At 38.0% G+C, this 47949-nt stretch carries 48 protein-coding genes and 1 pseudogene; 35 read left to right on the top strand and 14 right to left on the bottom strand.

Annotated features, from left to right (window positions below; translation table 11 throughout):
* Positions 1 to 79: 79 nt before the first annotated feature.
* The 9 genes from HX062_RS10755 (at position 80) to HX062_RS10795 (ending at position 9794) form a co-directional block, all read left to right on the top strand.
* On the top strand, positions 80 to 2461 hold the full coding sequence (locus tag HX062_RS10755) for a heavy metal translocating P-type ATPase (RefSeq protein ID WP_286467396.1): 2382 nt from the start codon (positions 80 to 82) through the stop codon (positions 2459 to 2461).
* Positions 2462 to 2546: 85 nt separating this feature from the next.
* On the top strand, positions 2547 to 2765 hold the full coding sequence (ccoS, locus tag HX062_RS10760; RefSeq protein ID WP_286467397.1) for a cbb3-type cytochrome oxidase assembly protein CcoS: 219 nt from the start codon (positions 2547 to 2549) through the stop codon (positions 2763 to 2765).
* Positions 2766 to 2771: 6 nt separating this feature from the next.
* A complete protein-coding gene (ccoN, locus tag HX062_RS10765; RefSeq protein WP_182625732.1) occupies positions 2772 to 4955 on the top strand; it encodes a cytochrome-c oxidase, cbb3-type subunit I in 2184 nt (727 codons plus the stop codon).
* A gap of 18 nt (positions 4956 to 4973) precedes the next feature.
* Positions 4974 to 5180 (top strand): cbb3-type cytochrome oxidase subunit 3, encoded by a 207-nt coding sequence (locus HX062_RS10770; protein ID WP_158961321.1) that lies wholly within the window; start codon positions 4974 to 4976, stop codon positions 5178 to 5180.
* A complete protein-coding gene (locus HX062_RS10775; protein ID WP_286467399.1) occupies positions 5177 to 6184 on the top strand; it encodes a cbb3-type cytochrome c oxidase N-terminal domain-containing protein in 1008 nt (335 codons plus the stop codon). The genes HX062_RS10770 and HX062_RS10775 overlap by 4 nt, the downstream gene beginning before the upstream one ends.
* 73 nt (positions 6185 to 6257) lie before the next feature.
* Positions 6258 to 7679: a cytochrome c oxidase accessory protein CcoG gene (ccoG, locus tag HX062_RS10780; protein ID WP_286467400.1), complete on the top strand. Its 1422-nt coding sequence runs from the start codon at positions 6258 to 6260 to the stop codon at positions 7677 to 7679.
* A gap of 19 nt (positions 7680 to 7698) precedes the next feature.
* Positions 7699 to 8148: a FixH family protein gene (locus HX062_RS10785; protein WP_182625735.1), complete on the top strand. Its 450-nt coding sequence runs from the start codon at positions 7699 to 7701 to the stop codon at positions 8146 to 8148.
* 5 nt (positions 8149 to 8153) lie between these two features.
* Positions 8154 to 8849, top strand: coding sequence for a sulfite exporter TauE/SafE family protein (locus HX062_RS10790; protein ID WP_182625736.1), 696 nt, complete (start codon positions 8154 to 8156; stop codon positions 8847 to 8849).
* 540 nt (positions 8850 to 9389) lie between these two features.
* Positions 9390 to 9794, top strand: a complete 405-nt coding sequence (locus tag HX062_RS10795) for a hypothetical protein (protein ID WP_182625737.1) — start codon at positions 9390 to 9392, stop codon at positions 9792 to 9794.
* 124 nt (positions 9795 to 9918) lie between these two features.
* Here HX062_RS10795 and HX062_RS10800 read toward each other — a convergent pair whose 3' ends face one another.
* On the bottom strand, positions 9919 to 10368 hold the full coding sequence (locus HX062_RS10800) for a hypothetical protein (RefSeq protein ID WP_286467402.1): 450 nt from the start codon (positions 10366 to 10368) through the stop codon (positions 9919 to 9921).
* 232 nt (positions 10369 to 10600) lie between these two features.
* On the opposite strand from HX062_RS10800, the gene HX062_RS10805 reads away from it, so the two are divergent.
* From HX062_RS10805 to HX062_RS10870, 14 genes are all read left to right on the top strand, one after another.
* On the top strand, positions 10601 to 11629 hold the full coding sequence (locus HX062_RS10805; protein WP_286467403.1) for a cytochrome-c peroxidase: 1029 nt from the start codon (positions 10601 to 10603) through the stop codon (positions 11627 to 11629).
* Positions 11630 to 11834: 205 nt separating this feature from the next.
* On the top strand, positions 11835 to 12608 hold the full coding sequence (locus HX062_RS10810) for a 3'-5' exonuclease (protein WP_182625740.1): 774 nt from the start codon (positions 11835 to 11837) through the stop codon (positions 12606 to 12608).
* Positions 12609 to 12620: 12 nt separating this feature from the next.
* Entirely contained in the window at positions 12621 to 13232 is a 612-nt protein-coding gene (locus tag HX062_RS10815; protein ID WP_182625741.1) for a fumarylacetoacetate hydrolase family protein, read from the top strand.
* 6 nt (positions 13233 to 13238) lie between these two features.
* Positions 13239 to 13592 carry a hypothetical protein gene (locus tag HX062_RS10820; protein ID WP_286467405.1) on the top strand — a complete coding sequence of 118 codons (354 nt, stop codon included), beginning with the start codon at positions 13239 to 13241 and terminating at the stop codon, positions 13590 to 13592.
* The gene (locus HX062_RS10825) at positions 13589 to 14833 is read left to right on the top strand and encodes a competence/damage-inducible protein A (protein WP_286467406.1); all 1245 of its coding nucleotides are present in this window, start codon (positions 13589 to 13591) and stop codon (positions 14831 to 14833) included. Before HX062_RS10820 ends, HX062_RS10825 begins: the two co-directional genes overlap by 4 nt.
* Positions 14834 to 14913: 80 nt before the next feature.
* The gene (gene rpmB / locus HX062_RS10830) at positions 14914 to 15150 is read left to right on the top strand and encodes a 50S ribosomal protein L28 (protein ID WP_002990304.1); all 237 of its coding nucleotides are present in this window, start codon (positions 14914 to 14916) and stop codon (positions 15148 to 15150) included.
* 26 nt (positions 15151 to 15176) lie between these two features.
* Positions 15177 to 15359, top strand: coding sequence for a 50S ribosomal protein L33 (rpmG, locus tag HX062_RS10835; RefSeq protein ID WP_002990305.1), 183 nt, complete (start codon positions 15177 to 15179; stop codon positions 15357 to 15359).
* 7 nt (positions 15360 to 15366) lie between these two features.
* Positions 15367 to 15519 carry a DUF4295 domain-containing protein gene (locus HX062_RS10840; RefSeq protein WP_002990306.1) on the top strand — a complete coding sequence of 51 codons (153 nt, stop codon included), beginning with the start codon at positions 15367 to 15369 and terminating at the stop codon, positions 15517 to 15519.
* 136 nt (positions 15520 to 15655) lie between these two features.
* Positions 15656 to 16609, top strand: coding sequence for a signal recognition particle-docking protein FtsY (gene ftsY, locus HX062_RS10845; protein WP_182625744.1), 954 nt, complete (start codon positions 15656 to 15658; stop codon positions 16607 to 16609).
* An 8-nt stretch (positions 16610 to 16617) separates the two neighbouring features.
* Positions 16618 to 17052, top strand: a complete 435-nt coding sequence (locus HX062_RS10850; protein WP_182625745.1) for a lipocalin family protein — start codon at positions 16618 to 16620, stop codon at positions 17050 to 17052.
* Positions 17053 to 17054: 2 nt separating this feature from the next.
* The gene (locus HX062_RS10855; protein WP_182625746.1) at positions 17055 to 17384 is read left to right on the top strand and encodes a DciA family protein; all 330 of its coding nucleotides are present in this window, start codon (positions 17055 to 17057) and stop codon (positions 17382 to 17384) included.
* Between the two features lie 411 nt (positions 17385 to 17795).
* Positions 17796 to 20042: a nitric-oxide reductase large subunit gene (locus tag HX062_RS10860; RefSeq protein ID WP_286467407.1), complete on the top strand. Its 2247-nt coding sequence runs from the start codon at positions 17796 to 17798 to the stop codon at positions 20040 to 20042.
* The gene (gene ric, locus HX062_RS10865) at positions 20032 to 20745 is read left to right on the top strand and encodes an iron-sulfur cluster repair di-iron protein (protein WP_182625749.1); all 714 of its coding nucleotides are present in this window, start codon (positions 20032 to 20034) and stop codon (positions 20743 to 20745) included. Before HX062_RS10860 ends, ric begins: the two co-directional genes overlap by 11 nt.
* 136 nt (positions 20746 to 20881) lie before the next feature.
* Positions 20882 to 21337 carry a CopD family protein gene (locus tag HX062_RS10870; RefSeq protein WP_182625750.1) on the top strand — a complete coding sequence of 152 codons (456 nt, stop codon included), beginning with the start codon at positions 20882 to 20884 and terminating at the stop codon, positions 21335 to 21337.
* A gap of 4 nt (positions 21338 to 21341) precedes the next feature.
* Here HX062_RS10870 and HX062_RS10875 read toward each other — a convergent pair whose 3' ends face one another.
* The gene (locus HX062_RS10875; RefSeq protein ID WP_286467408.1) at positions 21342 to 21713 is read right to left on the bottom strand and encodes a winged helix-turn-helix transcriptional regulator; all 372 of its coding nucleotides are present in this window, start codon (positions 21711 to 21713) and stop codon (positions 21342 to 21344) included.
* A 139-nt stretch (positions 21714 to 21852) separates the two neighbouring features.
* On the opposite strand from HX062_RS10875, the gene HX062_RS10880 reads away from it, so the two are divergent.
* Complete coding sequence (locus tag HX062_RS10880) at positions 21853 to 22995, top strand: MFS transporter (RefSeq protein WP_286467409.1); 1143 nt, start codon at positions 21853 to 21855, stop codon at positions 22993 to 22995.
* A 100-nt stretch (positions 22996 to 23095) separates the two neighbouring features.
* Here the strand turns inward: HX062_RS10880 and HX062_RS10885 are convergent, their stop codons facing one another.
* The 7 genes and pseudogenes from HX062_RS10885 to recF form a co-directional block, all read right to left on the bottom strand.
* A complete protein-coding gene (locus HX062_RS10885; RefSeq protein ID WP_182625753.1) occupies positions 23096 to 23719 on the bottom strand; it encodes an SCO family protein in 624 nt (207 codons plus the stop codon).
* A gap of 11 nt (positions 23720 to 23730) precedes the next feature.
* Positions 23731 to 24423 (bottom strand): annotated as a pseudogene (locus HX062_RS10890) (formylglycine-generating enzyme family protein).
* A gap of 88 nt (positions 24424 to 24511) precedes the next feature.
* A complete protein-coding gene (gene nirK / locus HX062_RS10895) occupies positions 24512 to 25975 on the bottom strand; it encodes a copper-containing nitrite reductase (RefSeq protein ID WP_286467411.1) in 1464 nt (487 codons plus the stop codon).
* 236 nt (positions 25976 to 26211) lie between these two features.
* Complete coding sequence (locus HX062_RS10900) at positions 26212 to 26787, bottom strand: RNA polymerase sigma factor (RefSeq protein WP_182625756.1); 576 nt, start codon at positions 26785 to 26787, stop codon at positions 26212 to 26214.
* On the bottom strand, positions 26784 to 27890 hold the full coding sequence (locus HX062_RS10905) for a glycosyltransferase (RefSeq protein WP_286467412.1): 1107 nt from the start codon (positions 27888 to 27890) through the stop codon (positions 26784 to 26786). The genes HX062_RS10900 and HX062_RS10905 overlap by 4 nt, the downstream gene beginning before the upstream one ends.
* Before the next feature lie 62 nt (positions 27891 to 27952).
* The gene (murB, locus tag HX062_RS10910; RefSeq protein ID WP_286467414.1) at positions 27953 to 28963 is read right to left on the bottom strand and encodes a UDP-N-acetylmuramate dehydrogenase; all 1011 of its coding nucleotides are present in this window, start codon (positions 28961 to 28963) and stop codon (positions 27953 to 27955) included.
* Positions 28964 to 28991: 28 nt separating this feature from the next.
* Complete coding sequence (recF, locus tag HX062_RS10915; protein WP_182625805.1) at positions 28992 to 30074, bottom strand: DNA replication/repair protein RecF; 1083 nt, start codon at positions 30072 to 30074, stop codon at positions 28992 to 28994.
* Positions 30075 to 30208: 134 nt separating this feature from the next.
* Between recF and HX062_RS10920 the strand changes: the two genes are divergently transcribed.
* From HX062_RS10920 to HX062_RS10945, 6 genes are all read left to right on the top strand, one after another.
* The gene (locus HX062_RS10920; protein WP_182625759.1) at positions 30209 to 31000 is read left to right on the top strand and encodes a tetratricopeptide repeat protein; all 792 of its coding nucleotides are present in this window, start codon (positions 30209 to 30211) and stop codon (positions 30998 to 31000) included.
* A 1-nt stretch (position 31001) separates the two neighbouring features.
* Positions 31002 to 31490, top strand: a complete 489-nt coding sequence (gene ribH, locus HX062_RS10925) for a 6,7-dimethyl-8-ribityllumazine synthase (protein ID WP_286467415.1) — start codon at positions 31002 to 31004, stop codon at positions 31488 to 31490.
* 154 nt (positions 31491 to 31644) lie between these two features.
* A complete protein-coding gene (gene mutL / locus HX062_RS10930; RefSeq protein ID WP_182625761.1) occupies positions 31645 to 33759 on the top strand; it encodes a DNA mismatch repair endonuclease MutL in 2115 nt (704 codons plus the stop codon).
* Entirely contained in the window at positions 33759 to 34508 is a 750-nt protein-coding gene (locus tag HX062_RS10935) for a rhomboid family intramembrane serine protease (protein WP_182625762.1), read from the top strand. The genes mutL and HX062_RS10935 overlap by 1 nt, the downstream gene beginning before the upstream one ends.
* 1 nt (position 34509) lies before the next feature.
* Positions 34510 to 35346, top strand: a complete 837-nt coding sequence (locus tag HX062_RS10940; protein ID WP_182625763.1) for a rhomboid family protein — start codon at positions 34510 to 34512, stop codon at positions 35344 to 35346.
* Positions 35347 to 35349: 3 nt separating this feature from the next.
* On the top strand, positions 35350 to 36387 hold the full coding sequence (locus tag HX062_RS10945) for an endonuclease/exonuclease/phosphatase family protein (protein ID WP_182625764.1): 1038 nt from the start codon (positions 35350 to 35352) through the stop codon (positions 36385 to 36387).
* On the opposite strand, the gene HX062_RS10950 is transcribed toward HX062_RS10945, so the two are convergent.
* Positions 36388 to 37524 carry a multidrug effflux MFS transporter gene (locus HX062_RS10950; RefSeq protein ID WP_182625765.1) on the bottom strand — a complete coding sequence of 379 codons (1137 nt, stop codon included), beginning with the start codon at positions 37522 to 37524 and terminating at the stop codon, positions 36388 to 36390.
* Positions 37525 to 37612: 88 nt separating this feature from the next.
* Here HX062_RS10950 and HX062_RS10955 point away from each other — a divergent pair, with 88 nt between their 5' ends.
* A complete protein-coding gene (locus tag HX062_RS10955; RefSeq protein ID WP_182625766.1) occupies positions 37613 to 38386 on the top strand; it encodes an AraC family transcriptional regulator in 774 nt (257 codons plus the stop codon).
* Positions 38387 to 38442: 56 nt separating this feature from the next.
* On the opposite strand, the gene HX062_RS10960 is transcribed toward HX062_RS10955, so the two are convergent.
* Entirely contained in the window at positions 38443 to 39615 is a 1173-nt protein-coding gene (locus tag HX062_RS10960) for an MFS transporter (protein WP_182625767.1), read from the bottom strand.
* A 92-nt stretch (positions 39616 to 39707) separates the two neighbouring features.
* Complete coding sequence (locus tag HX062_RS10965) at positions 39708 to 40193, bottom strand: GNAT family N-acetyltransferase (RefSeq protein ID WP_286467418.1); 486 nt, start codon at positions 40191 to 40193, stop codon at positions 39708 to 39710.
* A gap of 357 nt (positions 40194 to 40550) precedes the next feature.
* Here HX062_RS10965 and HX062_RS10970 point away from each other — a divergent pair, with 357 nt between their 5' ends.
* Together HX062_RS10970 and HX062_RS10975 are read left to right on the top strand one after the other, a co-directional pair.
* Positions 40551 to 41114: a DUF1572 family protein gene (locus tag HX062_RS10970; protein WP_286467419.1), complete on the top strand. Its 564-nt coding sequence runs from the start codon at positions 40551 to 40553 to the stop codon at positions 41112 to 41114.
* A gap of 97 nt (positions 41115 to 41211) precedes the next feature.
* Positions 41212 to 43245 (top strand): dipeptidyl-peptidase 3 family protein, encoded by a 2034-nt coding sequence (locus HX062_RS10975; RefSeq protein WP_286467420.1) that lies wholly within the window; start codon positions 41212 to 41214, stop codon positions 43243 to 43245.
* A 40-nt stretch (positions 43246 to 43285) separates the two neighbouring features.
* Here the strand turns inward: HX062_RS10975 and HX062_RS10980 are convergent, their stop codons facing one another.
* Entirely contained in the window at positions 43286 to 44065 is a 780-nt protein-coding gene (locus HX062_RS10980; protein ID WP_286467421.1) for an AraC family transcriptional regulator, read from the bottom strand.
* 87 nt (positions 44066 to 44152) lie between these two features.
* Here HX062_RS10980 and HX062_RS10985 point away from each other — a divergent pair, with 87 nt between their 5' ends.
* The gene (locus tag HX062_RS10985; protein WP_286467422.1) at positions 44153 to 45361 is read left to right on the top strand and encodes a CynX/NimT family MFS transporter; all 1209 of its coding nucleotides are present in this window, start codon (positions 44153 to 44155) and stop codon (positions 45359 to 45361) included.
* Positions 45362 to 45548: 187 nt separating this feature from the next.
* On the opposite strand, the gene HX062_RS10990 is transcribed toward HX062_RS10985, so the two are convergent.
* Positions 45549 to 46793 (bottom strand): T9SS type A sorting domain-containing protein, encoded by a 1245-nt coding sequence (locus HX062_RS10990; protein WP_286467423.1) that lies wholly within the window; start codon positions 46791 to 46793, stop codon positions 45549 to 45551.
* Positions 46794 to 47026: 233 nt separating this feature from the next.
* Between HX062_RS10990 and HX062_RS10995 the strand changes: the two genes are divergently transcribed.
* Positions 47027 to 47731 carry a DsbA family oxidoreductase gene (locus HX062_RS10995; RefSeq protein ID WP_286467424.1) on the top strand — a complete coding sequence of 235 codons (705 nt, stop codon included), beginning with the start codon at positions 47027 to 47029 and terminating at the stop codon, positions 47729 to 47731.
* The last annotated feature ends 218 nt before the right edge of the window (positions 47732 to 47949 follow it).

The following is a 47949-nucleotide window of genomic DNA, read 5'->3' on the forward strand; positions in this document are numbered from 1 at the left end:
TAGTGGTATTTACTGATAAATGTCATAAATTTTAGGAGAATTAACCAAGACCTTTGTACAAGGTAAATGAGCAAATTTTATGGAGAAAAAAGCGTGTTTTCATTGTGGTAACAGTGTTACTGCATTTAATCGTATAGACTACGATGAAAAAATGTTTTGTTGTAACGGTTGTAAGACTGTCTACGAAATCTTTAATGAAAACGATTTTACCTGTTATTATGACCTTGAATCAACACCTGGAGCTACTCCTGAAGATGTACAAGGGAAATACGATTTCTTAACCAATGCGGATATTGTAGAAAAGCTACTGGAATTTAACGAAGGAACAACAGCTATTGTTTCCTTGTATATTCCCCATATACACTGTAGTTCTTGTATTTGGATATTGGAAAACCTACACAAGTTGAACGCTGGAGTTTACCGCGTATTAGTCAACTTCCCTGAGAAAAAGGCAACCATTACCTATGATACCGAAAAAATTGATCTGAAGGAAGTTGTTTTGTTGCTCTGCCGAATTGGGTATGAACCTTATATCAGTTTGAAAAATTACGAGGAAAAACCCAATAGCATCGATCGCAGTTTGATCTATAAAATAGGAGTGGCTTTTTTCTGCTATGGCAATGTGATGATGTTGTCGTTTCCCGAGTATTTTAATATAGACGATGTGTGGATGGAACAATACAAGAGTTTCTTCCGTTGGTTGATTTTGTTTTTGTCTCTGCCAGTGTTTTTCTATTCTGCTTCTCCCTATCACAAAGCGGCTTGGACGGGAATAAAAACGAAGAATTACACCATTGACATACCGATGTCTTTAGGAATTATAGTGATGTTTATTCGCAGTACGGTCGATATCGTTTTCGATTTAGGACCGGGATTTTTTGACAGTATGACGATGTTGGTGTTCTTTATGCTTTTGGGAAAACTCTTTCAGCAGCGCACCTATAACTTCTTGTCCTTTGAGCGCGATTACAAATCGTATTTTCCCATTGCCATTACAAAACTAGGCAAAGACGGAGTAGAAGAACCCATTCAGGTGTATGAAGTGGAGCAAGGAGATCGCCTCTTGATTCGCAATCAAGAATTGCTGCCAGTGGATTCGATTTTGTTATCTGAACGCGCGTTTATCGACTATAGCTTTGTAACAGGAGAAGCGATACCCGTAGAAAAAAAATCGGGAGATAAGTTATTTGCTGGAGGAAAACAAATGGGAGAGGCTGTAGAGGTCGAAGCTATTAATAAAGTATCCCAAAGTTATTTGACGCAATTGTGGAGTAATGAGGTTTTCCAAAAACGCGTTGACCTAAAATACAAAACTATTACCGATACGGTGAGTCACTACTTCACGCCGGCGTTGTTAACCATATCTGTTTTAGCGTTTATTGGCTGGGCTTTTGTTGATTTAAACAGCGCTTTTAACGTAGTAACGGCCATTTTAATTGTTGCTTGTCCGTGCGCCTTAGCCTTAACTGCGCCTTTTACCTTGGGAAATGCCATCCGCATATTAGGACGCAAGAAGTTCTTCCTTAAAAATGTAACAGTCGTGGAGCAAATGGCAAAAGTAGATACCCTTGTTTTTGACAAAACAGGAACGATTACCACAAATGCACAATCGACAATTCGATACGAAGGTTTGGAGTTGAACAAACAGCAACAAACCGATATAAAAAATTTAGTACGCGCTTCTAATCACCCGCTAAGTCGCAAACTGTACGCTTTTTTACAAGCAAAAGTCGTGAGTAAGCCAACCCAGTTTGAAGAAATTGCAGGTAAGGGGATTGTAGGAGAAATTAGCGGAAAAGAATACAAAATAGGATCTGCCACTTTAGTACAAGCTGATGTCCAAGGAAAAATAAACGAAACAGCTGTACATATTGCCATTGATGGGCAGTATTTTGGCAAGTTTATCTTTGAAAATCACTACCGCCCTGGTTTGGAAACGCTCTTTAAAAATTTGCGTAAACACCAGTATAAGTTGAGTATTCTCTCTGGAGATAACGAAGGAGAAAAGGCCTATTTACAAGCCATCCTTCCTCAAGATACCGCCTTGGCATTTAATCAAAAACCAGAGGAGAAATTAGAGTATGTCAAAGCGCTACAACAACAAGGAGGCAATGTTATGATGATTGGAGATGGGCTAAACGATGCAGGTGCCCTAGCTCAAAGTAATGTAGGAGTATCTGTGTCAGAAAATGTCAATGTATTTACTCCAGCGAGTGATGCAATTTTAGATGCAACCGTATTTGACCGTTTATTGGGTTATTTGGTTTTTTCTAAACAAGCTGTTAAAGTTATTAAGCTCAGCTATGTGCTAGCTTTAACGTATAATGTGATTGGGATTACGGTGTCGATTATGAATATGATGTCGCCTTTATTGGCTGCTATTTTGATGCCAATCAGTACGTTTACTATCATTAGCTTCGTTACTGTATTGACAAATTATTATGGAAAAAAGATAAAATAAAAAAACTAATTATTAGGTTTTTGGTGATATTTATCATATTTTTAGCTAATATATATTGTTAACTTTGTTTTAATAATAATGAGGTATGAGTGTTATTTATTTCTTAATTAGTATCAGTGTTTTCGTGGCAGGGATCTTCCTCTACATTTTTATTAAGTCTGTAAAAAGTGGTCAGTTTGACGACGCTTATACGCCTTCTGTACGCATGTTGTTCGATGATGAGTTGAAAAAAGAAGAGAAAGTGGACAAGAAAACAGGAGCAAAACAAGGTGAAGAAAATAATCAAAAAGAAAATCAAATATAAACAACTATGGAAGTGCAACAATTTTATTATGACAACAAAATTGTAAAGAAATTCCTTTACGCATCGATCTTTTTTGGTGCCGTTGGGATGCTTGTAGGATTACTATTAGCGGTACTGTTTATATTTCCTAACTTGACCGATGGTATTCCTTGGTTGAGCTATGGAAGGTTACGTCCGCTACACACGAATGCAGTTATTTTTGCCTTCGTTGGAAATGCAATCTTTGCAGGGGTTTACTATTCTTTACAGCGTTTGTGTAAGTCAAGAATGTACAGTGATGTTTTGAGTAACATTCACTTTTATGGATGGCAAACGATTATTGCAGCAGCAGCAATCACCTTGCCTCTAGGTTTTACTACTTCAAAAGAGTATGCTGAATTAGAGTGGCCAATTGACATCGCCATTGCGGTAATTTGGGTTACCTTCGGTATCAACATGATTATGACGATCATCAATCGTAGAGAGCGTCACATTTATGTTGCTATCTGGTTCTATTTAGCAACTTTTGTAACAGTAGCAGTATTACACATCTTTAACTCGTTAGAGTTACCTGTTCACGGATTGAAATCATACTCTGTGTACGCAGGAGTTCAAGATGCACTGGTGCAATGGTGGTACGGACACAATGCCGTGGCCTTCTTCTTGACCACTCCTTTCTTAGGGTTGATGTATTACTTCTTGCCAAAAGCAGCGAATAGACCAGTGTATTCTTACCGTTTATCTATCATTCACTTCTGGTCATTAATTTTCTTGTATATCTGGGCTGGACCACACCACTTATTGTATTCAGCTCTACCAGAATGGGCACAAAACTTAGGAGTAGTATTCTCTGTAATGTTGATTGCTCCATCTTGGGGAGGTATGATTAACGGTTTATTGACCTTGCGTGGAGTATGGGATAAAGTAAGAGTAGATCCTGTGTTGAAATTCTTCGTAGTAGGTATTACAGGATACGGTATGGCGACGTTTGAAGGACCTATGTTGTCGTTGAAAAACGTAAACGCTATTGCACACTATACGGATTGGATCGTAGCTCACGTACACGTGGGAGCCTTAGCATGGAATGGTTTCATGACTTTTGGTATGGTGTACTGGTTAATCCCTAGAATGACAAAAACAGAATTGTATTCTAAAGCATTAGCTAACTTCCACTTCTGGATCGGAACATTGGGTATTATCTTATACACGATACCTTTATATGTAGCAGGTTTCTCTCAACACTTAATGTGGAAAGACTTCGATCCATCAGGAACATTGAAATATGGTAACTTCCTTGAAACAGTAACTGCAATTATGCCGATGTATATCATGCGTGCGATTGGAGGAACGTTCTACCTAATCGGATTATTCGTATTGATTTACTTAGTATACAAAACAGTAAGAGTTGGTAAACCAGTAGAAGACGAATTAGCAGAAGCACCAGAATTAAAAAGAATTTCTGCTTCTCGTTTAAAAGGAGAAGCTTGGCATACTTGGTTAGAAAGAAGACCAATCCAATTTACAATCCTTACAACCGTAGCGATTTTAATTGGAGGTATTGTACAAATTGTACCGACCATTTTTGTGAAATCCAATATTCCAACGATTTCCAGTGTGAAACCTTATACGCCATTGGAGCTAGAAGGTAGAGACTTGTATATCCGTGAAGGATGTGTGGGATGTCACTCTCAAATGATTCGACCATTCCGTTCAGAAGTTGAGCGTTATGGTGAGTATTCAAAATCAGGTGAATACGTATATGACCACCCATTCTTATGGGGTTCTAAACGTACAGGACCAGACGTGATGCGCGTTGGACAGAAATATTCAGATATCTGGCATTTCAACCACATGTATAATCCACAATCAACTTCTCCAGGATCTATTATGCCAGGATATAAATGGTTGTTCGATAACAAACAAGCGGATTTCTCACGCATTGAGAAAAAAATGAGAGTGATGAGAACGCTTGGTGTTCCTTATACAGATGAAGATATTGCAAATGCAAGACAGTCAATGAAAGAACAAGGAGAGCAAATCGCCTTGAATTTCCAAACAGACCCGGATTATAAAAATTCATATTTAGCTAGTGAAAAAGCAGCTAAAGAAAGTGGACAGGAGTTCGTTCCAATGAGCGAACGTGAGATTGTTGCTATGGTTGCTTACTTACAACGTTTAGGTACAGACATCAAGAATAGAGTTGAGGAATAATAAAAAAGAGAAAGCATTATGTTGAAATTTATTAAACATACAATGGAGACAATAGGAGGGATTGAAATTTATCCGATTATATCCCTGCTTATATTCTTTACCTTTTTTGTAGGCTTGTTTGTATGGGTGTTTACCTATAAAAAAGAAACGATTGAAGAATTGAGCAATATGCCATTTCTAGATGACGAAAAGCACAATGTTGATCCTAATTCAGAAAAATTATGAAAAAGTATTTTCCAGTATATGTAAGAGTTCCATTACTATTCTTGCTATTTTATGTATTAGTAGAATGGGTAGCAGGCGGAACTGCACAAAGACCTGCTTTCATCGATCATCCTGCGGTGCTTATTTTGTTGGGATTGTTTTTATTCGCGCTCATAGCTGTAGAAATTGTAGCTTCTGCAACGAATAAAGTACTCAATCGCTTAATGACTCCAGAAGAGTTAGCTGCGAAAGAAAAACAAGACAACCTAGCTTTTGCTGATAGACCTTGGGTGAAACGATTGATGCAAAAAATGACGCGTACAACATCAGTAAGTGATGAAGGAGAGTTGTTGATGGATCATGACTACGATGGTATTAAAGAGTTAGATAACGAATTACCACCTTGGTGGGTAGGGTTATTTTACGTGACTGTCATCTTCTCAGTTGTATACTTATTGAGATTCCACGTATTTGGAGGCGACAACCAAATTGTTGAATACGAAAAGTCAGTGGCAATTGCCAAAGAACAAATTGAGGAATACAGAAAGACAGCTGCGGATTTAATCTCTGCAGATGAGGCACAATACTTAACAGATGAAAGTTCGTTAGCCGCAGGTAAAAAGATTTTCGAAACCAACTGTATGGTGTGTCACCAAGCAGACGGAGGTGGAGGAATCGGACCGAACCTAACTGATGATCATTGGATTTTAGGTGGAGGTGTTAAAAATATTTTCCACACCATTGCAAAAGGTGGACGTCCTGGTAAAGGAATGGTCGATTGGGAAAAAACACTAAAACCATCTGAGATCGAGAAAGTAACCTCTTATGTTATTTCATTAAATGGTACAACTCCTGCAAGTCCGAAAGAGGCAGAAGGAGATATCATTTGGTCAAAAGCAGAATTAGAAGGTTCAGCAGCTGCTGAAGCTGATGAGGAAGCAGCTGTACCAAGTGATGAAGCTGTAGCGACAGACGCAGCTGAAAACAAGTCAAGAGTAAATTCTGACACAAACAAAAAAAACTAATAAACACATATAAAGGAGTTGAGTGGAGTATTTATACACATACTCAACTCCTTTTATAAAAACACACAAGGCTATGGAAAATGGAAATAATGAGAGTTTTAGAGACTCTATAAGTACCATTGACAAAGATGGTAAAAGGGCATGGATTTATCCTAAAAAGCCGTCTGGGCCATATTACAACAAGCGAAAAATAGTAAGTTATTTATTGCTGGTTTTTTTACTTGTAGCACCGTTCATCAAAATTAATGGAAACCAATTGTTGCTCTTTAATGTAATTGATCGAAAGTTCAACATTTTTAGCTTCCCATTTTGGCCACAAGACTTCTATTTGGTGGTAATTTCAATGATTATTGGTGTTGTTTTTGTAACGTTATTTACGGTTTCATTTGGTCGTATTTTCTGCGGTTGGATCTGCCCGCAAACTATTTTTATGGAGATGGTTTTCAGGCGAATCGAATATTGGATTGACGGCGATAGAGGCGCGCAAATGAGGTTAGAAAAGCAACCGTGGAACTCAGAGAAAATACGCAAAAGACTCTTGAAATGGTTCATTTTCTTCGTCATTTCATTCCTTATCGCTAACGTATTCTTATCCTATATCATAGGAAGTGATGCGGTATTGCTAATGATTGAAGACGGTCCTTTTGCTCATTTGGGCAATTTTATTGGACTGATCATCTTTACTTCTGCCTTCTACTTTGTCTTTACTTGGTTTAGAGAACAAGTATGTGTAATCGCTTGTCCTTACGGACGATTACAAGGCGTGCTGTTAGATAATAAATCCATTATTGTTGCTTATGACCACGTCCGTGGAGAACGCACAAAAGGAAGAGGAAAATTTAAAAAAGGCGAAGATAGAGAAGCAGAGGGAATTGGAGACTGTATTGACTGTAAACAATGTGTGAACGTTTGCCCTACAGGAATTGATATCCGAAATGGAACCCAGCTAGAATGTGTCAACTGTACCGCTTGTATTGATGAATGTGATTTCGTGATGGAAAAAGCAGGTCTCCCAAAAGGGTTGATTCGCTATGCCTCTGAAGAGGAAATCGTAGAGAATAAACCGTATTCTTTCACGCCACGCCAAAAAGGATATACCGTTGTATTGTCTATTTTAATAGCCGTACTTATCGGACTCCTATTCTTGAGAACCGACGTAGAAGCAAGGGTATTGCGCGTTGCTGGTAAAACGTTTGAACACAAAGGAGCGAATATCTCCAATGTGTATACCTTCAAAATTATGAACAAAACCATGAAGGAGTATAACAACCTTACTTTTAAGGTGAGAAAACCAGAAACAGCAGAAGTTAAATTGGTTGGACATGACGAAATTAAAGTAGCAAAAGAAGCCTATAGTGAAGGTGTTCTATTTATCGAAATTCCACAAAAAGATTTGGATGGATATAGTACTAAAGTTACTATTGATGTATACGACGGGGATCGTTTGATTCAAACAACGAAAACAAACTTTTTAGGTCCGCGAATGTTGAATTAAAAATTAAAAATAGTTAGGTATGAAATTTAATTTTGGAACAGGAATCGTAATTGCCATCGCGCTTTTTATGATTTTCATTTTACAGTATGTCATTCGCGTTCAAGTTGATGCGAAATACGATAATCAATTGGTAACAGAAAACTATTACCAACAAGAGGTTGAGGTGGATTCACGTCGTGAGAGAGAGATGAATGCACTGAAACTCGATGAACAAATTACAATCTACAGTACTTCAAGCGGAATCAAAATCGGATTCCCTGAAAGTTTTGACTACAACAAGATACATGGAAAAATATTCCTATACAGACCGTCTAACCAGCAATTAGACTTTGATACTCTCATATCATTGTCTTCTTCCAATTTGCTCATACCTAACACAAATCTGGTAGACGGTCGTTGGGATATTGTGGTGGAATGGAACTATAACGATCAGTCGTATAGAAATGTTAAACAAATAACGATTAAGTAGAGACTTTGATTTCGGCACTTATATTTGGCTTAGTGAGCAGTCTGCACTGCATTGGAATGTGCGGACCGATTGCCTTGATGTTGCCAATTAGCCAAAACAATCAAGTAGTAAAAATTAGGCAGATGTTCACCTATCACATAGGAAGAATAGCTGCCTATTCTTTATTAGGCTTCGTCTTTGGTTTATTTGGCAAAGGGTTATTTTTAGCTGGATTTCAACAACAATTATCTATCGTTGTGGGAATTATTATGATCGTCTTAGCTCTTGTTCCCACCAATCGCATCGGAAACTTTAACCTGTTAAAACCGATGTATCGCTTTGTGAACTGGATTAAATCTTCCTTGGGAAAACAATTCAAAAAGAAATCGCCGAATGCCTTGTTTTTTATCGGTTTCTTCAATGGGTTTTTACCGTGTGGAATGGTATATGTCGCCTTGTTTGGCGCACTAGCTACCCAGGATGTTTTTCTCGGTATGGCGTATATGGCTTTTTTCGGACTGGGAACGATTCCTTTGATGAGTTTGGTCATTTATTTTAAAAACCTGTTCTCAGAACGCTTCAGACGTAACGTGATGAAATACTATCCCGTTGTAATTGTGTTGATTGGTATGCTATTTATTATCCGAGGGTTGGGGTTAAATATCCCATTTTTGTCTCCTGATACGTTGAATTTGTTCGTACGTGGAGAAGCAATGTGTTAAATAATGCTTAAAAATAGTGACTTTTGTCTGTGACAGTTGTCTTACTAATAGAACAACAGCAAGTATGCGTATTATTAGCTATGAAAAAGAGTACAAGCAGTTGTTCGATTGCTATAGAAAAAGAGAAAAAAAAAAGGAAAGACCATGTCTTTCCTTTTTTTTTGAAGCAGGTAAACTTGACTTAACCCTCATAATTCTCCCCCAATAATGCGCTACTTCTCTACGTTTAGCCTTTATATTCTATAATTTAGCCTTTGAAAAGTGAATGTTTGTTATTCAAAATTTTCTAATTATTGAGTTTAGTCTTAAAGTTTTGAATTATTTCCTGCAATTTGAGGTATTTTTCATGTTAATTTTTTGATGTTATGTGTTGTTTGTCTTTGTGTTAATATATTATCTTGTTTAATTTAATAAAATATTTTGTTTAATTTTACTATGATTGTTATAAAGTTGATGGTATTGCAAAAATAGAGTTATATTTTCTAAACATAGTAATATTTCTTAAATTCACTGTAGAAAAAAAATTAAAATTTGTTGTTTATGAAAGCAAAAGTACAGTATAATGATTTTAAAGGTACTGTAGCTGCAGACATATCAGATATGATTGCAGTTAACAAAGGTAATTACATCAGCAGTATTGGGGAGTACTTCGATGTAGATCAAGAGCGTTTTAAAGTAGTAGGGGTTTCTCTACAGGGAATTCAAGATTTTGAATTGACCATGCTTTGTATTGACAAAGAGAAAAGTACGCCATTCAAAGAGCATTTGGTAAAAATGAAATTTGATCTTGATGCAGAAGGACAAAAACAAATGTTAGGTTTGTTGTTTAAACGATTAAATGTTGTTCTTTTCGATTCAGGTGAAAATGAAAACGAGTATGCGAACGATAATTACGACGAAGTCGTTAATTATGCAGATTTTCATCAAAAAGAAGAGTTGGACTAAACCGTATTTTTTCTAACGAATAAAAAGAAAAGGTTCTCGACAAGGTTGAGAACCTTTTTTTGTTGAAAATAGCAAATAAAAAAAGGACAACGCCCGTTGTCCTTTTTTGTATTGTAGTGTTAATTTAATAATTGTCTTTTCTCCAATTGATTACGTCTGCTAATATTTTTTCTGTGTCAGGGTGTACATCTTCTAAGTAATTCTCCGTGTATAGCGTATAGGTTGCTTTATCTAAACGCAACTTCACTTGATTATTATTGATGACTTTTACTGAAATTTGCCCAGAAGAATCTACAAATAGCTGGTTTCTTTTTGAGGTTTGGTCTTCTTTTAACGTAAGGAAAATAGGCGTTTGCGAGCCTCCAGTAAGTCTGCTGTCTTGTTGATACACCAATGTTGCCTTCCCGTCTTTATAGGTAAAATAATAGTTTTTAAACATAAATGTCTTTGCTGTAAAAACTTTGGTTTTACTTTTGTCCAAGGTATAAGGTGAAGAAACTATCGTTTCAGTAGTTTGACAACTCTGTACAAGAGGTGCCAAGGCTAGTAGGGTAAGGATAAATAGCTTTTTCATAAGTAAAATTGGTGTGATTCAATAAGACCAAAATAAGATAAAAGTTTAATAAAACAAAATATTTTTTATGTAAAATTTGTTTTTGAGTGCTTTTTGGTTCGAAAGTGTTTGCTTTTGTGGTTGAAACGATGATAATTTTTCAAAATAATTTTCCTAATTGACGTGATATTTATCAGGCTTTAAGAAAAATTTTAAGCGTAATTTAATACTAGAATAAAAAGTAGTGTGAATTATGATAAAAAGACTTGTATTAATTGCCTTAGTAGCATCTTTTGTTGGATGTAAGAAGGATCAGTCTAAAGCATTCGAATATGTTCAAAAGGGGAATGCTGAGTTGCTAACAAAAGCACAAACGTTTTTTCAACCTATTTCTTCAGTTGAATTGCCAGCATTGGATTCGGCTAAGGTTGAACTAGGAAAGTATTTGTACTTTGACACGCGTTTGTCTAAAGAGGGAAATATCAGTTGTAATTCCTGTCATAATTTGAATACTTATGGGGTTGATAACCTTGCTTTTTCACCGGGAGATGACGGTTCTTTAGGAGGACGTAACTCGCCTACAGTGTTTCATGCTGCACTGCACAGCATGCAGTTTTGGGATGGACGTGCAAAAGACGTAGAGGAACAAGCTGGAGGTCCTATCTTAAATCCCGTAGAACACAACATCAAAAATGAAGAGGAATTAGAACAACGACTGCGTCAAGTAGACTTGTACAAAGAAAAATTCGCAGCTGTCTATCCTGCAGAAAAACAACCGATTACGTTTTATACGATTACCAATGCAATTGGCGCTTTTGAGCGCACATTGATGCCGGCGAGTCGGTTTGACCAATTCTTAGAGGGCGATACTGATGCGCTAACCGAACAAGAACAAAAGGGATTAGAAGCGTTTATGACAGTGGGGTGTACTACCTGTCACAGCGGTGTGGCTTTGGGAGGACAAATGTTCCAAAAATTCGGACTCTATGGCGATTATTGGAGGGAAACAAAATCTGAAAAAGTCGATAAAGGATTGGCTGATCTTAGTAAAAATGAGGCAGAAAATTATTTCTTTAAAGTGCCTGGACTGCGAAATATCGCCCATACCGCTCCGTATTTTCACGATGGTTCAGTCCAAGACTTAAAAGAAGCTGTCCGCATTATGGCTAGTCTACAAACCAATATAACCTTAACGCAAGAACAACTGGACGATATTACTGTTTTTTTAGGAAGTTTGTCTAGTGATATTCCCGCAGATGTAAAAAAATCACCCTTTGAATAAGATTTTTGCCAAGGGCGTTTGCCTGCAAAATTTCATAGGAGCTGCTCTGAAAAGAGCAGCTCTCCTAATTTATAGCTGTGTGGATTATCCCTCTCGCTGAGTCAGTTGCGCATCCTATAGGCGAATGACTGAAAAGTTAACGGGGTAAAATGTATTGGCTTAACTTATACATTTGTTATATTTGTAGATAAATAAACCAAGAATTATGGAGTTGAAATTACATAGACCTATTTGTTTTTTTGATTTAGAAACAACAGGAATAGATGTGGCAAGAGATAGAATCGTAGAAATCGCTATTCTAAAAGTATTTCCCAATGGAAATAAGGAAAGCAAAACGTGGTTAGTCAATCCTGAGCGTCCAATACCTGAGGCTTCTTCTAAGATTCACGGAATTACAGACGATAAAGTAGCGAATGAACCCACTTTTAAAGAACTGGCTCCCTTGGTTTATCAAATGATTAAAGACGCCGACTTAGCCGGATTTAATTCCGATCGCTTTGATATTCCTTTACTGGCAGAAGAATTGTTGCGCGCAGGCGTTGATTTTGATTTGGGCAACCGCGTAACAGTGGATATTCAGACGATTTTTCACAAAAAAGAAGAACGCACCTTAAGTGCTGCCTATAAGTTTTACTGCAATGAAAGCTTAGAAAACGCACATTCAGCCGCAGCAGATACGCATGCCACCTACGAAATATTGAAGGCACAGTTGGATCGCTATGACGATTTAGAAAATGATATGCGCTTTTTATCTGAATTTACAACGAGAAAGAAAAGCGTTGATTTTGCTGGTTTTATCGCTTTAAATGACGAAGGTCAAGAAGTATTTACCTTCGGAAAACACAAAGGGGTTTTGGTGGATGAAGTATTGGAAAACGAGCCCGGGTATTACGGTTGGATTCAAAATGCAGATTTCCCCTTGTATACCAAAAAAGTGCTGACAGCCCTTAAGTTGAGAAAACTCAATACTAAATTATAAAAGAGAAGTAGTATGAAAATTATCTGTGTGGGTAGAAATTATGTAGAACACATTGCGGAGCTCAATAATGAAAGGCCAGATGAACCGGTTTTATTTATCAAACCCGATACTGCTCTTTTGGGAAAAGAATTTCCCTTTGTAATTCCCGAATTTTCACAAGATATTCACTTTGAGGCGGAAGTAGTTGTGAAAATTACTAAAGTAGGGAAGTATATCAATGCGAAATTTGCTTCGAAGTACTACGAACAAGTGTCGGTGGGAATTGATTTTACCGCTCGCGATTTGCAAAGCAAATTAAAAGAAAAAGGACTGCCTTGGGAAAAGGCAAAAGCCTTTGACAATTCTGCTTTTGTAGGTGATTTTATAGCGAAAGAAACCCTGGGTTCTTTAGATCAGCTGGCTTTTTCATTGAAGCAAAATGGAACAGTGGTGCAACAAGCAACGACGGATCAAATGATCTGGAAAATTGATGAGCTAATCGCAGAAATATCGAAGTATTTCACCCTGAAAACGGGAGATTTGATCTTTACAGGTACACCTGCAGGTGTGGGACGTGTAGCTCCTGGAGATAGCTTAGAAGGCTTTTTAGGAGATGAAAAAGTATTTGATTTAATCGTAAAATAACTGGTTATGGCACTTTTTTATGATGTGAGATCGCTATACGACAAACACCACAACAAGGAAGAGCTTGTGGTGGAAGAACTGATTGACTATGTGCAACAGATGACGAAGCGATTGGATAAAATGAAAAAGCACATTGATGCAAAAAATTATGAAAAACTTCAAAAACACGTAAAAGTCCTACAACCAATGGTGGAAACTTTGGGGATGGATCAGGCATATGAAGAATTCAACACGGTGCAAGCGTGGATTGAGCAAAAAGGAAAAACCAAAGAGATTAAAGAAGTTTATAAATTGCTGCGAAAGCGCATTCGCTCTGCAGCCAAAGAAATAAAGAAAGACTATCAAATAACAGTTGAATGAAGGCGAGTATCCTGACCATTGGCGACGAAATTTTGATCGGACAGATTGTCGATACAAATTCTAATTATCTTGCGATTTATCTCGATAAGTTGGGATTTGAGATCGTGGAGATGCTATCGGTTTCAGATAGAGAACACGCGATAAAAGAAGCGATGCAACGCCAGCAAGATCGCGTGGATTTGGTGGTGATAACTGGTGGATTAGGTCCGACAAAAGACGACTTGACCAAACAAGTGTTTTGCAGCTATTTCGACGATGTATTAGTGGAGGATGCTCATGTGTTTGCCCATGTAAAGACGTTGATTGAGGGGTATTTTAAACGCCCTATCTCCGAGCTGAATCGCAAGCAAGCTCTAGTGCCGTCTAAGGCAACGGTATTGTTTAACCCATTGGGAACCGCGCCGGGTATGATGATGCAAAAAGGGAAAACACATTATGTCTCCCTACCAGGTGTTCCCTTTGAAATGAAGGGAATCGTTTCTGATGCATTGACACCTGTGTTAAAGGAAAAATTTACTTTGCGCTTTAACGTTCATAAAACGGTGGTGGTTTATGGCATAGGTGAGAGCTTGTTGGCGGAATACCTAAGCGATTGGGAAGACGGATTACCAGCTGAGGTGCAGTTGGCTTATCTGCCGAGTAGAGGCAGGGTGCGTTTGCGTCTGTCGTCTTCGGGAACGGATAAAGCAAGCATCGAAGCGAAGTTGGATCAACTTATTGCCGCCATACCTGCGACTGTCAAAGCACAGATTCGGGCCTATGACGATTTGAGTCGATCGGAAGTAGTGATTGAAAAATTAAAAACAGCAGGCAAAACAATCGCTTGTGCAGAGAGTTGTACAGGTGGGCGATTGGCCACGCTATTTAGTGAAAAAGAAGGCGCCTCTGCCTTTTTTAAAGGAGGAGTGGTGACGTATGCAACCCAATCGAAGATTGATCTTCTAGGGGTTAAAAAAGAAACTATTGAGGCTTATAGTGTCGTCAGTGAGCAAGTCGCTTGTGAGATGGCTGAACGAGCCCGTGAAAAATTTAAAGCGGATATCGCCGTGGCTACAACAGGAAATGCTGGGCCTTCTAAAGGCGATTCTCAGGTGGCAGTGGGTACTGTATATGTGGGGATTACCTCTAAACACGGCACTTTTGCAGTAAAGTATGAATTAGGTCAACCCAGAGATCAAGTAATTGAACGCGCTATTAGCCGCGCTTTGGAGTTGGTTTATAACGAAATATTAAAAAAATAGTAGAAAGATTTTGTTTAATAAAATTCTTTTTCTTTACTTTGCACCCTGATTTTGAATATTGAAATAAAAGATTAGATATAATGTCAAGAGTTTGTGAAATTACTGGAAAGAGAGCAATGGTTGGAAACAACGTCTCTCACGCGATGAATAAAACTAAAAGAAAGTTTTCTGTAAACTTAATTAAAAAACGTTTTTACATTGCTGAAGAAGACAGATGGGTAACATTAAAATTGTCTACCACTGCATTAAAAACAATTAATAAGAAAGGGATTACTGCTGTTTTGAAAGAAGCAAGAGTAAAAGGATTAGTAAAATAATTCGACCATAAAAAACAAGGAAAACGATGGCAAAGAAAGGTAATAGAATCCAAGTAATCTTAGAGTGTACTGAACATAAAGCATCTGGTTTACCAGGTACTTCAAGATACATCACAACTAAGAACAAGAAAAACACACCTGATAGATTGGAAATTAAAAAATTCAACCCTATCATGAAAAAAGTAACAATTCATAAAGAAATTAAATAATTAAGTCATGGCAAAGAAAACCGTAGCTACTTTAAGAACATCTTCTAAGAAGTTGACTAAAGCAATTAAAATGGTTAGATCTCCAAAAACAGGTGCTTACACATTTGTTGAGTCTGTTATGGCTCCTGATTTTGTAGATGAATTCTTGAGTAAAAAGTAATTTACCATTAGATATCTTGAAAAAAAGCTGCCTTATTAGGTAGCTTTTTTCATTTTTATACCTTTCAAGTTATAGCCGACTGCTATAAGATGATATACTTTTATTCTTTATATTTGTACAAACTAATAGGAACGTTATGAGTTTTTTTAAAAGAATTTTTTCTTCAGAAAAAAAGGAAACTTTAGATAAGGGATTAGAAAAATCTAAAACGTCTTTTTTCTCTAAATTAACCAAAGCAGTAGCTGGTAAATCCAAAGTTGATGACGATGTTTTAGATAACCTAGAAGAAGTGTTAGTATCCTCTGATGTAGGGGTGAATACAACGCTGAAAATTATCGAGCGCATTGAAGCAAGAGTTACTCGTGATAAATACGTTGGAACGGATGAATTAAATCAAATTTTGAGAGAAGAAATCGCCGGGTTGTTGTCTGAAACAACTTTAGGTGAATCGACCGAATTTGAAATTCCCAAAGATAAAAAGCCCTATGTAATCATGGTGGTAGGAGTAAATGGTGCTGGTAAAACAACGACTATTGGAAAATTGGCCTATCAATTTAAAAAAGCTGGATTACAGGTGGTATTAGGAGCGGCTGATACTTTTAGAGCTGCTGCTATTGACCAATTGCAAGTGTGGGCCGATCGCGTTGGTGTGCCAATTGTTCGTCAGCAAATGGGAAGCGATCCCGCTTCTGTAGCATTTGATACCTTGCAATCTGCCGTTACACAAAATGCCGATGTTGTGATTATTGATACGGCAGGTCGTTTGCACAATAAAGTGAATTTAATGAATGAGCTTTCTAAAGTGAAACGCGTGATGCAAAAAGTGATTCCTGATGCACCACACGATGTGATGTTAGTGCTCGATGGATCCACTGGTCAAAATGCATTTGAACAAGCCAGACAGTTTACCGCAGCAACAGAAGTAACTTCTTTAGCTGTGACTAAATTAGACGGAACAGCAAAAGGCGGTGTAGTTATCGGTATCTCTGACGAGTTTAAAATCCCTGTTCGCTATATTGGGGTAGGAGAAGGAATTGAAGATTTACAAGTATTCAATAAATACGAATTTGTCGATTCGTTTTTTAAATAATCTATAGGATGCGCAGTATTAAAATTATAGCAAGTCTACTCTTGGTTGTCGTGTTTCAAGCTTGTCAATCAAAAGCAGATGTGAAGTCCATCCAAGCCCATATCAACGGGTATTGGGAAATTGAAAAAGCACAACTGCCAGACGGCACTGAAAAAGATTACTCCATTAACACAACTATTGATTACTTCGAATTAAAAGAAGATCAAACAGGAGTGCGCTACAAAGTTACGCCACAATTTAATGGAGAGTTTTTGACTAATGATGTGCCTGAAACTTTTGTCGTAAAACAAAAAGATAATGGGATTTGGTTGGCGTATAAAACCGAATTTTCCACTTGGGAAGAACAAGTGTTGTCTGTCACAGAAGATAAGATGGTGATGGAAAACGAAACAAAAATTAAGTACTTTTATAAAAGAGCTAATCCGATTCAAATCAAAGAATAGAAGTGAGTAAATACAATCCTTATCAACGCAATAAAGTAACCCCTCGGGTAAGAGAAGGCAAAGGAATGGCTGATTTATTACAGCTTTTTAGAACGGAAAACAACCTAGACCATGGACTAAATGAATTTGATGTTTTCGATGCTTGGAAAGTTGTGTTAGGACCTGGTATTGCTTCTTATACCCAGGATTTGGCGTTTAAAAAGAACACGCTCTACGTCAAGCTATCTTCTTCTATTGTTCGCGATGAACTTGGGTATGGAAAGGATAAAATTATCAAAATGCTCAACGAAGAATTAAAAAGAGAATTAATTGTCTCACTTGTTTTGAGATAGCGAAGCAATCATAAATCATACGAAAGCGATAAGTAGGTCAAATACTTGTCGCTTTTTTTTTATTACTAATTAAAAGACATTTATGTCTTTTATTGTAAAAATATAATGTATATTTGTAGTAGTTAAGTTGAAGCTAGGTGTAGTAGTCCATGTCGTGGATGAAGCTTCTATCGAGCAAGGCTGTGGTTTGGACTTGGTTCACTGTGCTGAAAAACAGCTGAGTTCCATTTCTTCTATATTCAAAGCAATCAGTGTGAATGGCAACCTATAGGAGAAACAACAACCTTAAAAGAGTTCATCCAGGGAAGCAAGTTGGCATGGCTCTTTTAAAGATTTGAACGTATGACGGGAAGGAAGATTCCCTTTTTTTATAACAACATAAAAGACATTTTTGTCCTCTATTTTAAGCTAATGAATACAAGTCAAAAAAAATTGTGGATAGCCTTTACGGTAGTAATGCTATTCTCCTTTGGGGTTCTTGGATACTACGGGTTTGAACTCTATCAAGAAGCGCCTCCCATACCAGTAGAAGTTAAAACAGCAGATGGGCAAGTAGTTTTGGTTGAAAGCGATATTCGCGATGGTCAAAACGTTTGGCAGAGTATAGGAGGACAAGAAGTGGGGTCTGTTTGGGGACACGGAGCTTATGTTGCACCCGACTGGACGGCGGATTATCTGCATCGCGAAGCCCTGTTTTTGTTGGATTTCTATACGAATCAAACCTATAGTAAGCCTTATGCCTCAGCGAGTCCAGAAGAGCAAGCAGCACTACAAGTGCAATTGCAGCGCATGATTCGCAACAATACATATGATAAAACTACAGGAGTATTAACGATTACAGCAGAGCGAAATCAAGCGCGCTTGTATCTCCAAGACTATTACGGCAAGTTGTTTACTGACGATCCTGCCTTTGATCAGTTGCGCAAGGATTATGCTATCCCTAACAACGCAATTAAAGATACAACTCGATTAAAGCAAATGAGTGCGTTTTTCTTTTGGGCAACTTGGGCAACAGTTACCAACAGACCTGATCACAATATCAGCTATACACACAATTGGCCTGCGGATGAATTGGTAGGCAACAAGGCAACAACACCTTTATTAGCTTGGTCTGGCGTTAGTATTATTCTGCTCATTTTTGCAGTAGGTATGTTGGTGTATTACCACGTAGCATCTAAGAAAGAGGAAGAAGAACTAGTACCTGTTGCAGATCCTGTTTCCAATGGAACGACAACAAAGAGTATGACCCGATTGAAAAAGTATTTCTGGGTAGTGTGTTTGTTGATGTTACTCCAAGTAGGTTTGGGAATTATTACAGCACATTATGGTGTAGAAGGACAAGGACTATATGGTATTCCACTAGATCAAATGCTGCCGTATGCTGTAACGCGTACTTGGCACACCCAGTTGGCTATCTTTTGGATTGCCACAGCTTGGTTGGGGACAGGACTTTACATTGCCCCTGCCGTTGGAGGTAGGGATCCAAAATATCAAGTCTTTGGTGTTGACTTTTTGTTTTTTGCCTTGCTGATTATTGTTTTGGGATCAATGATTGGACAGTGGTTCGGTATTATGCAAAAGTTAGATTTAGTACAAAACTTCTGGTTCGGTCACCAAGGATATGAATACGTTGATTTAGGGCGTTTTTGGCAACTATTTCTCTTCGTTGGACTCTTTGTGTGGTTGGCGTTAATGATTCGTCCTTTAGTGCCTGTTTTAAAGGAAAAAGGCAGTCATCGCAACCTAATCATCCTCTTTTTAATTTCATGTGGAGCGATAGCCTTGTTCTATGGAGCAGGTTTGATGTGGGGAAGACAGACTAATTTAGCTATTGCAGAATACTGGAGATGGTGGGTGGTTCACTTATGGGTAGAAGGATTCTTTGAGGTATTTGCAACGGTGGTTTTGGCATTTTTATTTGTTCGCATGGGATTGATAAAAACCAAAACGGCAACAAATGGGGCGTTATTCTCTACCATTGTCTTTATGTCAGGCGGAATTATAGGAACCTTTCACCACTTGTACTTCTCTGGAACGCCAACTGCAGTCATGGCTCTAGGAGCGACTTTTAGCGCCTTAGAAGTTGTTCCATTAACCCTGATTGGCTATGAAGCCTACGAGAATTACAAGCTGTCGAAACAGCAAGGATGGCTGCAAGATTACAAATGGCCGATTTACTTTATGATAGCCGTGGCTTTTTGGAATTTCTTAGGTGCAGGTGTATTTGGGTTTATCATCAATCCTCCGATTGCGCTGTATTATGTTCAAGGATTAAATACAACACCACTGCACGGACATACGGCCTTATTTGGGGTATATGGGATGCTGGGAATTGGCTTGATGCTCTTTGTTTTGCGAAGCATGTACAGACAGGTACAATGGAATGAAAAATTATTAAAAATAGGCTTTTGGGGACTGAATATCGGTTTACTCCTCATGGCGTTGTTGAGTCTTTTACCAATCGGTATTTGGCAAGCCATAGCGAGTATTGAACACGGGATGTGGTATGCGCGTTCAAGTGAATTGATGCAATTACCTGCCATGAATACCCTTAAATGGTTGAGAACTATTGGCGATGTAATCTTTACCATTGGAATTTTTGCCATCGTCTTATTTGTATTCAAATTAACACTTAAAAAAAATAACCATGAAAAATAGAACAATTGGCTCATTTGTAGCAGAAGATTTTAGAACAGCAGCAGTTTTCAACAAATACGGAATTGATTTTTGCTGTAAAGGGGGGCGAACCCTGGATGAAGTATGTGAAAAGAAGACAGTAAACCCGGAGGAACTACTCAGTGAGTTAGAAGGCGTTTTGAATCAACAAACCGAAAATAATATCGACTTTAGACATTGGCCTTTGGATTTATTGGCTGACTATATCGAAAAAACGCATCACCGCTATGTGGAAGAAAAAATTCCAGTATTGCTACAGTTTTTGAATAAGCTAAGCAAAGTACACGGTGAAAGACATCCGGAGCTCTTTGAAATAAATGAACTGTTTACGGGATGTGCACAAGAACTTAGTCAACATTTGAAAAAAGAGGAGCTAGTGTTATTTCCCTTTGTGCGAAAAATGGTCACTGCAACGATTACTGGACAAGCAATTGAAGCTCCTCATTTTGGCACGGTCGAGCACCCCGTGGAGATGATGATGCACGAACACGATAACGAAGGAGAGCGATTCCGTAAAATAGCCGCCTTGTCAAATAATTACACCCCTCCTGCAGATGCGTGTAATACATATAAAGTGACATTTGCCATGCTCAAAGAATTTGAAGAAGATCTTCACAAGCATATCCACTTAGAGAACAATATCTTATTTCCAAGTGCAGTGATACTAGAACAAAAAATGAATTAATTCTTTTGACTAAAACAGGAGGGGTTGATGGAGAAAAGAGGAAAGAGAAAAGAGGAGTTGACCTCTCTTGTTTTCTGAAAAGACTAATAGGAAAAGTTGAATAGCTGTTTTATATTCGTATAGTAAAAATCAAACTATGAGTGAGTTACATCTTTTATTGATACTCCATTTGGTTGGAGCTACAATCTGGGTAGGAGGACATATTCTGCTTTGTACCGTTATTTTACCTCAAGTATGGAAGGAGAAATCGGTAGAAAAACTGTTTAACTTTGAAAGTCGGTATGAGTGGATTGGCATGCCTGCATTGCTCGTGATGTTGATTACTGGTGTGCGAATGGCGTATCTCTACAATGTGAAAATAGCGCAATGGTTTGCCTTTGAAACACCTATTGAACGCGTAATTTCACTCAAATTGAGCCTATTGTTCGCTATTGTTTTACTCGCACTTAGTGCACAATTTTATGTGCTACCTCGTTTGAAAACCAGCATAAGCAAATTGCCGTTAATGGCTTTTCACATGATTGCTGTCACACTCATTAGTTTGGCGATGTTGATTTTGGGAAGTTTCGTGCGATATGGAGGAATGGTCTAAATCCTTACTTTATTTTACTTTGATACGCTCGATGTTTCGCTCCCCATTGTTCTAATGCAGGCCATATTGGAAGCAAATCTAACGCGATAGAAGTCAAACTGTATTCTACACGCGGAGGCACTTCAGCAAATACTTGCCTGTGAATGAGCTCGTCTGCTTCTAGCTCTTTTAATTGAAGCGCTAGCATGCGATCCGTAATCCCGTGAAGCTTTTCTTTTAATTCGCTAAATCGCAATACTTTGTATTCCGCTAGATGGAATAATATCATCATTTTCCATCGACCACCTATTTTACAAATCGTATAAATGGCATCGCAATTCGCGGTTATAAAATCTCTATTGATACTATTGGTTGAATTTTCTTTTCTCTTTGCCATGACTTACAAATTTGTTAGTTACTCACAATAGAGGTTTGGTTAGTTTCCAATCCTTACTCGTTTTATTTTTGTCCACATTCAATTCAAGGCAACCAAAATATAAAATGCCTTGTCTACAAAAGTATAACGATTATTTTTTATGAAAAAATATGCTTACGCAGGAGCTCTAGGTTTATGGAGTATTATTACCACCGAATTTGGTGTTATTGGAGTATTACCACATATTGCAAGTCATTATCAAATTTCAATTGATCAAGCAAGTTGGTTATTGAGTGGTTTTGCATTGGTTATCGCCTTTTTTGGTCCTTTTATGACTATGCTTACCGCTCAAATAGATAAAAAGAAAATGATGCTAATCGCTCTTGCACTTTTCACTAGTACCAGTTTCTTATCTATATTGTTGCCTTCTTTTGGAATCCTCATGCTATTGCGATTGATCCCTGCTTTACTTCAACCCGTGTATATCGCCAATGCATTGGCCGTAGCTGTAAATACCAGCCCTAAAGAAGAGGCAAGTAATCGAATGAGTATCGTTTTTAGTGGAATTACAATTGCTTCTTTTACGACGATACCTTTAGCTACGTATTGGACCAACCTAGTGGGGTTGCAAGCAGTTTTTGTCATTCAAACGCTAATTAGTGCGCTTGCGTTTATAGTGATTTATTTTGTATTACCTCCTGTGGCAGGAAACCGTACAACACTCCCTGTCGGGATATGGGGAAGCCTGAAACAAGCCTCATTCATGCGAAGTGCACTTGTCAATTTATTTGTTATTGCGATGTGGTTTAGCGTTTATAGCTACTTTGCTGATTACCTCAATAAAGAAAAGGGAATGTCCGGTTATGAGGTAAGTAGTATGATTCTACTTTTTGGTGTAGTTGGGGTAGTAGCCATGGTTATAGGGGGTAAAATACTGAACAAAGGGGTTGTGTTTAGTAATGCCTTTTATGTTATTGGCGCAGGGTGTATAGCTATATTGCTATACGTATCTGGGAGTAACCTGTTTTTTACTAGCAGTTTAATCGTTCTTTGGAGTTTGTTCTATACTCCTGTTTTTCTTCAGGTCACTGCTTTTTTACAACGTACAACTTCAATTCCTTTTGAATTGGTAAGTAGTCTCTCAACCTCTCTTGGAAATTTAGGTATTGCATTAGGAACCTTTGTAGGTGGAAAGGTGATAGCAAACTATGGAATGCATTATTTGCCTTTAGTCATGCTTGGGTTTGCTGGAATAAGTTTTGTTTGTATTTTTTGGGTTGCAAGTAAAAATAAATCAAAATAAAAATACGGTTTACAGTTAACTGTAAACCGTAAACTATTGATTTTTATCGGTTAATATAGCTGAATAAAACAGTGTTTTTCCAAAGTAACTAGTTGCTTTTTTAGGGAATTAAGGCGAGCTGATGCTCAATTGCTTTAACAGTAGGAGCGTAGTCGATGCCTAGTCCTTCTTGTTGATATTCCAATTCGCCTTTTGTATTAAATACGCTGATGATATTGGAATGTGAAAAATCGATAGGGGAGATCTTCTTGTAATTAACGGCAAGTGTAGCGGCAAATTCTCTTGTATTTTCTTCTGTAGAGCGCAGGAAAAGCCATTGATCTCCGTCCATTTTATTTTCTTTGGCGAAGGCTTTTAATCGTTCAGGCGTATCTACTTCAGGATCAATACTCACCAAAACGTATTTTAGGCGGTTTTTGTTTGCTCCTGTAACTCTTGTTTCAATATGGCGCATATCGGCAACCAATCGCGGACAAGCTGCTTTACACGAGGTATAAATCATCACCATGACTATTACATTTCCTTGCAGATCCTTGAGTTCAATTTCACGACCCTCTTGGGTAGTCCAAGTAGACGGGAGATTGTATACCGATAAGTCAGATAGTTCTGTGGTAACTGTTGTTTGTTCATTTGATCTAGTGATTTCTTCTGCCTTTTTTACTTCTTTACAGCCGGTCAATAGTAGAACAAAAGAAGTGAGAAGTGATAGTGCTATCTTTTTCATAAACTTGTATTTTAGAGGTTTTTGGCGCAGCGAAAGCCCAAATTGACAGTGGTGAAATTGGCACGCAAGCTTGAGCGAAAACCATAACGCATAAAAGCGGCATAGTCCATTAAATCCGTAGCGTTGATCGAAGCACTGCCACAGAATAAATTCTCGTCATTACCTTTGTCTTTTCGACTTTCGCCTGACAAAAATATGGCATTGTAATCGTAGACCCATTCCCAAATTAACCCGTGCATATCATAAATTCCCCAATAGTTTTTTGGTGTGCTTTCTACTGCATTGAGGTAGGTTCTTGGGGTTTCATACCAAGCGAGAATATATTGGTTATAGGCTTCTTTTTCTCTTGCATCGAGTTGTTGTGCGTCTGCCATGGCTACGTATTCCCATTCGTCTAAAGTAGGTAGTCGCTTGCCTTGACATTCACAGTATTTTTTTGCTGCAAACCACGAGACGTTTGTCACTGGAGCGTCTGAGCGCAAATCACCATAGTTAAGGTCTCCTTTTCAGTGTGAGAGGTAACTCTTGTTGGCAAATAATGCCTTGATTTGCGAACGACGATACCCTGGGTTTTTATTCAAAAATTCCAAGTATTGCGCATTCGTAACCGCATGCGCATCCAATTGAAAAGAGGAAAGCTGTACATAGCCTTCTTCTGTACTGCCATATAGGGGTACAAACGTACCGCTGCGTATGGTTTGCATTGGGGTTGTTTGCTGTGCGATCCCCCACGAAAAGTGAAAAATGCACAGCAGAGTAACCCAATAAGTGATGCGGTTTATTCGAGACATATTATCTGTTTTTTTGAACCATTTGAGGAGATACAACGGTTTTATTATTGCCCCAACTGTTGTAGACATAGGTCAATACATCCGCAATTTCTTGATCGCTTAAGTTTTGACTCGTCATGATGGAATTGTATTTTACCTTGTTTACTGTTATTTCTCCTTCTAAACCATTAATAACTGTTTTGATCGCTCGATCTACATCTGCATTTAAATAGTCCGATTTGGCCAGCGGAGGAAAAATCCCTTCAATTCCTTGTCCTTCAGATTGATGACAGGCAAAGCAAGTACGCGTGAAGATACTTTTTCCATCAGCCATTTGTTGAGCAAGTGTTTTATTTTCGATTACCTCTTTCTTCTGACTTGCTGTTGGCATGGTTTGAATCGTTCCTCCTTCGGGAAGGTAGATTCCCTCTTTAATTTTTCCAGCAAATACTTTTTGGTTTTCCTCTCCTTCAACCTTTAGCATGCCTAAAGCCCCTTTGTTAAAGGCTCTGAAAATTGAGTGATCCACTAAAACAAAGGTACCTGGTGTATTGACTTTGAACTCGACAATTGCGGCACCACCGGCAGGAATAAGAGTGGTTTGCACGTTTTCATTGACTAAATCGCCACCTTCAACCTGTACGCGATCGAAAATTTCCCCAATTAGGTGGAAGGAACTAACGAGATTAGGACCTCCGTTTCCAACGAATAAACGCACCGTTTCCCCAACTTTAGCAGTAATAGCATTTTCGTTGACTAAACCGTTTACATGGCCATTAAATACTACGTAATCCGCTTGTTCTTTAATTGCTTTGTTCATGTCAAACGGTTGAAGTCCTTTTTCACCATAGTTGCCCTTAGTGTAAAAATCCCCTTGCATTATGTAATATTCTCTATCCACAGGGGTTAGTCCTCCTTCAGGTTCTACTAAAATAAGGCCATACATACCATTGGCAATGTGCATTCCCACTGGTGCTGTAGCGCAATGGTATACATAAAGACCTGGATGAAGGGTTTTAAATGAAAAGGTAACCTCATGTCCTGGTGCAACAAGCGATGAGGCCGCTCCACCTCCAGGACCTGTAACTGCATGCAGATCAATGTTGTGGGGAAGCTTGTTGTCCGGGTGATTTTTTAAGGTAAATTCTACTTCATCTCCTACACGTGTGCGAATGAAACTACCTGGCACTGTTCCGCCAAACGTCCAATACATATAGGTCACGCCGTCTACCATTTCACCTTCTTGTTCTACTATCTCTAAACTGACATTCAATTTTGTTGCTGCGCGTTTTCCTACTGGTTTGGGTACATATGGTGGAGCTGTTAATTCTGCCTCATTTTCACCATGAGCAACTATGCGCTCTGCCCAATCTGCATTTTTAATGACCTTCGACTCTTTTGGAGAGCAACTACCCAAAAGTAGTGAACTTAGAAGCAGTACTATAGCCCCGAGGTTCCTTTTTAAATGTTGTGATTTTCTATTCATAATCAGCACTTTTATTGTTCATTTTCATATACTAAATATAAAAGACATTTTTGTCTTGTATATTGATATTTATCAGGATTTAGTGAAAAATGAAACAATAAAATAAAGGGTAGTAGTTTGAGTGGTAGGGCAGTATAGGCGTGTGAACCTAGACCTAGTAAGTTAGGTCAAAGAAAAAATAGGAGGCAATCTTGTCTCTCTGTTACTCGAGATGTGGAAAAATCGCTTAGGGGAATTTAGATTGTGAAATTCTGATCGATTGACTTCAAAATAATTTCTGCGAGTAATTTTTTTGCTCGCATAATTTTAATTTTGACGTTGTTCAGTGGTTCGTTTAGTATTTGCGCAATTTCATTATACGACAGTTCTTGAAAGAATCTCAATTCAATAACCTCTTGATAATGGGGTTTAAGAAGGCGGATGTAATTCTTGAAAATCTCTAAATTTTGCTCTCGAATTAATTCATCTTCAATGGTGTCAGAATCGTCTATAATATTGTTGTACTGTTGATTTTCATCGCTAATGTCTACAAAATGTACATTTTTTCTTTTTCGGATTAGGTCGATATGGGTGTTTCTGGCAATGGTCAGTAACCACGTATTAAAAGCGAAGGAATCGTCATAAGATTCAATGCTACTAAAAGCCTTAGAAAAGGTTTCAATCGTGATATCTTCTGCGTCGGTTTCATTGGCAGATTGTTTTAGAATGAAATGATACACTTCAGACCAATATTGATTTAACAAGGAGGTGAATGCAGATTGATCTCCTTGTTTTGCCGCTGCTATACTTTGATGTGTTGCGCTTGTTTTCAAATTTTCTTACGAGTGATAAAGTGTTTAAACGCAAAATAATGGCCAGATAGTATGTGGATTATTTCAAAAAATGGAAATACCCAAACCAAATCTTTCTCATTGAAATTCTTCAACAATTTTGCAAAGTAGAAGGTAGTGATTAAATGTCGAATCACAAAGATACCCACTAGTATTTCCCATTGGTAGAGATGTAGTAAAAGAAAGGCTAATAAAACATAGAAAACCAAAAGGCTAAAGTGGTAAAAACGCAGTTTTAACTGATTGAAAATAGAGGTTCTCTTTAGTAGTAAATCGGATTTTTTTTGAATTTTAAAAGCATTGCGCCAAGAGCTTTTCTCTGCCAAGGTATTCATACTTTCAGGTACAATAGTAATTGCTGTATTGGATTTTGTGGCAATTTGTCTGATGAATTCTTGTTCCTCTCCTTGAGAAATTTTCATTTCTTTGATAAATCCATTTACCTTGAAAAACAAACTTTTTTTATAGGCTTGGTTATAGCTATTCCCGTACAAGGGTTTTCCTACTTCGACCCACACAAAGTTGTGGAGGGATTTTAAAAAGTACTGGAATCTCGCGTATTTATTACTCAAGCTTTTTTTCTTTTTAACAAGGGTTGTATGCGCAATCACCACTTGTTTTTTGGTGGTGAAAAGCGAAGTCATACTCGCGATCCAATGCGGTGAGTTGGGAAGAACAGTAGGTTCTGTAAAAAGTAAGTTTTCAAAGGAAGTCATTTTGATTCCCAAGGTCAATGCATATTTTTTATTCCCCCAAAAGGCTTCGTTATTCTCTACGTTGACTAACTTGGCAAAGCGATGTTGAGCGACAAATTGCTCTAAGAGTTCTAAACTCTCATCTTCGGAGGCATTGTTGACTAAGACAATTTCGAAGGTAGCATACTCCTGAGCAAGTAAACAGTCGAGAAACTGGGGTAATTCAGCCTCATTGTCCTTAATGTACACCACAACAGAAACGGGAAGGTCTTGTTGTGTAGGCCTGCTTTTTAGTGCTCCATTAAAGGCGATATTGCTGTATAGTACAACAAAATATAACGCATGGAATAAAAGAATACCTATCAGTATGTAAAATAAGATGGTTAGCATAGGAGATATACAATTTTAACGAGGAGCAAAGGTACCAATAATCGCTTTTTTGTGCAATACATCTAAAAGATATTCACTTCAGCTTCTAAATGAATATTAAAAATGTTAAATACTTCATTCTGAATGGTTTCGGCAAGTTTTTTAAGTTCAATGCCTTGGGCTTTGCCGTAGTTGACAAGTACAAGGGCTTGCTTGCTGTGTACGCCAGCATCGCCAATGCGATAACCTTTATAGCCAATTGTCTCAATTAGCCAACCTGCAGGAACCTTGGTGAAGGCTTCGTTTACCGGATAGGAAGGCATCGTAGGGTATTTGGCCTGTAAGCGTTCAAACAGCTCATTGCTAATAATAGGGTTTTTAAAGAAACTTCCACTATTTCCCAATTCAGCAGGATTCGGCAATTTACTGCTGCGAATGCCAATAACGGCATGGCTGATGTCCTGAATAGTTGGTGTTGTAACCCCCATCAGTTCTAATTCCTTTGCTATAGCCCCGTAATTGGTGCGTAGCAAATGATTCTTCTTTGTGAGTTTATAGGTTGCAGCAATGATGATGTATTGATCTTTTGCCTCTTTTTTAAAGATACTCTCTCTGTAGTCGAATTGACAAGCGGCATTAGTGAATTCTTCTATTTCTAAGGTTTTTATATTCAGTGCTTTACAGCTAACCATGTTGTCTTTGATTTCAACGCCATAAGCGCCAATATTTTGAATGGGTGTCGTCCCTACGTGTCCTGGTATGAGGGAAAGATTTTCTAATCCTCCAAAATCCCTAGCTAGGGTCCATTGTACAAAATCGTGCCAAACCTCACTTGCACATGCCTCTACTACAACAAAATCCTCCTTCTCTTCGACGATTGTAATTCCCTTGAGATTGAGTTTGATTACTAAAGCTTCGATGTCTTGGGTTAACAGCATATTGCTACCACCACTCAAAACAAAATACTCCTGATTGGGCGTCGATTGTATCAGTTGTTTGAGGGCTTCAATAGAATTGATTTGGGTAAAGCGTTTTGCCAGCACATCAATGCCAAACGTATTATAGGGTTTTAGCGAAATATTTTCTTGAATCATAGCGTATTGTAATTGTACTCCGTTTGTGTTATTCTACAGTAAAGATTTTAAAGTCTTGGTTAATTGAATTTAAAAGGGATTCCGTTCGATCCAAGTGGGTATCGGTTATAAACATTTGCCCAAAAGTATCCAGATTTACTAGTTCTAATATTTGGCGAACGCGAAGTTCATCTAATTTGTCGAAAATATCGTCAAATAACAAGATTGGCGCGATGCCGTGTTGTTTCTTTAAAAACTCAAATTGGGCTAGCTTTAAGGCGATTAAAAACGATTTTTGCTGGCCTTGTGAACCAAATTTCTTAATTGGACTATCCTTGAGTAAAAAGACAAGGTCATCTTTGTGAATGCCCACTGAGGTATATTGTAAGGCGCGATCTCTTTGAAGATTTTGATCAAATAGCTCACGCATACTGTGATGTTCCAGTTGGGATTCATACACCAGGTTTACATCGTCTTTATTGCCTGTGATCAATTGGTGATACTGGTTAAAAACAGGAATAAACGCTTGCAGAAAGTCGCGACGAATTTCGTAAATCGGTTGTGCAATCGCCTCAATTTGTTCATTGTAAATCCCAAGCGTATCGCGATCAAAGTAGTTGTTCGATACAAAACTCTTTAACAAGGCGTTGCGCTGGGTAATTAATTTTTGATGTTGGATGAGCAATTGCAAATAATTGCTGTTCATTTGGGAAATAACACTATCTAAAAACTTGCGTCTTGTTTCACTTCCTTCGATAATCAAATCGCTGTCAGATGGAGAAATAATCACCAAGGGAATAAAGCCAAAGTGATCCGAAAAGCGCTCGTAGTTTTTGTTGTTTCGCTTGAGGATTTTTTTCTGTCCTTTTTTCAAGCTACACAAAATATGCTCACTTTGTCCGTTCTTTTCAAACATCCCATCAATGACGAAGAAATCGGCGCCATGTTTGATATTTTGAACTGCAATGGGATTAAAATAACTACGCCCATAAGCAATATAGTAGATCGAATCTAAAATATTTGTCTTACCAACGCCATTTAATCCAATAAAACAGTTGATTTTAGCATTAAATTCAAAAGATTTATCTTCAATATTTTTAAAATTTAGAAGATCTATTTTTTTTAAATACACGGGAATATAGGTATTTTTAACGAGTGAGTGATAGTATTGTTTAATTTGGTTGCAAATTATCAAAAATATTAATAGTAAGCACTTTTATATTACAATAAAAATCATATTTTTGCCTTTCATTAAACTTTTTATACATGGCAACTTATAATAAAAGAGGTTATAAAGCTCCTAAACCGGAAGGCGAAACGGTAGATAACGAATTTGATCAGTATAGTTCAGTTGATACTTCTAACAGTACTACGGCAGAGGTATTTAATTCCTTAGATCAAGGAGCAAATAGAATGGAAGGTTGGGTAGCGAGAAATCAAAAAGCAATTTTTGGTATTGTTGGAGCTATTGCTTTAGTTACTATTGGTTATGTTGGATATAATAAGTTTGTGGTTGAGCCTAAAAATGACGAAGCAGCAAATGAGATGTTCCAGGCACAATCGTATTACAATGACGCATTCGCTAACGAAACAGAAAAACAAAACCTATTGAACTTAGCCTTAAACGGTGGAGAAGGGAAATTAGGATTTTTGGGAATCATAGAAAACTACAAAGGAACTGCATCAGCTAATTTAGCACACTACTATGCAGGAACAACTTACCTAAACCAAGGGGAGTTCAAAAAAGCAATTGAGCAATTAGAACAATATAAAGTGGTTAGCTCTGAGGCGATCATCGGTGCTTCTGCATTGGGTGCTATTGGAGATGCTTTCTCTGAATTAGGACAACATGCGGATGCTTTTGAGTACTACCAAAAAGCAGCAGCCCACAACAAAAACGATTTCACTACACCAAGATTTTTATACAAAGCAGGAATAGCTGCGTTAGAAGACGGTAAAAAAGCAGATGCTTTGAAATTGTTTAATGAGGTTAAGAACAACTACTCAACAGCAATGGAAGCAACGTTGGTAGAGTCTTTAATCGGTCTTGCTCAATAATATGGCAACAGCAAATAAAAATTTATCGGCATACGATAAAACTACATTACCTTCCGCATCGGATATGAAAGTCGGAATTGTGGTATCCAATTGGAATGACACGATTACTGAAGGCTTGTTTGAAGGGGCGAAAAAAACATTTTTAGATTGCGGTTTACCCCAAGACGGATTGATTCGTTGGGATGTTCCAGGAAGCTTTGAGTTGATTTTCGGCGCAAAGCGAATGATAGAGCGCTTCGAAGATTTGGATGCCGTGATTGTTATCGGCTGCGTGATTAAAGGAGAAACCATGCACTTTGAATTTGTTTGTGAAGGCGTTACACACGGAATTAAAGACTTAAATTTAATAGCAGATATTCCCGTTATTTTCTGTGTACTTACAGATAATACAATCGAACAATCTCTCGCTAGAAGTGGGGGCGATATGGGAAATAAAGGCGTAGAGGCCGCGGTCACTGCCTTGAAAATGATTGCTTTAAATCGTTTATAAAAAACAAGAATAAGCCTGTGTAAAAGCAGGCTTTTTTTTATCATACTCATTCAAAAAGTGAAAAAATAGTTAAGGAAGCAATTCCCCTATTTATTTCTTTAAATTTGTAAGAATAGAGTCAAAAGTTTTAATCAAAAAAACCTTCATTTTTTAAATGTCTAATATCATTCGATTATTACCAGATCACGTAGCCAATCAAATTGCCGCAGGAGAAGTGGTTCAACGCCCTGCTTCTGTTGTAAAAGAGCTGGTGGAAAATGCTGTGGATGCAGGGGCAACTGAGATCAAATTGGTCCTGAAAGATGCTGGAAAAACCTTGATTCAAGTAATCGATAATGGCAAAGGAATGAATGAAACAGACGCGCGAATGGCTTTTGAACGCCACGCCACGTCTAAAATATCTAAAGCAGAAGATTTATTTGCCTTACATACCAAAGGGTTTAGAGGAGAAGCTCTAGCGTCTATTGCCGCTATTGCTCATGTGGACCTGAAAACCTGTCAACACCACAGCGAATTGGGTACACACCTGATTATTGAAGGATCGAAGGTGATTTCACAAGAAGTGACTGTAACTCCTCCAGGAACGGTGTTCTCCGTAAAAAATCTCTTTTTTAATATTCCTGCGCGTCGAAATTTCTTAAAATCGGACAATGTCGAATTTAGAAATATCGTCGATGAATTTGAACGCATTACTTTAGTGCATCCCGCTATTAGTTTTACACTCATTCACAACGGCAGTGAGGTATTCAATTTACCTAATTCCAATTTGCGTCAGCGCATCGTCAATGTATTTGGGGTAAAAACCAATGAGAAATTGGTGCCTATTGAAGAAATAACAGAAATTGTTACTATTCGAGGATTTATTGGAAAACCTGAATTTGCCAAAAAGAGCAGAGGTGAACAATTCTTTTTTGTTAATGATCGCTATATCCGCAGCGGATATTTACACCATTCCGTTTTGGCGGCTTATGAGGGCCTACTTAAAGAGGGGACTCATCCAACGTATTTTATTTACCTAACCGTACCGACTAATTCCATCGATATCAACATACATCCCACCAAGACGGAGATTAAATTTGATGATGAACAAGCGTTATACAGTATTTTGCGATCGGCTATCAAACACAGTTTAGGCCAGTTTAACGTAGCGCCTGTACTCGATTTCCATCGGGATGAAGGGTTGGATGTGCCCTATGAATTTAAAGACAAAGAAGCGGAAACGCCATTGATCGAAATTGATACACATTATAATCCCTTTAGCAATGAAGGATTGAACCCAACGGAAGAAGTATATAACCCTTTTACCCAAACCCCAACTAGTTTAGGGGGAAATCAACATTCAGACTTTGTTGAGCAAGGCTTTAATCCCTTTGAAGAAAGTTCATTCTTGCGTACAGCACAACCTCAAGAGCAACCTCAAGAGGAAGACGAAGACGTTTTTGAAAGTAAGCTGACCACCACCACATCAACAATTGACTTCTCTTCATTTAAAAAAGAAGGAAGAAAAGCCGATGAAGCGGTGTTTTTTGCAAGTAAGTCCAACAAAACAGAAATCAAGAAGTCAGCGGCAACTGAAGTAGGGGCTTGGCAAGAGGTTTTCGAAGGATTAAAAGGCGAAGGAAGTGCGCTCGATATCAGTGGACTTGCCTTTGAAGAAGAAGAAGTAACAGGAAGCTTGTTTGACGAGCATACTGAGACGACTCTAGCCTCGCGTACGTTTCAGATTCAGCGAAAGTATATCGTTAGTCCAATTAAGTCAGGCATGGTAATCATTAACCAAGGAAGGGCTCATCAGCGCATCTTGTATGAAAAATTCATTGGCAATATAACTAAATCCAATGCTGTTTCTCAGCAATTGCTTTTTCCCTTAACTTTATACTATGCACCCTATGAAGTTGTTTTATTAAAAGAAATTCGAACTTCGTTAAAACAAATGGGATTTGATTTTGAAAATATGGGCGAGGATCACGTAATTTTATCTGGATTACCAGTGAATGTAGCAGAAAGCGAAGCGCAAATTGTCCTAGACGATTTAATTATGAGCTTTCAAGAAGGAATTCCCGAAACCAATTACATACAAACAGAGCGCATAGCCAAAACCTTAGCGCAAAGTTTAGCCGTAAAATCGGGCATAATACTAAACGAAACAGAACAAGAGGATATTGTAAATTCTTTATTTGGTTGTAAAGAACCCAATATCTCTCCATTTATGAAACCTACTTTTATCACGATGAAAGTAGAAGATATTGAACGAAAATTTATACTGTAATGAGACTATCAGAAGGAGTAAAACAGTTATTGATTATAAACGTCCTATTTTTTATAGGAAGCCAGTTTGTACCTGCAACCTACGACTATTTAGCGATGTACTATTTTGACAACGCAAAATTTCAAGTGTGGCAACCGCTAACCTATATGTTTATGCATGGAGGAATCATGCATATTTTCTTCAATATGTTTGCGTTGTTCTCTTTTGGAACTACCTTAGAAATGCTGTTTGGAACCAAGCGATTATACCTTTTATTCCTAATTTCAGGATTCGGAGCCGCATTGTTACATATGGGGGTGAACTATTATTCGGTTTCACACGGTGTCAGTCAATTAGTGGCGGCAGGCTATACAGAATCGGAAATTTACAATTTATTGCGCAGCGGTATGTACAACACTCAATGGGAAACTGTTTTGGGATCTACTGATTTAAGTGCCATGATTTCAGCCTTTAACGCCCCTGTAGTAGGAGCTTCTGGTGCGGTCTATGGCTTCTTGGTCGCATTTGCTTATATGTTCCCGAATGCAGAATTGATGATGATGTTTATTCCCGTACCCATCAAAGCGAAATACTTTGTTCCTGGAATTCTAGCGATTGACTTAATCGGTGGTTTAACAGGTGGTTTCAGTATTTTTGGTGGTGGAACAGGAATTGCACACTTTGCACACGTAGGAGGTGCCTTAACTGGATTCTTACTCGTGCGCTATTGGAAAAAAAATCAATTCAAACAAAACCGCTGGGATTTGTAACATGAAAATACTCGATGATTTAAAGAGAAAGCTAAACCTTAGTGATAAAATTAGCGATAGGGTACAAGTGTTGATTTTCAGTAATGTCCTTGTATTTGTTTTGCTCTTTGGACTTTCAGCTGTCTTGTCTTCGGTTTATCACAGCATCTTCCCCTATGTTGCGTTTGTCGCAGACGGGGCCGCATCCTTGACTCGCTTTTGGACGTTTATCTCCTATTCTTTCGTACATGCTAACATCTGGCATCTACTGCTGAATATGATTATGTTATTCTTTGTGAGTAATCTTTTTTTTACCTTCTTCACCTCAAGACAATTTTTGTTTGTTTATTTTCTGGGCGCTTTGGGAGGAAGTATGTTGTATTACTTGTGTTCTTTCTTTTTCTCCATGGGATATGGCTTAGTAGGAGCTTCTGCCGCTGTGATGGCGCCTCTTATCGCTTTAGCTAGTTTTGCCCCTCAAATGGAAGTACGACTTGCCTTAATCGGAAGAATAAAAATGATTTATATTGCTGCGTTTATCATTGTCATTGATTTGTTTCAACTATCTTCGACCAATGTTGGCGGGCATATTGCTCATCTAGGTGGTGCTTTGGTAGGCGTTGGCTACACGGTCTTATTGAAAAATGGGATCGATCTTGCCAAACGCAAAAAGCGAACAGCAAAAAATAAATCTACATTTAAGCAGGTTTATGTTAATAAAAAGGGGGATAAAAACGTTAGTAGAGAAGAAACGACCCAAAAGAAAATTGATGCCATTTTGGACAAGATTAGTAAGTCAGGCTATGAAAGCTTAAATAAAGAGGAAAAAGAATTTCTTTTTCGTCAGGGAAATGAGTAAAACATGAAGAAATTATCTGGTTTTAATAAAGTGGTATTTACCTTAAATGTCCTTGTTGCTATAGGGACATTGATGGGGTATTTATTGCCTTTTTTAGCGCCAAAATTATTTCCATTTCTCTCTGTTTTTACCTTGATACTTCCCTCGTTGATCTTGATTAATTTTGTTTTCCTGCTCTATTGGGTCATTCAGGTGAAACGACAAATGATTTTATCTGCTTTAATCTTAGTGCTCGGCTTTACGTTTATTACCAAATTCTATAAGATTACGGGTAAAAATGAACCTACAGAGCAAAGTGATATTGTATTAATGACCTATAATGTTCGTTTGTTTAATTTGTTTAAGTGGATTCCTGACGAACTTGTTCCTCAAAAGATAAAAGAATTCATCGATTTACAAGATCCCGATATTTTGTGCTTGCAAGAATATTCCAAAGGAGCAGCTTTGGACTTTAAGCAATTTCCCTATAAATACGTTGTTTCTCACGGGGAGAAAATTAAAACAGGACAAGCTATTTACTCCAAATATCGCATAATCGATAAAGGAGAGATCAATTTACCCAACTCAAATAACAATGTGATTTTTGCCGATCTATTTATTAATTCGGATACCATTCGCGTGTATAGCATCCATTTACAGTCGATCAGTATTAGTCCTGATATTCACGAAAAAATAGACGAGGAGAAGTCCAAGCGCATCTTTAGGCGCATATCCAATGCGTTTACTGAACAACAAATGCAATCGGAATTAATTCAATCGCATATGAAAGACGCCAACCACCGCAAAGTGATTTGCGGTGATATGAATAATAGCGCCTTTTCCTATGTGTATAACAATATTAAAGGTGACCTCAAGGATGCCTTTATCGAAGCGGGAAGTGGCTTTGGAAAGAGCTACGATTTTCCGTACTATCCGATGCGTATTGACTACGTTTTTGTCGATCCAAGTATTCAGGTAAAATCCTTTAAAACCCACAGTGATTTTAGAAATTCCGATCACTTCCCCATTGTAACCCGTTTGGCGTTAACTGAGCGAGAATAATTATTTTTTTCTTGGCAAACCTATGGCTAGTAGAAAACCCACCCCAGCGAATAGGAGCAATACCCATCCAAAATGAGGGAGTAAACTGCTGACATATAAACCCAAACCAATCAGTAAATAGTACAGTAATCCAAATAGGGCACCCGCAGAACCAATAGCCGTTTTGTAGTGCACCAACGCCTGACTCAGTATGTTGGGAATAGCAATTCCAAAAGCCGCAACAATGAGCAAAACAGGGACTAAGAACCACATCGAATCCAATACTATAGCCGTTGCCATTGCACTAGCGAGCGCCAAAATTGAAGCGCCTAGAATTAAGGTATTACCCAATATCCCTTTGCTAAGGCATATTTTGTTGAAGTAGCTTCCCGCAAAAGATCCTAGGGCTAATACCACACCACTATATCCGTAAACAGACGCATCATACCCATTGGATTCAAAGATAAAAGGCGCAAAGGAATAGTAGCTAAACAACAGCACATTATAGCTCATAACTAAGAGGGCAAAGCGCCAAATACTGCGGTCGGTATACATCTTTTTAGCTAGGCCAAAAAGCGCACTTCGACTGATCTTCTCTTGGGTTTGCTTGGTCTCAGGTAAGTGATAATACGCTTTAATCACTACAATCAACGCCAGTGCAGCAAGAAGGAAAAAAACACCGTAGTGCTCAAAAGTCGAAACAGTTACACCGCCTAGTAATAAACCCAATACAGGACTGATCGACAACGCAATTCCCATAATGGAGAACACCTTGCTTAGTTCGGCTCCCGTATAAACATCACGCATCATAGTTTGTGTAATTACCGAACCAACTGCAATTCCAAATGCAGCTATAATTCGTGCGATTAATACAACTTCAAAGCTCGGTGCAAGTAAAGCAAGCATAGATGCAAGCATATAGGTCGTTAGCCCACAAATCATCGCTTTTCGCCTGCCGATGTAGTCACTCAAAATGCCCCAACAAATCACCCCAAATGCAAAGGCAATAAAATAGGTGCTAATGGTGAGTAATGCTTGAGTTTCACTTACTTGAAAGTGTTGTGTAATACTCGGTAATGCTGGACTGTAAATGGTTTCTACAAATTGCGGAAACATCATTAATACCACCATAAAACCCAGTTGTAATTTTGTTTTCATTGTTTATTTTATTTCTCATGCAAAAGTCTAACGAATTAGGCTTATCTTTATAACAGTATAAAAACAAAAAATATCAAAAGCAGGACAAATGGCATATTTGAACAAGGAACAGGTGCTGAACTTAGAAGAGATTAATCAAGAGGTGATTGGTTTAGCTTCTGATTTAGTACAGCACGATTCGGGTTTTCACAGCCATGCTTTACACGCGCAACTATTATATGCTCCTAGTGGATGTATGACCTTGCTTACACACAAGCAGCAAGTAATCCTGCCCCCACAAAAACTGATGTTTATCCCCGCTGGATTAGAACACCGTGTTACCTTTCGCAATGTAGTGGCCTACCGATCAATTTATTTAGATATTCGCCAAATCGATGTGACGGATTTGGGGTTAGAAGTTCGTCTCGTTTCACCTTTATTCGCTGAAGTTATTGAGCGAATTTGTTGGTGGGAATGGCAAGGCACCTATACAGCTTCTCAACAAAATATTTTAGCGGTATTTTGGGATGAATTCCACCAAGCCCAAAGAGAATCCTATGTGTTGGAAATTCCTACAGATTACAGGCTACAAGCTGTGATGGACGCTTTTATGTTAGAAAAGAGGGTACCTCCCTTTCTACATGAGCTCGCCCAAGATGTAGGGGCAAGTGAAAAGACGATCTCCCGCATTTTTAAGCGAGAAACCAAGATGTCGTATCAAGCTTGGCGTCAGCAATGGCGCTTATACCGAGCTATTGAACTCCTGGCAGAAAACACGTCGATTTCAGAAGTAAGTGATCAACTAGCATTTTCTTCTGATAGTGCCTTTATAGAGTTTTTTAAAAATCATACAGGGATTACCCCAGCAAAGTATTTTCTGTAAAGCTTAGGCAGTTTATCCTTTGTACATCCCTTTGTCACCCCAAAAAAAGGTATGTTTTACCTCTTAAATTGCTTGGACAGCATATAAAACAAACTCAATACAATAATAGCCGAACTGATGTACATAATCGTCGGAATGTGATCGATGTGATCTTTGTAGTACCAACCTGCAGCAAAGGCACCCCCTCCAATTCCTGCTTCTAAGGCAATATACATGGTAGAAATTGCTTTTCCACGCTGATCTGGTGAACTAAAGTCGATGGTCCACGCATTGAGGGCGGGAGACAAAACACCTAGGGAAATACCATAGACGAATGCCCCTAAGTACAAGCCATTGACCGTTTGGAAGAAGGCAATAATCACTAGGGATACAAACAAAAGTACTAAGCCAATAATAATAATTAATACACGGCCATAGCGATCTGATACTTTGCCTGCAAAGAAGCGAACCAACAAAGAGGAAACAGTAAAGATCATAAAGAAGATTCCTTTATTTTCTAAACCTAGATGCCCCGTCCAATCGGGAATAAGTGTCAAGATTACCCCATAGGCGATATAAGATAAAAACGTAACAAAAGCTGCAGGGAATACCTTGAGGTCAAAGATGTCTTTGCGTGAAATTTTAAAGAGAGAGAAAGAAAACTTTTCTTTTTTCTCTAGGGTTTCCTTCATATTCAACAAGATCAAAATCGAGAGCAAGGCAAACAGAGCCGAGGTGTAGAATAAGAAGTTAATCGAGGTATATATCTTTATGGTACTTCCAATAGCAGGACCAATAGCCATACCTGTGCTAAAGCAAATTCCGTGTAGCCCCAGGGCTTCTCCCCAGCGTTCTTTGGGAACAATATCCGCAACGTATGCCGCTGTAGCAGTGGGTTTAAAACCCGTTGAAAATCCGTGTAACAGACGCAAAAACAAGAAACCCGAAACTGTCGTTAAAATAGGGTAGAGTAAACTGCAAATAAAACAGACAATAGAACCAATTGCCATGATGGGAACACGACCTATCTTATCCGTTAATTTACCGCTAAAAGGCCTTGAAATACCTGCCGTAATAGTGAATAACCCAATGATTAATCCTTTGTATTCCGCTCCGCCTAAACTCGATAGGTAATCAGGTAATTCGGGGATTAGCATGTTAAAACTAGCAGAAAATAACAAAGAACTCAAACAAACCAACATAAACTGAAGGTTGTATATAGGGTGTGCGGAACGGGTAAATAAAGACATAGCTGAAATCAATTGCCGCAAATTTATTGGATTAAATCGGACTGGACAAGTTTGTTTACCGTTAACAGTCTACGGTTAATAGTTTACAAACCTCACAATAAATATTCGAAATAACTTTTGTCTGCTTCTTGCTTAATAAAAGTAAAATTCATGCGTTCCATCATGCGAACGGATTTTTCATTGGCTGTTTTTGCAATGCCAATAATGCGTTTAATTTGCGGTTCGCGCTGTTTAATGAGTTCGATGAGCCCCCTAGTTCCTTCTGTTCCATAGCCCCCTTTCCAAAAAGATCTGCCTATAGAAAACCCAATCTCTACTGATTCATCATCGAGGAAAGTATAAACGCCAGTGCCCATCAGTTCATTGGTCTCCAGGTGTACATAGGCAAAGCGATATTTTTTTCCAGTAGTCTGTTCGCGTTCTACTTGATCGAGAAAGGCTCTGACGTCAGCTAAGGTTTCAAAAGGAAGACTCGCTCTGTATTGCATCGCCTCTTTGTCTGAATAAATTTCTAATAAAGCCGCTTCATCTTGCGTGGTGAGTGCTCTAAAATAAGTTCGTTCCATTTGTAGTATCATGGGATGGTTGTATTTGATTTGTCACAAAGAAAAAACATTTGTAGCGAACACTCGTTTAAAATGCACTTTTTTAAAGAAAAAATGTGGCGTAGATATAAGCACCATGGATCATAAAAATGCCCTATACGTAATTTGGGGGGCGTATAGGGCAAAAGTAGTATGAAAAAAAGTTTCTAATGGAAATACAATTACTATGCCAAAAAAATAATTTTTTGACTAAAAAAAATAGAATAATTAATGGATTTTAGAAGAGAAACAATTGTGTGAAGGGAAGAGTCCTATATTCTTTGTTTTTTGTACTAGAGTGTTTTATTTTTTTGTAAAATGAATTAAATTAGAGGAAAACAATAGATAACGATGACAATACAAGAAGTACAAGGCATTCGCAAACAGTTTGAATACTACCGCATGCTAGCAGATAAAACCATACTGCTTCTTTCACAAGAAGAGTTGAATTGGCAATACAATGAAGAAAGTAATTCTATTGCCATGTTAATGCGTCACCTCTCGGGAAATTTAGCTTCGCGTTTCACCCATTTCTTTACCGAAGACGGAGAAAAACAGTGGAGAAATCGCGACCAAGAATTTGCCATTGGCGTTTACGATCGACATGAATTGATTACAAATTGGGAAAAAGGATGGGCCATCCTATTTGAAACACTAGATTCGATTACCTCGGAGAATATCGACACCGTTGTCAAAATTCGAAATCAAGACCACACCGTAGGCGAAGCTTTATACCGCCAATTAGCCCATTATCCCTATCACATTGGGCAAATTGTTTACATCGGCAAATTGATCAAAAATCAAGCTTGGCAGTCCTTGTCAATTCCCCGAAATAAATCCCTTGATTACAACCAAGAAAAATTTAATAATCCAAATGCAGATACGCATTTTACTGATGATTATTTAAAGAAATAGAACAAAAAAAATAGAATTTATTTTTTTCAATCAAAGAAAAGGTGGCGGTTCATGCCATATTTTATATATTTGTTACAAGACGAATAAAGTATTACTTATGAAATTAAACACAATGGCATGTATTGTATTGGCTTCGGCAATGGCATTATCATGTGGAAAAAACAAAGAAAATGAAGCTGAAAAAACAGCGGAAACAATAGAGAATTTTGAATTTAGTGTTGATCAATTTGCTGATATTGAGGTGTTGAGATATCAAATTCCTGGTTGGGAAGATTTGACGCTCAAAGAAAAAGAATTGGTGTACTATTTGAGTCAAGCAGGATACGCAGGACGCGATATTATTTGGGATCAAAACTACAAACACAACCTTAAAATCCGTCAAGCATTAGAGAACATCTATGTCAATTATGCGGGGGATAAAGACACTGATGATTGGAAAAATTTCGTCGTGTATGTAAAACGCGTGTGGTTCTCTAATGGAATTCACCACCATTATTCCAATGACAAAATTAAACCTGCTTTTGCTAAGGCGTATTTCGAAACTTTGTTAGCTGATACGAAAACAACACTAGATGCTAGCGTTGTGGATATTTTGTTCAATGATGTAGACAATAAAAAAGTAAACCTAGATCTAGCGAAAGGCTTGGTAGAAGGCTCTGCTGTAAACTTTTATGGGGAAGGAATTTCTGAAGCTGAGGTAGAAGCTTTTTACAATAGCATGAAAAGTCCAGACCCTTTGCGTCCACTTTCAACAGGGTTAAACTCTAAAGTGGTAAAAGAAAATGGAAAATTAGTAGAGAAAGTTTGGAAAAGCGGTGGGATGTACGGATCTGCTATTGACAAAATTATCTTCTGGTTAGAGAAAGCAGTAACTGTTGCTGAAAATCAAAAACAAGCCGATGCGTTACAATTGTTAATCCAATATTATAAAACAGGTGACTTAAAAACTTGGGATGATTACAATGTGGCATGGGTAGAAGCTACCGAAGGTAATATTGATTACAACAATGGATTTATTGAAGTGTACAACGACCCATTAGGACATAAAGGTTCCTATGAAAGCGTGGTGCAAATCAAAGACTTCGATATGTCTAAAAAGATGGAAGTTCTTTCTAAAGAAGCGCAATGGTTTGAAGATAATTCCCCACTGATGCCAGAGCACAAAAAGAAAAATGTAACAGGTGTTACGTATAAAACGGTAATTGTTGCCTCAGAATCTGGAGATTCTTCGCCTTCGACCCCAATTGGTGTGAATTTGCCTAATGCAGATTGGATTAGAGCTGAACACGGATCAAAGTCAATCTCTTTAGGGAATATTATTGATTCTTATAACCACGCTGGCGGTTCTGGTAAACTGAAAGAATTTGCCCATGATGAAGAAGAAATTAAATTAGAAGAAAAATATGGGGAGTTAGCTGATAAATTACATACGGCTCTACACGAAGTAATTGGACATGCCTCAGGTCAAATTAATCAAGGCATTGGTCAACCAAAAGAAACATTAAAAAGCTATGCTTCAACACTAGAAGAAGGACGTGCGGATCTAGTAGGTTTATTCTATTTATACAACCCTAAATTACAAGAAATAGGATTGGTGGATGATTGGAAAGCTGTGGGGATGGCTGCTTATGACGGATACATCCGAAATGGTTTAATGACGCAATTAGTGCGCTTAGAACCAGGAGCAGATATTGAAGAAGCACATATGAGAAACCGCCAATGGGTAAGTGCTTGGGTTTTTGAGAAAGGTAAAAAAGACAACGTCATTGAAAAAGTTGTGCGCAATGGAAAAACCTACTTCAACATTACTGATTATGAAAAATTACACGCCTTATTCGGTGACTTGCTAAGAGAAACACAACGCATTAAATCTGAAGGAGATTACAATGCTGCCAAACAATTAGTAGAAACTTACGGTGTGAAAGTTGATCAAGCGATTCACAAAGAAGTATTGGAACGCAATGCAAAATTTGATGCAGCACCATATAGAGGTTTTGTAAACCCTTATATTGTACCTGTTACGAATGACAAAGGTGAGGTTACAGATTACGTAATTAAACAACCTAAAACATTTGAAGAACAAATGTTATTCTATGCAAAAGAATATAATTTCTTACCTGTAGAAAACTAGTAAATATAAAAGCCAACGATTGCGTTGGCTTTTTTTGTCTCTATTTGATTGGGGATTCAAAATACTCACTCGGGCGTTTGCCCAATAACTTAGTGAATACATTGCTGTAGGACTGTGCACTACTGTATCCCACGCGAAAAGCAATCTCGCCAATGTTTAATTGCCCTTCACTGAGCAACTCTAGCGATTTGATTATGCGCACCATCTGAATGTACTTCGCTAGACTAATGCCGGTTTCTTTTTTAAACTGTCGCTCTAATGTACGCATACTGACAAAACCTTTGGCAGCTAAATCTTCAATAGAAATGGGCGCTCCATAGGCTTGGTGAATAAACGCGGTCACCGCAAGCAAATTAGCCGATTTGGGAACAGGAGTAATCAAGGGTAGAGACTCTTGAATAAACGAAGGCAATTCTTCTAAAATAGCCAGTAAAAAAGTCTGTTCACTTTGGCGATATTCCATATTCAAAGACCATTTTTCCGTGTACATGATCATCTCTCTCAAAACAGCAGGAACCGAAAATAAGTATAAATCATCGTAAAACGAAGGCATGCCATCCGTATTAAAATACAGCGTTCTCAGAGAAACAGATTCTGAGGCAGCAGTCGTTTTATGTGGAAGGTTAGACGGAATCCAAGCCGCGTGATGCTGAGGTAATAAAAACTGATTATTCGTCGTATGCAAGTATTGGTAGCCCGATTCTACAAAGACCAACTGTGCTTTGTGATGGTGGTGGAACTCATTGTTGTGTTTCCAGTTTTCTGCATGCCAAACAAAACCGTTTTTTTTGACTTTATCCACTAATTCTGGTCCGTACATACTTGTCGTTTTAGTTATGATATATGGCGAATTTAATCATTTAATTCCATATAATTTTGTGTTTTAAACAAACTCAAAAAATAAAAGATGAATCATTCAAATAATACTGGAGCAGTGAAAACTACGAAAGCGAAAGAAATACTGATGCTTTTGGGAGTTATTTTTATAGCGTCCAACCTTCGTGCACCGCTTACTTCGGTTGGTCCGGTAATTGGAGAAATCAGCAAATCACTGGCCTTGTCAAATACAACCGCTGGTTTGGTTACGACTATTCCTTTGATGGCCTTTGCGTTGTTGTCGGGATTGGTTCCCAAATTTTCTCGCAAGTATGGCATGGAATTGATCTTGTTAATTTCGTTGGTCTTACTGAGTGTAGGCTTGTTTATTCGCCCTTTAGGCAATATTGTTTCCCTATTTTTAGGAGCCGCTTTAGTGGGGACCGCTATTACTGTAGGTAATGTATTAATGCCTGCTTTTATCAAGAACAATTTTCCACACAAAGTGGGAAGTATGATGGGAATCTATTCGGTGGCTATGAATTTAACAGCCGCATTAGCCGCAGGTTTTAGTATTAGTTTAGGAACCTATACGAGCATGGGGTGGAAGGGATCTATCGGAATTTGGCTTGTACTGTCTTTAGTGACTATTGTCGTTTGGATTCCACAAGTGAAGAAGAAACAAGTGGACCCCGTTAAAGGAAATTTTGCCATCGATGAGCCTAAAGTCAATTTGTATACCTCTGGATTAGCCTGGGCAGTCACCGTATTTATGGGAGTTCAATCCTTGTTGTTTTACTGTTTAGCCGCTTGGTTACCTAAAGTAATGCAAACATGGGGTATGTCCGTGGAAGACTCTGGATGGATTTTGTCCTATGTACAATTTGCCCAATTACCTATGACGTTTCTAGGAGCAATTATTGCCAGTAAAATGAACAACCAAAAGCTATTGTCTCTACTTGTGGGGGTATTGTTTATGGTGGGAATTGGCGGTATCATTATCTTTCGTACTGAATATATTGTGGTATGGTGCGTAATGATTGGATTGGCTAGTGGATTAGCATTTAGTTTGTCGATGTTGTTGTTCGTCTTGCGCACCCGAAGTACTGTACAATCAGCTGAATTATCAGGTATGGCACAGTCTTTTGGTTATTTGATCGCCGCTTGTGGACCTCCAATTTTTGGAGCCCTTTTTGATTTTTCAAAAGACTGGATCTATTCTTTGATCTTCTTGTTAATCATGTCTGCTACCCTCTTAATTTCTGGACTTATAGCTGGAAAAGATACTTGGGTGAAATAAAGGATAAAAATAGATAAAAAGGAAGCTAATCAGCTTCCTTTTTCTTTACTCTATAAAGTTGATGGTTGGGTAATAAATAGACAACTGTATAAAAAATGTATAAGGTGAATTAATAATTAATTTATACACAGTTGTAAAACTAGGTAAAATAATTGAATGATTTATTTTTCTTCCTTAAATAAGTCAATTATTTTATAATAAATCTAACGTCTTCTTGTCCTTTTGTCGTTTTTATTTGAAGAATATAAGTCCCTTTTGCCAAGTGTTTCACCTCTAGTTGATAGAATCCACTTTGGCGGGTTACAGGGCTATTTAGTTTTTTTCCCGTCAAATCAAAAATGACAAAAGTAGCATCGTCATCCAAGTGTACAAAAAGCGATTCAGTAGTTGGATTGGGGTATACAACAAAGTGTTGATCTTCAAAAACGCTAGTGCTTAGCGTTTCAATGCTAATGGTATCTTGTACGGTATAGATCTCTTTACAGCTTGTTACTGTTAAGGTAACAGTAAACTGTCCCAATTGTTCGTAACGGTGGAGTGGATGGAGTTCGGTAGAGGTCGTCCCATCGCCAAAATCCCAATTGATTTCCTCTACATTAGGAGTGGTATTATTGAATTGTACACTTGGCGAATCAATGAGCTCATATTCAAATCCTGATTTGTTGTAATGTACACCTATAAACCACGTTGAGAAATCATCAAACACTACTTCCTTTACAATGCGCTTGATGTTGGTCGCTTGTTCAGCTGTTAAACCTGCATTGTAGGTAAGTAAAGTAGGATCTTTTTTAAACAACACTGTGTAAAAAGTATAAGCCGCCGCCATAGATCCCAACATTGACGGGTGAGATTCGTCATTGCTATAAAGTCTATATGCCGGATATTGTTCGCGTATTTTTCGCCAAACACGTCCTACAGGTGATAGTTCTGCTTGATTATCTATAGCCATTGCCCTGTAAGTCTCATAGATTTTATCATCCATAGCACTATAAGTGCACATATGGGCCATCCCTTGGTTACAAAAGTTCGCTTCTCCATTTTCACGCCCCCAAGTCATGTAGAATAACGTTTTCGTACAAGGTGAAACGTTTCTTATGCGCTCATTTAATACTCGAGCATAGGGAGCACTATAGCTTTCTCCAAGGGCTGGACGCAGACTCTGTTCTTGTAATACTACATAATCCCACGCTTTACTGTTGATTTTATCAGTTACTGCCCTGTTGTTCACGTGATCTTGAAAGGAAGATCCCCCTGGAACATGTTCTTCATATTCCAATATATCTCCCGTGGATTGTGCCATATGCTGAATCAATTTCGGAATATTTCCCGTATACGTATAACTATTCCCAATAAAAAAGACTTGCTTTCTTATTTGTCCAGGAGAAGCGATGGTCGTTAGTATAAACAGGAGAAAGAGGTACATGTGTTTCATATGCTGGTTATTTTTGTGGGGTTAAAAATATTAAAAAAATGTTAAATCTACTTGATTTTGTTAACTTAAATATAATTCAATGCAAGGCTAAGCATTTTACATTCGGTGAATTGATGTGATTAGTCCCGTTGTATCTGTTAAAAGAGTAGGCTGAAGTCCGTTGTAAATCGTATATTTGACTAATAGGGTGTAGCTTTATCTCCCCCTTGTTATAACTTTAAAAATGTAGAGAAATGAAAGTAGAAATATGGTCAGACGTAATGTGTCCTTTCTGTTATGTTGGAAAGAAACACTTTGAAAATGCAGTAGAACAATTGCCTTTTAAAGATAAAATCGAAGTAGAATGGAAAAGTTTTCAATTAGACCCTACCTTACCTGTAGAGGGAGCATCTGAATCTACATTGGAATACTTAGTGAAACGCAAAGGCATGCCGAAAGAGCAAATCGAAGGGATGATGGATCACCTACAACAAGCAGGATCTGCTGTGGGAATCAATTTTAGACAGGATATTGCTATTCCGGTTAATACATTTCGATCGCACCGCTTGATTCACTTCGCACAGCAACACGGCAAAGGAAACGAAATGAAAGAAGTGTTGTTCTTCGCGCATTTTACAGAAGGAAAAAATATTGGTGATATAGAGGTGCTAACAACATTGGCAACGGAAATCGGATTGCCTAAGGAAGAAGTTCTAGCGCTATTGCAAAGTGAAGATCAAACCCAAGAGGTAAGAAATGATATTGAAGAAGCACAGACTCTGGGCATTTCAGGTGTACCTTTCTTTGTTATTGATCGCAAATACGGCATTTCAGGCGCACAACCTATTGATACCTTCGCTGAAGCACTTACTCAAGCATTTGAAGAAAGCCAACCTAAATTTGAAATGAAAGGCGATCAGGATGCCAAAGCTTGCGGTCCTGATGGTTGCGAGGTTTAGTTAATAGTTAATCGGTTAATCGGTTAACAGTTAATTAGCTAATAGTTAATCGGTTAATCGGTTAATCAGTTAATCGGTTAACAGTTAATTAGTTAATCAGTTAATCGGTTAACAGTTAATTGGTTAATTAGTTAATCAGTTATGTACGTCCCTGACATAGGTTGACCATAAAAAATCAATTTTCCTATGAAAGTTAACGTTCAACAAATCAAAAAAAA

This window comes from Myroides sp. DF42-4-2 (genome assembly GCF_030326445.1).
Lineage (GTDB): Bacteria > Bacteroidota > Bacteroidia > Flavobacteriales > Flavobacteriaceae > Flavobacterium.

Bases quoted from the DNA above. Each gene is read 5' to 3' on its own strand.
- HX062_RS10755 (WP_286467396.1), top strand. From the start codon at position 80: ATGGAGAAAAAAGCGTGTTTTCATTGTGGTAACAGTGTTACTGCATTT.
- ccoS (WP_286467397.1), top strand. From the start codon at position 2,547: ATGAGTGTTATTTATTTCTTAATTAGTATCAGTGTTTTCGTGGCAGGG.
- ccoN (WP_182625732.1), top strand. From the start codon at position 2,772: ATGGAAGTGCAACAATTTTATTATGACAACAAAATTGTAAAGAAATTC.
- HX062_RS10770 (WP_158961321.1), top strand. From the start codon at position 4,974: ATGTTGAAATTTATTAAACATACAATGGAGACAATAGGAGGGATTGAA.
- HX062_RS10775 (WP_286467399.1), top strand. From the start codon at position 5,177: ATGAAAAAGTATTTTCCAGTATATGTAAGAGTTCCATTACTATTCTTG.
- ccoG (WP_286467400.1), top strand. From the start codon at position 6,258: ATGGAAAATGGAAATAATGAGAGTTTTAGAGACTCTATAAGTACCATT.
- HX062_RS10785 (WP_182625735.1), top strand. From the start codon at position 7,699: ATGAAATTTAATTTTGGAACAGGAATCGTAATTGCCATCGCGCTTTTT.
- HX062_RS10795 (WP_182625737.1), top strand. From the start codon at position 9,390: ATGAAAGCAAAAGTACAGTATAATGATTTTAAAGGTACTGTAGCTGCA.
- HX062_RS10800 (WP_286467402.1), bottom strand. From the start codon at position 10,368: ATGAAAAAGCTATTTATCCTTACCCTACTAGCCTTGGCACCTCTTGTA.
- HX062_RS10805 (WP_286467403.1), top strand. From the start codon at position 10,601: ATGATAAAAAGACTTGTATTAATTGCCTTAGTAGCATCTTTTGTTGGA.
- HX062_RS10810 (WP_182625740.1), top strand. From the start codon at position 11,835: ATGGAGTTGAAATTACATAGACCTATTTGTTTTTTTGATTTAGAAACA.
- HX062_RS10815 (WP_182625741.1), top strand. From the start codon at position 12,621: ATGAAAATTATCTGTGTGGGTAGAAATTATGTAGAACACATTGCGGAG.
- HX062_RS10820 (WP_286467405.1), top strand. From the start codon at position 13,239: ATGGCACTTTTTTATGATGTGAGATCGCTATACGACAAACACCACAAC.
- HX062_RS10825 (WP_286467406.1), top strand. From the start codon at position 13,589: ATGAAGGCGAGTATCCTGACCATTGGCGACGAAATTTTGATCGGACAG.
- rpmB (WP_002990304.1), top strand. From the start codon at position 14,914: ATGTCAAGAGTTTGTGAAATTACTGGAAAGAGAGCAATGGTTGGAAAC.
- rpmG (WP_002990305.1), top strand. From the start codon at position 15,177: ATGGCAAAGAAAGGTAATAGAATCCAAGTAATCTTAGAGTGTACTGAA.
- HX062_RS10840 (WP_002990306.1), top strand. From the start codon at position 15,367: ATGGCAAAGAAAACCGTAGCTACTTTAAGAACATCTTCTAAGAAGTTG.
- ftsY (WP_182625744.1), top strand. From the start codon at position 15,656: ATGAGTTTTTTTAAAAGAATTTTTTCTTCAGAAAAAAAGGAAACTTTA.
- HX062_RS10850 (WP_182625745.1), top strand. From the start codon at position 16,618: ATGCGCAGTATTAAAATTATAGCAAGTCTACTCTTGGTTGTCGTGTTT.
- HX062_RS10860 (WP_286467407.1), top strand. From the start codon at position 17,796: ATGAATACAAGTCAAAAAAAATTGTGGATAGCCTTTACGGTAGTAATG.
- ric (WP_182625749.1), top strand. From the start codon at position 20,032: ATGAAAAATAGAACAATTGGCTCATTTGTAGCAGAAGATTTTAGAACA.
- HX062_RS10870 (WP_182625750.1), top strand. From the start codon at position 20,882: ATGAGTGAGTTACATCTTTTATTGATACTCCATTTGGTTGGAGCTACA.
- HX062_RS10875 (WP_286467408.1), bottom strand. From the start codon at position 21,713: ATGGCAAAGAGAAAAGAAAATTCAACCAATAGTATCAATAGAGATTTT.
- HX062_RS10880 (WP_286467409.1), top strand. From the start codon at position 21,853: ATGAAAAAATATGCTTACGCAGGAGCTCTAGGTTTATGGAGTATTATT.
- HX062_RS10885 (WP_182625753.1), bottom strand. From the start codon at position 23,719: ATGAAAAAGATAGCACTATCACTTCTCACTTCTTTTGTTCTACTATTG.
- nirK (WP_286467411.1), bottom strand. From the start codon at position 25,975: ATGAATAGAAAATCACAACATTTAAAAAGGAACCTCGGGGCTATAGTA.
- HX062_RS10905 (WP_286467412.1), bottom strand. From the start codon at position 27,890: ATGCTAACCATCTTATTTTACATACTGATAGGTATTCTTTTATTCCAT.
- murB (WP_286467414.1), bottom strand. From the start codon at position 28,963: ATGATTCAAGAAAATATTTCGCTAAAACCCTATAATACGTTTGGCATT.
- HX062_RS10920 (WP_182625759.1), top strand. From the start codon at position 30,209: ATGGCAACTTATAATAAAAGAGGTTATAAAGCTCCTAAACCGGAAGGC.
- ribH (WP_286467415.1), top strand. From the start codon at position 31,002: ATGGCAACAGCAAATAAAAATTTATCGGCATACGATAAAACTACATTA.
- mutL (WP_182625761.1), top strand. From the start codon at position 31,645: ATGTCTAATATCATTCGATTATTACCAGATCACGTAGCCAATCAAATT.
- HX062_RS10935 (WP_182625762.1), top strand. From the start codon at position 33,759: ATGAGACTATCAGAAGGAGTAAAACAGTTATTGATTATAAACGTCCTA.
- HX062_RS10940 (WP_182625763.1), top strand. From the start codon at position 34,510: ATGAAAATACTCGATGATTTAAAGAGAAAGCTAAACCTTAGTGATAAA.
- HX062_RS10945 (WP_182625764.1), top strand. From the start codon at position 35,350: ATGAAGAAATTATCTGGTTTTAATAAAGTGGTATTTACCTTAAATGTC.
- HX062_RS10950 (WP_182625765.1), bottom strand. From the start codon at position 37,524: ATGAAAACAAAATTACAACTGGGTTTTATGGTGGTATTAATGATGTTT.
- HX062_RS10955 (WP_182625766.1), top strand. From the start codon at position 37,613: ATGGCATATTTGAACAAGGAACAGGTGCTGAACTTAGAAGAGATTAAT.
- HX062_RS10960 (WP_182625767.1), bottom strand. From the start codon at position 39,615: ATGTCTTTATTTACCCGTTCCGCACACCCTATATACAACCTTCAGTTT.
- HX062_RS10965 (WP_286467418.1), bottom strand. From the start codon at position 40,193: ATGATACTACAAATGGAACGAACTTATTTTAGAGCACTCACCACGCAA.
- HX062_RS10970 (WP_286467419.1), top strand. From the start codon at position 40,551: ATGACAATACAAGAAGTACAAGGCATTCGCAAACAGTTTGAATACTAC.
- HX062_RS10975 (WP_286467420.1), top strand. From the start codon at position 41,212: ATGAAATTAAACACAATGGCATGTATTGTATTGGCTTCGGCAATGGCA.
- HX062_RS10980 (WP_286467421.1), bottom strand. From the start codon at position 44,065: ATGTACGGACCAGAATTAGTGGATAAAGTCAAAAAAAACGGTTTTGTT.
- HX062_RS10985 (WP_286467422.1), top strand. From the start codon at position 44,153: ATGAATCATTCAAATAATACTGGAGCAGTGAAAACTACGAAAGCGAAA.
- HX062_RS10990 (WP_286467423.1), bottom strand. From the start codon at position 46,793: ATGAAACACATGTACCTCTTTCTCCTGTTTATACTAACGACCATCGCT.
- HX062_RS10995 (WP_286467424.1), top strand. From the start codon at position 47,027: ATGAAAGTAGAAATATGGTCAGACGTAATGTGTCCTTTCTGTTATGTT.